Below are 47,902 nucleotides of genomic sequence, written 5' to 3' on the forward strand. Positions count from 1 at the left end.
ATAAATCCCTTTATATACTGATAAATTTCTTCCTGTATTATTTGATTATCTTCTAAAAATTCAATGATAATTTCTATAGGTGGCTGTTTGTATCTATGTCCTATCTTATTTCTAATCAACCTTGCTGCATTAAAATAATTAGCTTGCTTATCATTTAATATATTGTTTGTTCTAAGTTTTTTTATTGCTTCATCTACTGATATTGCAATTTGGTGCAAGTTATATTCTTTTAATAGCATTGATATAAAATCTTCATATATAATGAATAGACTCAAATATTTATATTTTAGACTATTTGAAAACTCATCTTTTAAGTCCGGATTATTAAAATATTTTCTTAATAATTCCATAGACTTTTTAATCTCATTCATATTAATATCTAAATCATATATTAATTTTTTTAATCTTTCTTTATTCATTCTCCAAAACCACCTTATCTAATATATACCAAAATTCCTCATTTTCTCTGTATAACCTATCATAAAATTCTAATGTTTCTTCTAAAAGATTATCATTAATAACCACTTCTTTGCTTTTTAATGCTTCTATTTTTATAGCGTTATTAATATTTTCATCATTTATATCTATAAAATCTATACTTCTTCCTAACATCTCTTCAATCTCTAAAGTAATTTTTAATTCAGTATTAAAATCAATCTTTTTGTGAGAAATTACTGCAATATCTACATCTGACTCTTCATTAAACTCTCCAGAAGCTAAACTACCAAAGATAATCACATTAGTAATATTATTGTTTAAAAATATATCTTTAAATGACCTACTATATATTACTCTTAGTACTTCTTCCCTATTGTTTTCAGCTACAGATACATTACTAAAGTTCATACAATTCCTCCTAAAATTATCTATACTAAATATTATTTTAATTAAAACAATTATAACATACAACTATATATTTTTTATATTTTTAGCATATTTACTAGTTTTAAATCACAATCTTATAATTCTACATTAATTATATTAGATAATAACCGTGAAATATTTAGGAGTAAAATAATTCCTAACACATCTGAATTAAATTTACCTATTAAACTTAATTCTTATGGCAACGACAATATAAAAGCTTTTATTGGAATATGTGCACCAAATTTCTATGCATATTCTATGAGTAATAAAATAGATTTAGGTTTTTTTAACCCTAAAATAGAAAAATCAATAAATTTACAATATAATTACTCAAATAATCAAATTACAGCAAAACTCCATTGTCATATAAAATTAAACTAAATAGACCAACTGATACTATTTTTAAATTTTAAATAGCTACTTCAACATATAAATAAATTATATATTGAGGTAGCTATTTATTTTTTTATTTATTGATATACACCTTTAATAATATGTATTTATTTTATTTAAATATTCTATCAATCTACTTATTATTAGTATATTTGTATTATTGCTCATATCTAGTCTATTGGGATCTATTTTTATGTTTATAATTTCACCTATACCTTTATCTTCTAGTATGTTTTTATGTTTTTTATATATTATTTCAGTTAATTCAATTATGTATTCTCGTTCATTTTCTTTACTATGTAAATTTTCTTTATTAAATTTAAAAAGAGTGTTTAAATAATTATCTGCAGCCATATCTACCTGATATAAATAATTATATTTTTTCAATTTAGTACTATATTTTTTTAAGTGAAATCCACCTGATATTACATCAATGTCTTTTTCTAAGGTTTTTAAATTCACACTTAATTCTTGTAAATTTGTTTTAAAGTTATTATATTTTTGTTCAAATACTCCTTTAGAGTTTATTAAAGACTCTATATTTAACAACAAATCTTTGGATATATTCATCAAAGAACTTTCTACTACATCGCCTAAATTTATTGGTAAAATCAGTTCATTTACAATTATTGCAATGATACCCCCTATCAATATAGAAACAAATCTACCAACTATTCCAACTATATCACTACTAATATAAAGTATTAATGCACCAGCTGCACAACTTACTACACTAATTTTCCCATTCAAATTAAACTTATCATATGTAACAATTATTACAAAAAATACAATAGGCAATCCATATAAACTTCCTTTAAATATTGGATGCATTATAGCAGTTAATAAAAATGCATATACATTTGCTAAAAACCTTTTTTTAAAGTATCCTCTTGAACTAGATGCTGATGGATAAGATGCCAAAAGCAGAAAAATTGTAAGTGCCATAGTAGATGCTTCTGCATACCACACTATATTACTAAGATATACAGCTATTAATCCTGCAATACAAATTTTAATGGCCTTTATTACTTCTCCATTCAAACTTTTTCTTAACTTCATATATAAAAATTCACCCACCTTTTTTAATAAAAAAATAATTTTTAGCATTAACCATACTTTCCTCTTTTAATATATTCTCTACATTTAATATAACTAATATTTATTTTTCTCTCGAAAGTTAATATTGTCTATTAAATAATTTTAAATCCATAAACAGACTAAGATTTCAATTTGTTTCACTACATTATACCATTAAGTTATTTTTCAATATTAATATTCTTAATTTTCTAACATTCTATAACCTTTTAAATTTTAACACTTACTAATCTACTAAAAAAAATTATGTAAGAATTTTTATAACCCTAAAATATAGAAATGAGCTTATATAAGTTATGTTTTGTATTCTAGAGTATACTTACATTGATTTTAAAACTTATTTATTTGTCAAATAAAAAAGTCTAAGATTAATATTTTACAAAACAAAAACTACCTTAATATAAAACTTTAATACTTATATTAAGATAGTTTTCTTAGTTATTTATTTTATTTTGGCCATATCATTTATATTTCTTTTAAACGTATAATAAGTTGATAAAAAATAACTTGCATATATTATAATTATTATAAAAAATGCTACTCCTATATTAAAAATAAAAGCTTCATCTCCTATATATACATTCATTTGATTTAAAAATATATTCATATAATAATATATAAATACTATAAATTCTACAGTAGATACTATTATAGGAAGTAAAAAGTAAAATAATATTTGTTTAAATATTATTTTATTTACTTCTTTTTCTTCTATTCCAAGCTTCTTTAAAATATTAAATCTACTTTTATGCTCTATTGAGTCTATCAATTGCTGCAATGCAAGTACTGTAAAGCTTATCATAAGTAATACTGTTCCAAGATATACTCCTAAAATTTTCATGGCCAATGTTACATTTAATATTTCACTTACCTCTGCAACCTTTATTCTTGTCATCGATACATTAGGTAACACCTCTCCATTATTATACTCCTGTAATATATCTTTATATTCATTTTTACTCCAATTTGGAATATATTTATTTTCTAAATTCAATGCCTCTTCATAACTAATCTTTTTATTAGTGTTTACAAAGAAATCTACACTAGCTAAAGTTAATTTTTCACAATAACTATCTGGTAATATAAACAGCATATCATTATAAGAGCTATATATCCCTTCTCCTATTGAATCCTTATAATAACCATGACTACTTATTTTTAAATTATTTCCATGTGCATTAATTACATTGTTCTCTTGTATATATTTTTCTATATCTAAATCATTAATCATTTTACCACATTGTATAGTAAATTCATTGTCTTTAAGCGTAATTTTTTCATATCCCAACATAGTTCTTAACTTATTAAAATCACTTAAATTAATAGCTAATATAGACATTTTTGTTTTATCTTTTATATAAAAATCTTCTTCTTTCAAAAAATATTTTTCAACTTCACAACACTCTTTAACACCATAGTTCTGTTTTTCTAAATATAACTCTAAAGATTTATAATTGGGAATCTTAATATCATTAATATCTCTTAATTTAGCATAATTACTGTTTATAATTATATCAAAGGGAATTCTATATTCTAAATACCCTAAACTCCATTGAGATAATAATAATGTTAATGTAAAACTTAGTGCTGCACCTAAAAATGTTATAGATGTTGTTGCCATTAACATAGGTGCTGTTTTAATTTCTGATACTAAAGATCCTATTAAAAATAAATTTGTTCCTTCATATCTAAAATTTATCCATCGATTTTTAACTATTATAATAATATATGCTATTGAATAAAACAAAGCATATGTCGCTAATATAAATGTAATTAATCCTACCAACATATATATTTTTTCATATCCATTTATATTATTGGGATTCTGTATAACTTTTAAAATTTTATATACTGAATAACCACAAATAACATAAAATACACAAGCTAGTATAAATAACAATATATAAACTGTTTTTCCTCTTTTAAATTGAAATTCAATTCTTTTTTCAGCATTTATCATATCAATAAGTTTAACTTTACTTAAACTTCGTATATTAAAAATACCAATTATACAAAACATCGCTAAAAAGAATATAACTGTAATTAATACAGTGTCTGTATATAATCTAAGAGAAAATGTAAGTTGTTGTTTAGCTGTTATTAATATTAATGCAGTAACTACCTGAGAAAATAACATACCAATAAAAATTCCTATGCCAACTGATATAAGTCCTATAAATAATGTTTCTATAAAAAACATTACTGCAACATTTCTCTGTTCTGCTCCTAATAATATATATGTTGCAAACTCTTTTTGCCTTCTTTTTATCATATATTTATTTACATATCCTATAAGCAATATAAGTAGTGCTGTAATTATATATGTAACATATTTTAATATTACTGTCAGCATTTCAAAATTATAAGAATCCTCAGTTATAAATTCATAGTCACTACTGGATAATGACATAAACGCATAGAATAAACTTACGCATAATGTTATTGTTATAAAATATATTAAGTAATCTTTTATTGAGCGTTTCCCATTATTTATTGCAAGCTTAGCGTACATCTCTTATATCTCCTCCAAGTAATGCCACAACATCAAGTATTTGATTGAAAAATTGTTTTCTATTACTTTCCCCTTTTATTAATTCAGTAAAAATTTTTCCATCTTTAATAAATAAAATTCTATCACAATAACTTGCAGTAAAAGAATCATGAGTTACCATCAAAATCGTTGACCCTAAATTTTTATTTAAACTTGAAATCATTTCTATTAACAGTTGTGCTGATCTTGAATCTAATGCTCCAGTAGGTTCATCAGCCAAAATTAATTTAGGATCAGTTATTAATGCCCTAGCACATGCACAGCGTTGTTTTTGTCCACCGGATGCTTCATAAGGATATTTTAAAAGTATATCTTCTATTCCTAATTTTGTAGCAATATCTCTCACTTTTTCATCTATGTTATCTTTTTTACATTTATTAATCGTTAAAGCTAATGCTATATTTTCATGAATATTCAATGTATCTAATAAATTAAACTCTTGAAATATAAATCCTAAATTTTCTCTTCTAAATTTAGCTATATTTTTTTGATTTATTTTAGTAATGTCATCACCATTTATATAAATATGGCCTGAACTAACCTCGTCAATTGTTGATATAGTATTTAACAATGTAGTTTTTCCTGATCCTGAAGGCCCCATAACTCCAATAAATTCTCCCTTTGAAATATCAAAACTTATATCATCAATAGCTTTAACAACATTACCACTTTTCCCATAATATTTTTCTATATGTTTCACTTCTAGTATTTTTTCCATTATTTTCACCTCTATATTATTTTAACTAAAATTCTACTATCATAAATAAATTTAACATTACTTATATATGACAATTTTGTAACATAAAAACTCCTATACTATTAGTATAGGAGTAATTCATTACAGCTAAAATTTCCTCGTGGAAATACTATAATTACTCTTGTATATTCACTTGCTTTTGATTCTATTGATATATCTAAACCTAATTTATAGGCTAGCTTTTTACACAAGTATAATCCAATGCCTGTAGAGTTATTACCTTTTCTTCCTTTTTCTCCTGTGAACCCTTTTTCAAAAACACGATTTATCTCATTTTGAGGAATGCCTATACCATTATCCTCTATAATTAATTTAAGTCCATGCCTTATATCTTTTGTATATACTTTTATTATTGGCAAATTTTTATTTCTATATTTAATGGCGTTTACTATTACTTGATTTATTATAAATTCCAACCATTTACTATCACAATAAACATTCTTATTCACACCACTTAGTTCAACTTCTATGTTATTTAATATAAACATTTGCTTATTTCTTATAATAACTTGATTTATGCATTTTTGTAATGATATTTCCCTTATTAGATAATCTTTATCTACCTCTTCACTTCTTGCATAAAATAAAGTTTGTTCTACAAATCTATCTATATTATCTAATTCATGCAATACTAGTGAAGAATTTTTAGTTCTATTATTTTCTTCAATAAGCTTTATTGCAGAAATATGTGTTTTAACTTCATGAATCCATTTTTCAATATATTCTTTATACTCCTTTTGAACACACTTGCTCAAATTTATTTCTTCTAGCATAGATTTACTAGATTCTCTCATTAAATTATAATAAAATTTTCCTACTATATCACAAGGTTCCTCTATAATCTCACCAATTAAATATTTTTTATCTAAACTATTAATTACTTTTAATATAGTATTAAAATATAACTTTTTTCTTTTATAATCATATAAAAATAAAAAAATACATATAAGTACCCACATAGTAATTATTACTTTTATAACTTCAAAAGTATTTCCTACGCTAAATAAAAATATTATTAAAACCATAAGCATTACAATATTTAAAAACAGTATACCTATTCGTTCTTTTAAATAATCATTTAAGTTCATACCATATATCCTTGTCCCCTCTTAGTTTTTATAAAATCTTTCACTCCTATATCTTGAAGCTTGTTTCTTATTCTTGTCATATTAACAGTTAATGTGTTGTCACTTATAAATAAAGCACTCTCCCACAAATATTCCATAATTTCTACCCTAGATACTATCTTTCCTTTACTGTTTAATAAACAATGTATTATTTTAAACTCATTTTTAGTAAGTTCAATGCTATTCTCTTCATTTTCTATAGTACTAGTTAATATATTAAGCTTTAAACCTTTGTACTCTATAACTTCTATATTTCTTTCATTAGGATATGCTCTTTTTAAAATTGAATTTATTCTTGCTAATAAAATTTGAGTATTATATGGTTTTGTTATAAAATCATCCCCTCCTAAAGTAATACTCATAAGTTCATCAACATCAGTGTTTCTACTTGTTACAAATATAATTGGTACTTTTGAAAAATTACGTATTTCAGTACATATTTTAAAACCATCATTATAAGGTAAACCGATATCCAATAAAATTAAATGTGGATCTTTCTCTTTAACTGCTTTAGGAATTTCATCAAAATCTCTTTCTTTAATTGCTTTATACCCATTAATATTTAAAATATTTGCTATTTCATTTTGTATTTGTTCATTATCTTCAACTATCATTATATTAAACATATTCTATACCCTTACACCTTAATTAAAATATTAATAATAATTATACATTAAATATATGAATTTATAAAATTTTACAAAGCAAAAACTACCTTAATATAAAGCTTTAATACTTAATATTAAGATAGTTTTCTTAGTTATTTATTTTATTATGCTTTTTTAACAAACTCAGATTTTAGTTCCATAGCTCCAAAACCATCTATTTTACAATCAATGTTATGATCCCCATCGACTAAACGTATGTTTTTTACTTTTGTACCTATTTTTATAGATGATGAGGCTCCTTTTACTTTAAGGTCTTTAATTACAGTTACAGTATCACCATCATTTAAGATATTTCCATTTGCATCTTTTACAACTTTTATATCTTCATTATTTTCTTTTTCTGATTCTAAATTCCACTCATAAGCACATTCTGGACAAACAAAAAGACTTCCATCCTCATAAGTGTATTCTGAATTACATTTTGGACAATTTGGTAAATTAGACATAATTTAGTTCCTCCGTTCGTTATTTCAAATCTTAATATATAAAATTTTCTTTAGTTTTTTCAAAAGTTTAATTTATTATAGTGTTCCAAGTTACCTTTTTTGACTATTCATTTTAAAACTTGAATAATCTAAAACTTATGCAAGCTCCTAATTAATTAAATTCAAATTATAGCTTGTTTCCCTATAAATTTGTATTAATTTGAAATTTAGAAAAAACATATATCATTTTATCATATGTTTATATATATTAGCATAATATTATCATATTTACAAACAACTTTAGAAAAAGTTGCAAGATATGATTTAATCAAATACCACTATAATAATCTTTAATTTTGTGGTGTTATAATTGAGTCCTTTTGTGGCATTTTTTCCCCATCTATATCCTTAAAATAAAGTGGTAATCCCTCTGCAAAAATCAGACAAATATTCTTAGTCGGATCTTGACGTTGATGCTGTATGTGCAAATGTGGTTCAGATGTTGAGCCTGTGTTTCCAACTCTTCCAATAAATTGTCCTTCCTCCACCTTGTCACCTACTTTTACATGCACACTATCCTTTTTTAAATGATTCAATAACAAAAAAGTACCTGTTTTATCTACTTTTATATAAACATGATTACCTTCCATAGATAAAAATTCTTCTGTATTGGGCAGTATATCTTCCTCTTTATCATATGCTGCTATAATCGTTCCAGAAACTGGTGAAATAACTTCTTTATCATATATTCCGTAATCACTAATATTTTTGCTACCTATGCTTTCCGGTTCCATAACTAAATCATACGCCCATCTTTCAGACCCCCATATAGAGTGAGGCAAATTTACCTCTACAGTATCTCCACCCCATCCAACAATAGTTTTTTCCTTTAATGGCCATTTCACTGTAATTGATGGATTTACTTTATCAATATTAGCCGGATATTCAACTTTCAAAACATTTATTAACATCAGTATTGGAAATGCAATAAAAATTGATAAAATAATAGAAATTATAGATGCACCATATTTTCTTTTTCTTATTAAACATTTAATAAAAATTAGTAAATTTAAAAATAGTAATATGATACCAATAGGTGCAAAAACTAATTTAGCTAGTGCCCAAGCTATAACACCTACAATTCCATGAACTAAAAAAACACTTCCCCATAAAACAATTAAAATAATAAACATTATATAGTTTAGTATGTTAATAAAATTTATTTTTTTCATTTTTCTCTCCTTTTTTTATTTTCTCTTATAACCAATGTAAGAGAAAATAACATTTCCCTAACAACTTGTATTAAGCAGTCCCTTTGTTAATAAATTTACTAGGTCACTTCTATCTTATATAATATATACCTAGCCTATTTTATTTTCATTATTAAGAACTAGTTAGGTTCAGCATTACTAGTAGTGTCTATAAATATCAATCCATCATACCTCTCACTTAAAACTTGCGATTTTAAGCTAGCCTTTTCATTTACAAAGTTTGCACCAATATCATGATACATTTGTGATGCTAATAATATGTCTAATAGATATTTATCTTTACTACAAGATTGAAAATCTATAAAGAATACAGGTGAAATTTTTGAAAAAATATATGCTCCTGAACCTTTCTCAGATGATGGAAGTGTACATTTTTCAACTGTACGGTTTCCAGTTTCCTTATTGCATACTACAGCATTAAAATCTCCTTTATTAAATTCAAATCCAATAATATATATTTTATCTTTATACATGTCATATAAATTAGAGCCCATTCTTTTTATATTTCCTGTCTCATATTCTTTATCTAAATTACTAAAATTATCTATTTGCTTTGCTACATGTGTATTATGGGCCCATATCATAATTTTGCTATTTTCCTTTTCATGATTTAAAATCCATTTTATATTTTCTGCCATATATTTATCTCTTTTATTTTCTTTTTCAAAATCACTACTTTTTTCACCAAAAATATCATAAAACTCACATATGATTTTCAAATTTTGATTGTTTATTTCATATTTTTCTTTTGAAGATTTTTTAATATATTCATCCTTTTTTTTATCACAATTATTTATTATTTCTTTGATATCATTAATAGGCAGTTTTTTCTCTACAACATAATCTAGTTTTTTATCATTAAATTCCTCAAGTTTAGAGTGAAATTTGACTTCATAATCTGGATCTACATTTTTTAAATAATCTATAACATTTGTAGCTGCCAAACTACTTGATTGCATATCGAAACCATAAAATTTAATTTTATTTTCATGAGCTTTATTATATTCTCTCATCCACTCTACCATTTCTAACACTTCTTTAGTGTTCCATGTCCAAAAATTCATTGCCGCTACAGCTTCTTTTGCATCTCCCTTTTCATACAAAATATAATCATTTATTTTTACACAATCAGGCATAGATGCTTCTATACCAAAAATATTATAATCCATCTCTTCAACGAGAAACTGAAACATTCTATGCTTCATTTGGAAAAATTCTTTTGTTCCATGAGTTGCTTCTCCCATAGCAACAATTTTTTTATCTTTTAATATATTTTTTAAAGGCATTAAATCTTCAAAACCATTATTATATTTTACAGTCTTTAATTCTATTTTCTTACTTTTCAAGGCTTGTATAGCTTTGTGTTCTTTATATTTTTCATACTTAATATTTAATACCGTTCCTAGTGTTGTAATCATAAATGCACAAATTAATATACCTATAATTTTTTTCAATGATGTATCCCCCTTTAACAAAGGTAATCTTTTCTTATCCATAAAAATATACTTATAATTAAACTTATGGTTAAAAACATTCCTAATCTAATATAAAAACTTATAGATACACTATCCCCTAAAACATAGAAACCATATGTCGTTGTGTAATTAATAAATTCAAAAATTTTAGTGTGAAATCCTAATGCTATTGTTGAAGCAATAATAGCGAAAATTGAAATTACAAAATTGCTTATTATAGTACCAATAACTACTGATAAGCCTAAAACACATAAACATATAACAAATTGTATAATATAAAATTTTATAGTATATAAAAAAGCCTGCATCATTGAAAATTCATGTTGAATATTATAAAACTTAACTTTTGATACTTTAGGCATAAATAAATATCCAAAAATTGTACTTATTGCAAACACTATAAATACAAATATAAAAGTTACTAAAGCTAATGCTATTATCTTACTTATTATAAATTCATGTTTTTTATATGGTCTTGTTGCATATATTCTAAAAGCTCCCATATATATTTCATGACTAATTGAGTTTATATACATAATAGGCAATATTATATACATTAATTCTAATCTTACTCCATAAAATATAAATGGCGCAAAATTAAGTCTGTTTAATTCTACATTATAATTTACTGCATCATATGAACCAGCTGGATATGCATATCTCCATATACAAGATACAATTGTAATAACTATGCAAAATACAAGTAATAATATAGTTTGCCTATTTTTCCATGTTCTCTGAAACTCTGAAGCTATTAATCTATTCATTTTAATTCCTCCTTAAATATAATAATCTCTGTCATTAAATAATCTCAGTCCAATTAAATAAAATACTATTCCGTGAAAAGCAATGGAAGTTATCATAATTCCAATTCCTTTTTGAGATTCTGAAAGCAAATGATCTATACCTAAATATTGAATTCTTGTTAGACAAGAAAAATTTAAAATCTCATATATACTTGATCCTTTACTTGTAAAAATTAAAGATAACTCTGGTAACATTACTGATATAAACATAAATATTAAATTCAATGTTATCGCTTCTATAGCAGTTTTAGATATTGCTGATATACATATAATAACTGATATAAAAGCAGCTAAAACTATACATGTAACAATATAATATTTAATATTGTAAGAAATACTTTCACTTATCGTAAAAGTTCTTAAACAATATGGAAACTTAACATTTTCATGTGGCAAAGCTAAATATCCTAAAAAAGTACTTAAAAGAAAATTTACAGTTAAAAATAAAAACATAGTACTTACTATAACTAGATATTTTGCTTTGAAAATTTCATCAAAACAAATATTTCTTGTCATTACCATCCTTAACTGTCCAGTTCTATATTCATTTGTTACAGCCATGACAATAAAGATAATTACCATAATATCAAAAATACTTACTATTTGATTTTTAAGTAAGCTACTTGGAAAGTTTAATGCTGAAATATATTTAATATTGTCTGGTGTAATACCAATATTATTTTTAATAGAAGATTTAATAAAATATATTAAATTTAATACTGTCGTTATAAATAAAATCCATGTAACCTTTCTTCTCCACAACTTTTGCCATTCACTAATAAATAAATTTTTCATAATTATATCCACCACCTAATATTTGCTTACCAATTTTATAAATGCATCTTCTAATCTTCCATTATCACTAACACTCTCTAGTTCTTTTTTACTACCTTCCCATATAAGGTTTCCTTCATTTATTACAATAAATCTATTACAAACTTGTTGTAATTCGTCTAAAAGATGACTGGATATTAAAAAACTTATTTTCTTTTCTCTTTGAAGTTTAAATATAAGGTTTCTTAAATCTCTCATACCTATAGGATCTAATCCATTAGCCGGTTCATCTAAAATAATTATTTCTGGATTATTTAAAAGTGCTTGCGCAATTCCTAACCTTTGTTTCATTCCTAAAGAATAAGTTTTAACTTTATCATCACCTCTGCTTTGAAGGTCTACTATTTTTAAAACTTCTTCCACTTTTTCTTTTTGTTCAGCCTTTGACATATCTGGGTTCAGCATAGCTAAATTTTGTAGATTTTTTCTTCCTGACATAAATGGGAAAAATACAGGTTCTTCTACTATTGCACCAAGATTCAATAATGCACTTTTTCTTTGTTTAACAACATCTATGCCATTTATTTTTACTTCTCCTTTTGTTGGAGAAATTAAATTTGTAATAATTCTAATTAAAGTAGTTTTTCCCGCACCATTAGGCCCTAAAAAACCACAAATGTCACCTTTATAAATATCAAAGGAAATATCACTTAATATAGTTCTATTTTTTATTTTTTTACTTACACCTTTTATTTCTATTTTTTTCTCTAACATAAACTCTCCCCCTAATTTTGTTATTTTTGTAAACAATAAGAATTATAAAGGGAATTTTTAAAGGTTTTATAAAGTTTTTAATTTTTCCATGAAAATAAGCCCAGTATTTTACTGAGCTTATTACACTATTTAAAGCTTAAATTAACATCTCCATTATTTAACTTAACCTTTAAAATATTACTAGAGCCTTCATTTCTTTCGGCCTGTTTTTCATATTGTTTATCATTTATTTTAATTTTTCCAAAGTCACTTTTAATATCATAATCATAGTCTTCCTTATTTAAAGAGGTGTTAATTAACACATTTCCATACTTTGAATTTATTTCTGATGTACCTTTAAACTCACCATTAATTTCTGCATTTCCATTAGTTAAATTCATTTTTAAATCATTTGTTTGTAAGGCATTCGCATACACTTTTCCATAATTATTAACTATATTAGCATTTCCGCTATTCATGCTATCAATCTTTAGTTCACCATTTTTAATATCAATGTTTAACACTTCACTTTTACTATTAGAAAGGTCATTGTTACCATAACTATTTTTTAAAGTATAATTCTTAGTAGATACATTATTTCCAATATACTTACCATTATTTAAAGTTACATCTAACCCATTACAATTAACATTTTCAAGTTTAACTCCACCGTATTTATTAGAAACATTAATATTTTGAGCTTTAATATTACTGGCATTTAACTTACCATTATTCATGTTCATATTAATAGTACTACTGGCTTCTAAACCATCTACTGTTATATTTCCAAAATAAGAGTTTATATTTGCTACATCACTTTCAGTTGGACAAATATTTATATTTCCAAATCTAGATGTTATTTTTAATTCTTTAGATTTCATTTCCTTTGGAGCATATATTTTAATGTAACTTTTATCTTGATTATTTTCTTCAAACCCTAAATTTATATTAAAGTTATTTTTACTTTGCGCACTTTGTTTTATAATTAGTTTTTTATCTTTTACACTATAAGAAATTTTTCCACTACTTTGTGGAACATCAAATTCTAATTCATATTTATCTGACTTTAAAAATTCTATATTAGAGTTACATTCAACTTCAATACTATTAAACTCCTCTAGCGAAATAGTTTCTTTATATCTTTCCTTTGAAGTATTTATGACTAAACCATCTTTTATATTTAAACTTATGTCTTTTGAACCACCTAATAAATATCCACTATAAGTCATTATGCTTCCTGCACATATCATACCAATAGCTATAATTGCTATTCTTTTTCTAACTTTTTTATTCATAATTTCCTTTAACCCCCCTTCTCTTTTTAGCTTTATTTAATATCTTATTTGTTGTATTAGCTATAAATCTGAAGCCTTTGTTTGCTAAATATGTTATAGGTAGAAAAATTAAAGCATCAATTCCAACTACTACAATTCCTCCACCGATAAATATAAGTGCTGTTGGTATATCTTTAAAAATCACAACAATTCCTGAAATAACTGCAACTATTCCTGCTCCGCCCATAGCTATCATAGTTAATAAAAATGCAATAATAATAGCTATTATTGCAATTCCAATAGCTCCTACAGTTAAAAAGATTGCTATTGTTAATGGTAGTGCTATTGGTGCTGCAAAAACTGCCAATATAGCAAACCAAACTGCTGAAATCCCTTTTTTAGTAGAGTTAGGCTTTAAAGACATATCTTTAAGTGAATAATCCGCTAATATTTGTGATGCTATATCACATGGAGAACCTAAAGATTCCATAACTTCCTGTTCATCCTCTATACCAGCTTCATCAAAATATTCATTATAGTAATTTAAAGCATCTTCAATTTCATCTTTAGGTAATCTTTTTAGTTTAGACTTCAATTCACTAATAAATTCTACTCTATTCATCAATTATCCCTCCCTTTAAAACTTTATCAACTTTACTTTTATAATCATTCCACTCATTAAAATACTCTTTAAATTTTATTTTGCCTTCTTCTGTTACTTTATAATAACGTCTATTTCTACCTTGAAAAGGTTGATCATAGGTTTTTAAGCATCCTTCCTTTTGTAGCCTCCTAAGCACTGGATATAATGTAGATTCAGAAATATTCATAATTTCTCTAACTTGCTGAGTTAGCACATATCCATACGTATCTTCTTTCATTAGGATGGCTAATACGCATGCATCTAATAAAGCAGCTCCTAACTGAAAAGCCATTTTTTGTCCTCCTTATTTTATTAATATAGGGATAACTTTAAATACTAAAAATATCTTTTTATTTATAATAAAATTCTATAAGTTACTTTAACTTTATTATTTTTCCCTATAATATTATATCTTTATATATATTATACGCCGTATAATATTAGAATGTCAATAATATACTTTTTATAAAAATAAAAGGTAGCTTAGTAAGCTACCTTTTATTTTTATATTTTAACGGTATTATCTTTATCTAAAGTATTATTTTCACTTAATATATTTCCTATTGGTTTGCTTGAATCTAATGGTTTTAATGCTATACCTGTATAACCATAAAATGCTGAAACTAGTGGATTAATAAACCCTAAAAAGTGAAATGGTGCATAAGCAAAAGCACTTACCCCTAAGGTTGTAAAGTAAATTGCACCACAGGTTGACCATGGTACTAACCCAGAAGTTAAAGTTCCTGCATCTTCTAAAACTCTCGATAAATTTGTAGGATGTAAGTTTAATTTTTCATATACAGGCTTGTACATTTGCCCCGGAATAACTATTGACATATATTGATCTGCTGCCATAAAATTCATAGCTATACAACTTACTATATTGGATAAAATAATACTTCCTCTGCTATGACAGTGTTTAAGTATTACAGATATTATAGTATCTAAACAACCTATTCTCTTAACTAGTCCGCCAAAAGCTAATGCACACATAACAAGAGAAATTGTTTCCATCATTGAAAGTAATCCTCCTCTATTTAAAAGAGAATCTACCATTGCATTTCCAGTACTTAGTTGAACTCCATAAAATAATGCATGTAAAACTTCTGATATACTATTTCCTTGTGAAAATGCAAATATTGTTCCTATCGTAGCACCGCCTATCATTCCTGGTATGGCAGGAACTTTAAATATTATCATTAATATTACTGATAAAGGTGCAATGAAAATTAATGGACTTATATGAAATGTTGCCAATATAGTCTTGGATATAGCATCAATTTGAGTTGTGTCTACAATAGCTCCTTTATATTTAAGACCAATAAGACCAAACAAACTTACTGCTATTGTAAAACTTGGTATTGTTGTGTAAAGCATATGCCTTATATGCTCAAAAACATTTGTTCCAACTACTCCAGCAGCTAAATTGGTACTATCTGATAATGGTGATAGTTTATCTCCAAAGGACGCTCCACTTACAACTGCTCCTGCTACTATAGGTGCTGGTATACCAAGTCCAGCTCCAATTCCCATTGCTGCTGTTCCCATAGTTCCTGCTGTAGTCCATGCACTACCAGTTGACACTGATACTATGGCACATATCACTGGTAGTAAAAATAAAAACATTGTTGGTGTAAACATTTTCAATCCATAGTATATCATACCTGGAACTACTCCACCTGCAATCCAAGTTCCAACCAAACACCCAACTATCATAATGATAAAATTAGCTTGCATAGCCATAGAATTAGTTTCTATCATGGCCTTCTCCATATCATCCCAACTGATTCCTAAAAATTTACCTATAAAAGCTGTTATTACACAGCATATAATTAAAGGAATTTGTGGTGCAGAGTCAAATACAATTACACCTAATAACATAAATACTATTAACGAAATAAATGGTATTAAAGATACCATAAGCGATGGTTTTTTACATATTTTGTCACATTCCATGAAAGTCTCCCCCTTTTTATAAGTTAAAATTATATTTGAATTTGTATTGATTATAATTTTATTTAAAAATTTTTCAAAATAATATTTATGCGATTTTATTTTCTTTTAGTATAAATATACCACAATAACTATAAAATTTATAGAATATTTTAAATTTTCTATAATTAATATCATCTTATTAGTTTTATAAATCTTTAATCTTAGCGGTTATCTAAAAATAGATTTTCTAAATCTTCTAATGTTATATTTATGTTTTTCAATATACTGTTGCATAACTATACACTATAATTTTAACTGTATTATTATTGAATTTATATTATATTTTTTTATTTCAATTTTAAGTTCTCTACTATATGGTTTTGAGATGAATTTTAAATTTATGCATTTATCAAATAAGAAAATCTAAGATTAATATTTTACTACTACTTAACAGCTTACTTTAGTTAAGAATGTATAGTTGAAATTTAAAATTTATTATCTTTATCTTTTAATATTATAAATCTAGGGTTATAATATTAGGTACTCTATTGTTATAAGTTTTTCATAATTTGTTTAAACTTATAAATAGTGTCATAGAAAAATTTTGTTTTTACAGCCTTTGAAGGGAGGATTTTTTATGAACGATGAATTAAAAAAAGAACTAGAATTCGGTATAGAAAAAGAAAAATTATCAGAGGTAATTGAGTTAATTAATAATGAAATATTGATATACTTAGATAAAAGAAAAGAAATTGTTGACTACATAGTTGAGTATAGAAAGAACATCTTAGATGACTATAAAGATGACGAAGATAAATTAATTGATTACTTTGACCATGAAAGGTATGTAAAAGAAGAAGCCTTTAAATCTATTGATACAAAACTTAAGGAACTTAATATACTTAAAACTTCTCCTTACTTTGGAAATGTTGAATTTAGAGAAGAGGATTTTGGAATAGATAAAATATATGTAGGTAGATTTGGTGTTACTCCATATAATACCTTTGAACCGGTTGTCGTTGACTGGAGAGCCCCTGTATCATCATTATTTTATCATGGTTCTTTAGGAGAAAGTCAGTATAATGCTCCTATGGGAAAAGTTGATGTAAATATATTAGGTAGACGTCAATTCATAATAAAAAAAGGCATTCTTGAAGGAATGTTTGATTCTGCAGTAAATGTAAATGATGATATACTTCAAATGGTATTAAGTAAGAATTCATCCCAAAAATTAAAAGATATTATAATGACAATACAAAGTGAACAAGATGAAATTATAAGAGAAGATAAATATAAAGCACTTGTTGTTGATGGTGTTGCTGGTAGTGGTAAAACTACTATTGCTCTTCATAGAGTGGCATACCTTTTATATAACAACAGAGAATCTTTAGAAAATAAAGTTCTTATACTTGGTCCCAATCACATATTTATGGATTATATATCTGATGTACTTCCTAGCCTTGGAGAAAGCGGAGTAAAACAATCTACATTTATAGATTTTGCTCTTGAAGTTTTAGATCTAGAAGAAGCTTTTTCATTAAAAGACGTTATGGAAAAAGTATTAAGCGGTGATAAAACATTTATAGAAGACATTGCTTATAAATCTTCCATAGATTTCAAAAACTCACTAGATACATATATAGAGTCTCTGAATGCTAACTTATTTAAATATGAAGATATATCCCTTAGAGGTAATTTAGTTATAAGTAAAGAAGATATTCAAAATATGTTTGAAGAAGATTTTAAATATATGCCTTTATTCAAACGTAGCAAAAGAATTAAAAGAATAATTTTTTCTAAACTTAAAGATGCTAGAGATACAGAATTTAGAGCTATTGAAAATAATTTTAAGGCTATCAAATCAAAACTCTCTAAAGATGAATTAATTTTAGAAATAAATGATTTAGATTTCAAAAGAAAAATTGCAATACAAGAACTTATAAAAGATTTAATAGAACTAAAAAAATCTTTATCTTATTTAAATTCGCCAGATATTATTGATCTTTATACTGAGTTCAATACTAGCTTAGATTTAACAGAATTAGATTTAGCTGCAATTCTATATCTTAAAGTTAAATTAGAAGGATTTAAGTTAAAAGATGACATAAAACACGTTGTAATAGATGAGGCACAGGATTATTCTCCAGTCCAATTTGCTACGATAAGAGAAATTACCAAGTGCAATTCATTTACAATTGTTGGTGATAGCAATCAACGTCTATTACCTTTAAATGGTGAACCAGCTATGTTAACTTTAACTAACTACTTAAATGACCTAAAAGTCTCTAATTATAAATTAGATAAAAGCTATCGTTCCACTAAAGAAATAATGGACTATGCTAATAATTTTCTAAATGAAGATAAAATAGTTCCATTAGTTCGTTCTGGTGAACAAGTTGAAAAAACTATTGCTAATTCCAAATCTGAATTAGAATCACAAATAATAGCTATTGCTCAAAAAATGAGAGATGAAAATTTAGAAAATATAGCTATAGTAACCTATGATGAAAATGAAGCATTAGAGTTAAGCTCTATGTTGCAAAATAAATTGAACTTTAAATTAATTAATAAGGACTATATAAAATACACTCATGGAATTACAATAATACCTTCATATTTTGCAAAAGGATTAGAATTTGATGGTGTTGTAATAATTGAAAGTAATAAATATAAAAATAATTACTACGATAATATAAAAAAATTAAGATATGTGATGGCCACTAGAGCCCTTCACAAATTAGCTATAATATCTACAAAATAATAAGGACACCTTAGGTGTCCTTTATTTTATCTCTTTCCATCCTTTTATTTCTTTAATTCCAAGACCTGGCTCATCATTTAATATTATTTTATTTTTTTCAAAAGTCGCTCCACCTACTATAGGGTCTTCTTCAAATATAAGCATAGTGTCTAAATCTGAGGTTATCATATTGTCTTTAGCCATTGCCATACTAGCAGCAGCAGTTATACCTATTTTACTTTCTATCATGCATCCCATCATACATTTTATATCCATAGTCTCTGCCATATTATATATTTTTATTGCATTATGGATTCCTCCACTTTTCATAAGTTTTAAATTTATATAATCGCAAGTTCTATTTTTTATTACTCTAAAAGCCTCTGCGCTAGAATATCCAAATACAGATTCATCAGCTAAAATCATAGTATCCACACTATCTTTAACTTGTTTTAAACCTTCTATATCCCAATACTTAACTGGTTGCTCTACAAAATCTATATCAAGTCCTATTTCTTCACATTTTCTTATTATCTTTATTGCTTCTTTTGCACTCCATGCCCCACTACCATCTATTCTTATTCTTGCAGATTTTCTTATGGACTTTTTAATAGCCTGAAGAATTTCAATATCCCTTTCAAAACTTCCATAACCTAACTTAATTTTCAAATCTGCATAGCCGTTAAGCATAGCTTCTAATGAATTTTTAGCCATATTTTCAATAGAATCATTCATTATAGTGGTATCTGTTATAGTAAAGTTTGTATTTCCTCCTAAAAATTTATATAAAGGCTCATTATATTTCTTGCCTGCTAAATCATAAAGTGCTATATCTATAGCAGCCTTGGCGCTTGGATTTCTTCTAATAACTTTTTCCATAGTGGCTATTATAGACTCTAGCGAGCTAATTTCCATACCCTTTATATAATCTTCTATATATCTTATAGCCCCAATTATAGAATTTTCTGTCTCTCCAGTAACCATTGGTGCTGGAGCTGCACTACCATAACCAATTTCATCAGTATCAGTTATAATTTTTATAACAACTTCTTCAGAAGTTGTTATTTCTCTTGTTGGAAGCTTATACTTTCTTTTTAACGGTATATCTATTTTACCTATTTTTATTTCTTTTATTTTCATAATAAAAACCTCACAATGAAATTTAATTTTTACTTTATAATACTATTTAAAATAAAAGCATATTATTCCAATTAAATGCTCATTATAAAGTTATTTTTACTTAATAAAATTAAATAAAAATAACTGAGTATACATATTAAGTATATCAGTGTATTTATTTAACATTTTAAATTTTCAGACTTAAAAGTCTGTATTAGGTTATCTTTTGTAAAAAGAAAATTAGAATCAGTGAACTTACAATAAATACATTCATGATTAAGATTGCAGAACAAATACTAATTGATTTATTACTTATTATTTTAAATTCTTTATTTTTCAAAGCACCTTCAGTATTATTTGATAGCTTTTTTAGACTACTTAAAGAACTTATAAAGCTTATAAATATAAGACTAAAAGCTAATATTATTGAAGGGCTTTCTATAAACACTAATAAAATTATAGCCGTAATTAAAGATACCATCGATAAAAAAATCATAATACACTCCTAAATAATTATTAAATTTCTTTTAACTTATTAACAGTATATTTATATTATAACATCGTCTTCCTATTTTATCCATATATTTTATAATATTTTTAAAAAATATTGAATTTTACAAAGATTTTATTTGCTTCCAAATTTTTAATTTATTTTTAAAATTAAAAAATAAACACCTAAGAAAAATTCTTAGGTGTTTCTATTATTTTATTAATTATTTTGCTAATTCATATAATGCATATGCATATATTTTTGAAATTCTTATTAATTCTTCTATATCTATATATTCATTCGGTTGATGAACTGTGCTTGGCTGTCCTATAAATGTTGGTCCAAATGCTACTGTGTTAGGCATTTCTTTAGCATAAGTACCTCCTCCTATTGAAACAAATTTAGCTTCTTCATCCATTTGTTCACTATAAGCCTTTGCTAACTTTTGAATTAATGGGTGATCTGTTTCGAAATATAATGGCTCTTGATGTGAGAAGTTTTCCATCATTATTCCTGTAGTTCCTAAAGTTGTACATAATGGAGTCATCATATCATCTAAAGTTTTTGTAACTGGATATCTTAAGTTTAATGTAGTTGATCCACTTTTTCTATTTAAATTAATTTTTCCTAAATTAAATGATAATGTTCCTGATGGCTCATCTTCAAGATAAACTCCGAAGCTCTTTCCATCTACTTCCATACCAACTTTTTCATCAAAGAATTTAACATAATCAGATACTTCATCATCTCTTAAATCTAAAGTTGCTAAACATGTAATTAATTGCATTATAGCATTTTTTCCTTGTTCTGGTGTACTTCCGTGTCCAGAAACTCCTATAGATTTAATAATTGCTTTATTACCTTCTATGTTAACTGTTATTTCATATTTTTTGTCTTTTGCAAATTCTTCTACTGTATTTTTAACTTCTTCAGCATTGGCACAAGTTAAAATTGCTTCGCAATAATCTGGAACCATATTTGCGGCATTTCCACCAACTATGCTTTCAATTATAACTTTACCATCTTTATCACATGGTACAAAATTTTTAACTAAGTCAAATATTGTTATACCCTTTTCCCCATTTATTATTGGAAAATCAGCATCTGGTGTAAATGCTAATACTGGTGCTTTTTCTTTTTTTAAGTAATATGGAATGTCTTCCCCGCCAGTTTCCTCATTTGTTCCAAATATAACTCTTATTCTTTTTGACATTGGAAGATTTGAATCTTTTATTGCTTTTAATGCATATAAACAAGCAACAACTGGTCCTTTATCATCAGAGGTTCCTCTTCCATACATTTTTCCGTCATGTATCTCAGCAGCATATGGTGGATATATCCATCCATCTCCTTCTGGAACTAAGTCTAAGTGTCCAAGGGATGCAACGTATTCTTCACCTTCTCCGATTTCTGCATATCCTGCATATCCATCAACATTAACTGTTTTAAAGCCTAACTTTTCTGACATCTTTAAAGCACATTGTAAGGCCTTATCTACATCTTCTCCAAAAGGCATGCCTGGTTTAGCTTCACCTTCCAAACTTCTTATTTTAACAAGTTCTGCTGTTGAGGCAATAATTTCATTACGCATAGCGTCAATTCTTTGATTAATATCCATATATACAACTTCCTTTCTTGGAAAATAATTTTTAACATTTTGTTAACTTATAATTTAATTATTGCACTTTTCATGAACAAACTCAATAATTAAATAAAAAATATTTTTATTTAATTGAAAAATTATTATTTTTTAAATTTATATTTATTTAAAATAAATAATCCTTTAAAACACTTATATGTATTTTAAAGGATTATTTTATTATTTAAGTTTTCCCCATCTACTAAAAGGGTTTATTACAAACCTTGCCTTTCCTTGTATATATTTATAATTTATGTAAGGATTATCCCAACTTCTTGCATCTAATGACGTAGCCCTATTATCCCCCGCAAAAAGATAACAATGTTCAGGAACATCAAAAACTCCAGTCTTATCACTATTATTAACCACATAAGGCTCTTCTAACTTCTTATTATTTATATAAACAGTTCCATCATTTTTAAATTCAACATGATCATTTGGAAGCCCTACTACCCTTTTAACTAAATCTTCATCTCGTTCTTTTGATTTAAAAACTATTATTTCTCCTCTTTCAATTGATTTCTCACCATAAATTCTCGTACAAAATATAACATCATCTAATTGTATTGTTGGTAACATTGAACCTGTAGGAACTTTTATATTAAAAAAAATTAATTTGTTAGTTACCTCTGCTATTATTAATGCTATTAAAATTATCCCCAGCCATTCTTTTATAACCTTCTTCATACTTTCTCCCCTAACTATATTTAATAATTTTATTTTACATTATTTAAAGTTATCTGTTAAGAAACTCCATAATTAAAAGCTATATTAAAACTTAAATTTTAATATAGCTTTTAATTATTTATCTAATTTTCCCCATCTACTAAAAGGCATTATTACAAATTTAGCTCTTCCTTTTATATCTTTATAATTTATGTAAGGATTATCCCAACTTCTTGCATCTAATGATGTAGCCCTATTATCCCCTGCAAAAAGATAACAATGTTCAGGAACATCAAAAATTCCAGTCTTATCACTATTATTAACTACATAAGGCTCTTCTAACTTCTTATTGTTTATATAAACAGTTCCATCATTTTTAAATTCAACATGATCATTTGGAAGTCCTATTACTCTTTTAACCAAGTCATCTTCTAATTCTTTTGATTCAAAAACTATTATTTCTCCTCTTTTAATAGACTTTTCACCATAAATTTTTGTACAAAATATGGTATCATCTAACTGTATTGTTGGTAACATTGATCCAGTTGTTACTTTTATATTAAAAAAAATAAATTTATTAGTTACCCCTGCTATTATTAATGCTACTATAATTATCCATAACCAATCTTTTATAAACTTCTTCATTTTTTCTCCTCCCCCTGCATTTATATGTATATTTTACATTATTTAAAGTTATCTGTTAAGAAAATTTATCATTAAATAATAAAAATAAATAATAAGAAAGCTATACTAAAATTTTAATATAGCTTTCAGTGTTAATTCAATTTTCCCCATCTACTAAATGGGCTTATTATAAACCTTGCTTTTCCTTTTATATCTTTATAATTTATATACGGATTATCCCAATATCTTGCATCCAATGAATTATTTCTATTGTCTCCACAAAATACATAACAGTCTTCTGGAACATCAAAAATAGCTTGTTTATTGCTATTGTATACTACATAATCCTCTTCAATTAGTTTACCATTAATATACATAGTTCCATCAGCTTTTATTTCAATGTGATCACCTGGAAGACCTATAAGTCTTTTTATTAAATCTTCTTCCAATTCTTCTGATTTAAATACTATAATATCTCCTCTTTGAAGTGATTCTTGACTATGAATTCTAGTAACAAATATCTTATCCCTAGGCTTTATAGTTGGATACATAGATTCTGTTGGGACATTAACATTAAAGAATATAAATCTGTTTACCAAAAATGCTAAAAAAACAGCACATAAAATTGGTATTCCCCACTCTTTAAAAAACTTTTCAAGTAATTCCAAGTATTTCACTCCTATCTATATAATATGTATATATACTTTTAAAATCACTTTTTAATTATATCATAAAGAAATAACAAATTCTTTTTTATTTAATTAATTTTCATATTAAAATAAAAAACACTATGAAACTCATAATGTTTTTATTTTAAAACTATTTTCCAATATCTTTTCTATAATATATTCCATCAAAATGTACTTTATTTATGCTATCATAAGCTTTATTTCTTGCTTCCTCTAATGTTTTTCCTATTGTGGTTACCCCTAGTACTCTTCCACCACTAGTTAATAATTTTCCGTTTTTTTCTTCTGCTCCTGCAAAAAAAGTTTTAGCTTTAACTTTGTTTACTCCCGTTATCTCAAAACCATTTTCATATTTTATTGGATATCCCTTTGATGAAGCTATAACACAACAAGCATGCTGATTTTTAAATAAAACTTTAGTATTTTTTAAGTTTTTATCTATGGCACTATTAATTAATTCTACTAAGTCACTTTCCATAAGCGGAAGTACTACTTGTGTTTCAGGATCTCCCATTCTAACATTATATTCAAGTAAATATATACCTTTTTTAGTTATCATAATTCCGAAAAATATTATACCAATATAATCTAACTTTTCTTTTTTTATACCGTTTAATGTTGGTATCATTATATGTTGTGTAAAATCTTTCAAAACTTCCTCATTACAATATGGATTTGGAGCAATTGTGCCCATTCCCCCTGTATTAGGTCCTTTATTGCCATCATTTATGGCTTTATGATCTTTTGCAGATATAAATGGTATTATCACTTCACCATCTGTTATAGAAAGTATAGATGCTTCAACACCTTCTAAAAATTCCTCTATAACTAAACCATCTCCAGCATTGCCTAAAATTTTATCTTCCATAAAATCTTTTACTGCTTTTATTGCCTCTTCTCTTTTTTCTGCTATAACAACGCCTTTACCTGCTGCTAGACCATCTGCTTTTATAACCACTGGTAAGACACAATTTTCAACATAGTTTAATGCTTCTTTTAAATTATAAAACTTACTATACTCTGCAGTTTTTACGCCATATTTTTTCATGAAATCTTTTGAAAATGCTTTACTACCTTCTAATTGAGCTGCTTCTTTACTAGGTCCAAAAATCCTAAGTCCTTTTTCTTTAAATTTATCTACGATTCCTTCACAAAGCTCTTTTTCTGGTCCTACAACCGTTAGTTCAATATTATTAGTTTGTGCAAAATTTACTAAGTCATCTATATTGTCTATATCTATATTCTCGCATTTATTCTCAAAATAAGTTCCACCATTTCCTTTAGAACAATATATTTTTTCAACTATGGGATTTTGTGCCATCTTATATGCTAATGCATGCTCTCTACCACCATTACCTACTAACAATATCTTCATTGTTCACTCTCCTAAACTTTAGTTAGTAACTATTTAATCTACTCTCAATTTTTAATGTTTAAAATGTCTTACTCCACTAAATACCATACTTATTCCATACTCATTACAGGCATCTATTGATTCTTGATCTCTTAACGACCCACCAGGTTGAATTATTGTTTTTATATTTGATTTTGCTATTTCATCTACACAGTCCCTAAATGGGAAAAATGCATCAGAAGCCAATACTGTAGCCCCTTCGCCTCTTTCAAGTGCTTGTTTTGTTGCCCATATTCTATTAACTTGTCCACCTGCTATACCTATAGCTTTTTTATCTTTAGATACAACTATGGCATTAGATTTTACATATTTACAAACTTTCATTGCAAACATTAGCTCTTCCATTTCTTCATTACTTGGCTTTTCCTTTGTAACTACTTTTAAATCATCATAAATTTTCTTATCTAATTCTTGCACCAATAAACCACCATCTATAGATATAATTTCTTTTTTATCATTTGGCTTTGATGTACATTTTATAACCCTTAAATTTTTCTTTTCTTTTAAGATTGTGATAGCTTCCTCTGTAAAACCCGGAGCTATTACAATTTCTAAAAATGTCTTTATCATCTCTGTTGCTGTTTCTTTATCAATAATCCTGTTTATTGCTACTATTCCTCCAAATATTGATACTGGATCACAACTATGTGCTTTTTTATAAGCATCTACTACAGTATTTCCAATAGCCACTCCACATGGTGTATTATGTTTTAATCCACAACAAGCTATTTCTTCAAATTCATTTACAACTTTCCATGCAATATCCATATCTTTTATATTATTGTAAGATAGTTCTTTTCCATTTAATTTAATTATATTATTAAGCATTCCCAGTCCATTAGTATTTTTATAAACCATTGCACTTTGATGACTATTTTCACCATATCTTAAATTATTTTCTTTTACATATGAAGCAGTAAAATAGTTTTCTTCATCATCTTCTTCAAGTAAAAATTTGCATATTGCTGCATCATAGGCAGTAGTTAAATTAAATACTTTTGCTGCAAAACTTTTTCTTGTTTTATAATCTACATCACCATTTTCATTAATTTGCTTTATAACAGTTTCATAGTCTTTAATATCACTAATAACAAGAACATCTTTAAAATTCTTTGCAGCACTTCTTAGCATACTTGGACCACCTATATCAATAAATTCTATTTTTTCTTCAAAAGCTAAATCTTCTTTAGCTTTTTCAAAGAACGGATATAAGTTTACACAAACTAAATCTATGGTTTCTATTTTTCTTTCTTTTAATGTATCCATATGATTTTTATTATCTCTAATTGCCAGTATGCCACCATGTATATTAGGATGAAGAGTTTTAACTCTCCCATCTAACATCTCATCAGCTTTTGTTATTTCACATACCTCTTTTACATCTATATGATTTTCTTTTAAATATTTATAAGTTCCACCACTTGATATTATTTCAACATTATTCTTTTGAAGAAATTTTACAAATTCTAATATATTTGTTTTATCAAATACACTTATTAATGCTCTTTTTATCATCAATATCACCCTTTAACTTTTATAGTTTTAACTTACTATAACTTTTCGTTTATCTATTTTAATTCTTCCTTCACTTATAAGTTTTATAGCTTCTGGAAGAGCCTTATGTTCAGTTTTCAAAACTTCTTGTTGTAATTCCTTTGCACTGTAAGTACTTTTAACGTCAATTACTTTTTGAATTATTATAGATCCTGTATCTGTGCCATGATCTACAAAATGAACTGTGCATCCACTTACCTTTACACCATATTCAATTACTGCTTCATGAACTTTTAATCCATACATGCCTTTCCCACAAAAACTTGGTATCAATGATGGATGTATATTTATAATTCTATTTCTAAATTCATCTATTATATTTTCTTTTAATATAGAAGTAAAACCTGCTAACACTATTAAATCTACTTTTCCTTTAAGAAATTTTAATATATTGTAACTTAAGTCTTCTTTTAGTTCATTTTTGTCAAATACCCTAGTTTTTATATTGTTTTCTTTTGCTCGTTTTAATCCAAATGCATCTTTTTTATCACTAATTACATATTCAATGGTACAATTTTTCAAGTATCCATCTTTAATATTGTCAATTATACTTTGTAGATTAGTTCCACTTCCAGATATTAAGACTGCTATTTTAAACAAATGCCTTCCCCTCCTGATACAACTTTTCCTATTTTATATGCTTTTTCCCCTAACTTATCTAAAGTTTCTATAATCTTTGTTGCATCATTATCCTCTACAGCTAATACCATTCCTACACCCATGTTATATGTGTTAAACATATGATTTTCATCTACACCTTTTTCCATTAGATATTTAAATATTTTTGGAATTTCAAAAGAATCCTTCTGTATTTCAGCAGCTAAATTACCTTTAAACATCCTTGGAATATTTTCATAAAATCCACCACCAGTTATATGTGCCATACCATGTATTTCAAATTTTTTCATAATCTCCATAACTGATTTTACATATATTTTGGTTGGAGTTAAAAGAATCTCCCCTAAAGTTTTATCACCTAATTTTTCATCATAGTTTTCTACTAACTTTCTTACAAGAGAATAACCATTACTATGAACTCCTGAAGATGCAATTCCTATTAGTGCATCCCCGTCTTTTATTTTACTTCCATCTATAATATCTTTTTTATCTACAATTCCAACTGCAAATCCTGCTAAATCATAATCTCCATCTTTATACATCCCTGGCATTTCAGCAGTTTCTCCACCTATAAGTGCTGCACTTGATTGTATGCATCCATTTGAAACTCCTTTGACTATATCAGCAGCAATATTGGAATCTAATTTTCCACAAGCTATATAATCTAAGAAAAATATTGGTTTTGCGCCATGACACAAAATATCGTTAACGCACATAGCCACACAGTCTATACCAATAGTATCAAACTTATTTAGGCTTATTGCAATTTCAAGTTTGGTTCCTACTCCATCTGTGCCTGAAACTAATACTGGATTTTCATAACCACATCCTATTTCAAACATACCAGCAAAACTACCTAACCCATTTAAAACTCCACTTGTCATAGTTTTTTTAGTATACTCTTTCATAAGCTGAACAGCCTTGTAACCTTCTTCTATATTAACCCCTGCATCTTTATAAGTTATCATTATCCCCATTCCTCTCTTTCACCAAATGTATGTAATTTTTTAGTGGATAGTTATTTCTGCCTTTAAATTCAACTATCCACTATACAAAATTATAATTTTTATTCTTCAAATTTTATTGGTGCTGATATTGGATATTCACCTTGGAAACATCCCATACAAAAATCCATATTTTTATCTAGACATTCTAAAAGTTTTTCCTTTGATAAGTATCCCAAAGTATCTGCACCTATTATATTGCAAATTTCCTCAACTCCCATGTTTGCACCTATAAGACCTCGTCTATACGGAGTATCTATACCTAAATAACATGGGAATTTAACTACTGGTGATGAAACTCTAAAATGTATTTCTTTAGCTCCTGCCTCTCTTAAAAGTTCAACTAACCTTTTACTTGTAGTCCCTCTTACTATAGAATCATCTATTAAAACAACCCTTTTTCCACTAACATTTTCTTTCAAAACATTAAGTTTTACATTTACAGCATTTTCTCTTTCTTCTTGAGTTGGGGATATGAATGTTCTTCCTACATATTTATTTTTTATAAGTCCTAATTCATAAGGAATTCCTGAAGCCTCTGAATATCCCATAGCTGCAGATATTCCTGAATCTGGAACAGCTACAACTATATCTGCTTCTACTGGGTTCTCCCTATATAATTCCTGACCAGCTTTAAACCTTGATTTATGGACACTTATTCCATCTATTTTAGAATCTGGTCTTGCAAAATATATATATTCAAATGAACATACTGCTTTTTTGCTTTTTTCTCCAAATTTTATACTTTTTAACCCCTCTTTATTTATTACTACAATTTCTCCAGCTTCTACATCTCTAATAAACTCAGCACCAGTTGCATCTAAGGCACAGCTCTCTGATGCCAAAACATAAGAATCTTTTATTTTTCCAATACATAATGGCCTTATTCCATAATGATCCCTAACCCCTATAAGTTCATTCTCTGTAAGAATAGTTATTGCAAAGGAACCCTTTATTGCTTGCATTGTATCAACAACTGCATTTAAAATCCCTTTTTTTGCACTTCTTGCTATAAGATATAATATAACCTCTGAATCTATTAAAGTTTGAAATATGCATCCTGAATCTTCTAAAAGTTCTCTTATTATATCTGCATTAGTTAGATTACCGTTATGTGCAATAGCTATATTCCCTAATTTAAACTCTCCAAGTATTGGTTGTGCATTTTTAATACAGCTTCCACCTGCAGTAGAATATCTTACATGACCTATTGCACTATAACCAGTAAGTTTTGAAAGAATCTCCTTATTAAATACTTCTGAAACTAATCCCATATCCTTATGAGAATGCATTTTTTCACCATCAAAACTTACTATTCCTGCACTTTCTTGACCTCTATGTTGGAGTGCATAAAGTCCATAATATGCTCTTTTTCCTACTTCTAATGTTTCTTCTCCTGTATTGAAAATCCCATACACACCACATTCATCTTTAAATTTATCTGGAGAAAAATTATTATAAATATATCCTTTTTTTAAATCTTCCATGTTTAACCACCCTTTGCCCTTTTATTAAAGATGCTTTCACTGCTACCAAAATATATACTATTTTTCCACCTGTGACATTCTATTTAACACTTCTGTATATCCCTCTACTAAATCACCAAGATTTCTTCTAAATCTATCTTTATCTAATTTCATACCTGTTGTCATATCCCAAAGTCTACATGTATCTGGAGATATTTCATCAGCTAAAAGAATTTTCCCATTAAATCTTCCAAATTCTAATTTGAAATCTACAAGTTTTATATTTTGTTTTTTATAAAATTCTTTTAAAATTTCATTTATCTTTCTTGCATTATCATATATTTCATTTAATTCATCAAAAGTTGTAATTCCCATAGCTACAGCATGATAATCATTCATAAGTGGATCTCCTAAATCATCATTTTTATAGCTTATTTCTAAAACAGTAGTTTTTAATTCACTACCTTCTTCTAAACCATATCTTTTTGCCATACTACCAGCTGCAACATTTCTTACTATTACTTCTACTGGAACTATTTCAACCTTTTTACAAAGTTGTTCTCTTTCATTTAATTTTTTTATAAAATGAGTATTTATACCTCTATTATTTAACATTTCAAACAACTTTGATGTTATGCTATTATTTAGAATTCCCTTTGAATTAATAGTTTCTTTTTTCTCACCATTAAATGCAGTAGCATCATCCTTGTAATATACAATTACTTCATCTTCTTTACCTGATGTAAATATTTTTTTCGCTTTTCCTTCATACATTAATTTTTTAGTTTCCATTATAATTCAACCCCGCCCTCATTTTCTTTTATAAAGTTTTTCTTCATATTTTTTCTATAATCAATTAACTTTTCTTTAATTTCAGGATATTTATTAGATAATATTTGTACTGCTAACATAGCTGCATTATAGCTATTATTTATACCAACTGTAGCTACTGGAATTCCCTTTGGCATTTGTACTATAGAATATAGTGCATCTAATCCATTTAGTTCTGCTTTTATAGGAACTCCTATAACTGGAATAACAGTTTTAGATGCTATAACTCCTGGCAAATGTGCAGCAAGACCAGCTCCTGCAATTACGCATTCACAACCATCTTCTTCTAACTGTTTTAAAACTTCTTCTAATTTTTCAGGCACTCTATGTGCAGAAAGAATATGTGCCTCAAAATTGATTTCAAATTCTCTTAAACATTTTGCAGCATTTCTCATAATTTCAGTATCTGATTTACTTCCAAATATAATTGCAACTTTCACAAATATACCTCCTAAAATCTATTATTTAAAATAGTGAACTCCGCTCTCAAAAATTTTCTGTTCATGATTTCCTATAACATTTTTTATAACATTTGTTCCTATTCTTTCACTATGACCCATTTTCCCAAATACTCTTCCATCTGGACTTGTTATGCCTTCAATTGCATATAATGAACCATTTGGGTTGAATTTTATATCATAAGTTGGATTTCCATTTAAATCAACATATTGTGTAGCAACTTGATCATTTTCAAATAAAGCTTTTATACCTTCCTCACTACCATAAAATCTTCCTTCACCATGTGATACTGGAATTGTATAAACATCTCCTACCTTTGTTTTACAAAGCCATGGTGAAGAATTTGAAACTATTTTAGTATTTACCATACAAGATATATGTCTTCCTATTGAATTATTAGTTAGTGTTTCACTGTTTTCATTTAAATCCGTTATTTCGCCATAAGTTACAAGACCAAGTTTAATAAGTGCTTGAAATCCATTGCAAATTCCTAACATCAATCCATCACGATTTTTCAATAACTCCATGACCTCATTTTTAATTTTGCTATTTCTAAATACTGTAGCTATAAACTTACCAGAACCATCAGGTTCATCCCCTGCACTAAATCCACCTGGTAACATAACTATTTGTGATGTTTTTATTTTTTTAGCTAAAATTTCTATAGATTCCTCTATATTTTTTGAAGTTAAATTTTTAAATACAACCTGTTCAACTTCTGCTCCCGCTTTTATAAATGCTCTTTCACAATCATACTCACAATTAGTTCCTGGGAATACAGGAATTACAACCTTTGGCTTTGCAACCTTTATTAAAGGTGACTTAATTTCTAACTTGTTTTTAACTTTATAATTTTCTATTTTTTTATTGTATATACTTTTATTTGTATAATCAGTTGGGAAAATTTCTTCTAATGGCATATTATAAATGCTTTCTATTTCATCTAAATTAACTATTTCATTGTTCCACTGTATGTTGTATTCCTTTGTTGTTTCCCCTAAAATAGTATAATCAATATTTTCTAGTTCTTTTTCCAAATTAACATTATCACTAATTTCTAATATAATAGTTCCATAATTTAATTTAGTAATTTCATTTAAATTTAGTCCTTTACTAAATTTAAATCCTATTTTATTTCCTAAAGCCATTTTAATTACTGCCTCTAATATCCCCCCAAACTTTGATGTATAGGATGCTAAAACCAGTTCTTTTTCTATAAGTGAATGTATTTTTTCAAAATTAAGTTTTAATTTATCTGTATCTACAATTTCCTGTTCATTCTTTTTAGCATTTATAGAAATTACCTTGCTATTAAACTTTTTAAATTCTTGAGTTACAACTTTATTAACATCCACTGTTGATACTGCAAAAGATATTAATGTTGGAGGCACATTTAAATCTTTAAAAGTTCCTGACATACTATCTTTTCCACCTATAGCTGGTATCTGAAAACTATGTTGTGCGTATAATGCTCCCAATAATGCTGAAAATGGCTTACCCCATTTTTCTTTATCACATCCTAGCTTTTCAAAATATTCTTGAAGTGATAATCTAACTTTTTTATAATCTCCACCTATAGCAACAATTTTTGCTAAACTTTCTATAACTGCATAAAATGCTCCATGGAATGGACTCCAAGATGATATATATGGATTAAATCCATGTGACATTATTGTACCTGTTGAAGTTTCTCCATTTAAAATTGGAAGTTTACATACCATTGCCTCATTGGGCGTTTGTTGATATCTGCCTCCGAAAGGCATAATTACTGTATTTCCTCCAATTGAAGAATCAAAATTTTCTATTAACCCCTTTTGTGAACATATATTTAAATTTCCAACCAAACCCTTTATTGTTTCTTCAAAAGTATTTTTTATAAAAATATTTTTTTCAAAATAATTTTCCGATTCCTTTGGTGCTATTGCTTTAACTTTATTAAAACTTTTTGCTCCATTAGTATCTAAGAAATCTCTTGAAATATTTAAAATTTCTTGACCATTAAAACTCATTACTATACGTTTTTCTTCTGTAACCTCAGCAACTGCTACAGCTTCTAAATTCTCATTTTGTGCATATTCTATAAATTTCTCCACATCTTTTTCACTAACTACTACTGCCATTCTTTCTTGTGATTCTGATATTGCAATTTCAGTTCCATTTAATCCTTCATATTTTTTAGGAACTAAATTTAAATTTATTTTTAATCCTGGAGCAAGTTCACCTATTGCAACAGAAACTCCTCCAGCTCCAAAATCATTACATCTTTTAATCATTGTTGTAACTTTTTTATTTCTAAATAATCTTTGAATTTTTCTTTCCGTTGGAGCATTTCCTTTTTGAACTTCAGCATTACAACTTTCAAGAGATTTTTCATTATGTTCTTTAGATGAACCTGCGGCACCACCAACACCATCTCTTCCTGTTCTTCCGCCTAATAGAATGATTTTATCTGTAGGCTGTGGGTTTGCTCTTATTACATTCTCATAAGGTGCTGCTGCTATAACTGCACCAACTTCCATCCTTTTCGCTTCATAACCATCATGATACAATTCTTCTACATATCCTGTTGCTAACCCTATTTGATTTCCATAGCTGCTATATCCCTTCGCTGCTTCTTTTGTAATTTTTCTTTGTGGTAATTTTCCTTTTAATGTGTTTTTTAAATCTTCCTTAGGATTTTTACATCCAGTAATTCTCATAGCCTGATATACATAACTTCTTCCTGAAAGCGGATCTCTTATAGCTCCACCTAGGCAAGTAGATGCTCCTCCAAAAGGTTCAATTTCTGTTGGATGATTGTGTGTTTCATTTTTAAACATCACTAAATATTTCTCATTTTTTCCATCAACATCTGCATCTATAATTATGCTACAAGCATTTATTTCTTCTGAAACATCTAAATCATCTAATTTTCCTATAGCTTTTAACTTTTTCATTCCAATCACGGCTATGTCCATAAGTGTCACAGCTTTATCTTTGTCCTTATATAACTCATTTCTATAATTATTATATATTTCTAAAGCTTCTTTTATAGGTTTTGAAAATTTACCCTCTTCAATTTCAATATCCGTTAATACTGTTTGAAATGTAGTATGTCTACAGTGATCTGACCAATACGTTTCTATAACTTTTATTTCCGTTATAGTAGGGTTTCTTCTTTCTTCATTTTTAAAATAATTTTGAACAAGCTTTAAATCCTCTAAAGTCATTGCTAAAGATTTTTCTTTTATAAAGCTTTCTAATTGCCCTTCTTCTAAATTTATAAATCCCTCTATAATTTCAACTGGTTTAATCTCAATATTTTCTTCATTAAATTTGGCCATTTCATCCACTGGTACTTCTCTAGAATCCACAGTATTTATGTAGTATTTTTTCACTTTTTCTACATCATTCTCATTAAGTAATCCTTCTAAAATAATTATTTTACTAGTTTTAACTTTTAAATCTTCTTTTTGAGTTAATATTTGAATACACTGCATAGCTGAGTCTGCCCTTTGATCATATTGACCTGGAAGATATTCAACCCTAAATGAATTTTTATTTTCTATATTAATTTTTTCATATAAATTGTCTACATTTACTTCGCTTAAAATAAAATCTTTAACTAATTCACATTCATGACTATTTATTCCCTTTATATCATATCTATTTATGACTTTTACATTTTTTAAATTATTCAGCTTAAGATTTACAGTAAAATCTCTTAACATTCCCTGTGATTCCAAATTAAAATTCGGTTTTTTCTCAACATAAATAGTAAAAATTTGATTTTGCATAACTTTTCCCCCTAAGCCATTCTTTTATACGAACATTATATTTATTTTTTTAATAATCATTCGATATTGTTATTATATCATAGTTTTTATTTTTTTAAAGTACTTTTTTTAAATTATTTTTATTTTCGTTCGACATTATACGTATGTTATTCTTATTTAAGCCTTTTATTATACGTTTGTTTGAATTTTATAAATATTCGTTGTGTATTTATAAAATTAAACAGGTTAAAATAAAATTTAATATGAAGTTCCAAAAATAAGATAAGTTCAAATTCCAGATTAAAATCCTATAAATAGAACGAACTATCACTTCAACCAGATTATGATAATGAGTGGATAAATGGAGTTAAACTTTTATATGAAGGTAAATATATTATTTTTCAACATACACCTAAACTTTCAGAAATAAATTATAAATAAAAAAGACATCTTTAAATAGATTTTTATACTATTTAAAAATGCCTTAATATAATTTTCCTTAACTCTATTGTAATTTATTTAATTATATATATAAATAAAAAAACTGCTAGTATCATTATGATTAAAAAAATAACTACTGATATAAATATTTTATCTATTTTTCTAGAAGGTGTATGCCCAAACTCTTTTCCACTTTGACCATTAAATATACAATAGTAAGTTGTCATATTATAAGAATACTTGCATACCCAAACTGGTACTAATACTTTATAATATTCTTCATTAATTATTTCATATGATTTTACTTTGTAAAATTTTTTCTTCATTTCTTTTGTATTCTCTTTCAAAAGTTTTTTATTAATAACATCTTCTAATTTTTTCATCACTGCACCTTTATAATGATTTATACAGTCATCATATACTTGAATAAATTTTTCTTTTGCTACTTGTTTGGTTTCATACCCACTTATAGACATTTTAGAAAAATCATAGGGTGAGATTTGATCCATATCATATCTAGGTATTACTTGAGATGCAAAAAGAGAATAATCTTTCACATAAAACATTTCATTATCATCAATTATAGTGCTCATTCCCCTTCGAATTTTATATCTTTTTTGTACTCTTATAGTGTAATCTAATTCAATTTTTAAATCACATACATAACAGGGCATATAGTATGGTCTTACACTCATCAATCTTATTTCTTTTGTAAAATTTTTAGGGATGTGCCTTCTACTTTCTATCCACTTATAAAAATATTGCTTTATGATCTCTTCATTCTCTAGTTTAAAATCAACAATGTATATTTCTTCTTTTTTCATTCTTTTCATCCTTATATCTTAATCTATGTCTCGTTTCTATAAACTAGTCTTACTATCTATTATTCGTAATTTTCAGCAAAATCTTTATAAAAAAGTGAATGTCTTAAATTTCATAATTTAAGACATTCACTATATATTACTATCTTTTTTCTTTTTCAAAGGCTTCTTTTATATCATCCCCTATAAGCTCTAAAATTCTATCTATCAATTCTAGTATCTCTTTATCATCATCTTCCTTTACTCCACTTTCCATTATTAATGTAGGAGAACAAGAACAACATTTTCTTGTAAGTAATATAACTTTAGTATATACATCATGATTAGTTAAATCATCAAATGTAATATTTTGTTTATCCATTGAAACTAATATACCCATAAGTCCATTGTGAACTTTTACGTCTACCCCATTATACCTTATTGCTTTTAGTTCTGCGCTTACAACTTTCATGTTTGTAACCTCTTTTCATTTTTATATTTATTACTATATTCATATATATTATTACATAAAAATTTTAATTAATAAAACTTATTAATTAAATATAAAATTTAAAAGAGGTTGCTTTTTAAACAACCTCTTTTTTCATCAAATTTTATTTTAATTGTGAATCTATTATTTTTTCTATTTTTTCACTTTCTTCATCTACTATAAAAATGACATAGTTTCCTACAACCTTTATTTTCGCATTTTTTACTAGTTCATGTTGATCTGGTAGATATTGAGACCACTGTTTATCTAAATCCTCTTGTCTTTTTTTTACACCATTTTTTATAGTTTCAACCTTTGATTCATCTTTTGCTTTAATTATTGTAATTTCTGCTGCTGAAACATTCATCATTGCCTTTTTTATTATATATTCTTCCACATCTTCATCTTTTATATAATATTGAGCATTTAAAATATCTCCACTTTGAAAGTTTTCCATAGGTCTAAACTCTACTTCTTTTTCAACAGCTGCCATTATATCAGCTACTGGTATATTTTTAACTTCTTCTTTTGATTTACTGCATCCAATTAATGATAAACACATTATAACAGCTATCATAAAGGTAATTATTTTTTTCATATTAATATTCCTCCTCATATTTTCATCTACTATTACTACGTATTATTCTATAAAAAAGTTCAAAAAATACTAACTTATTTTTATAAAATTTTAATCATAAAAATTAAAACTCTTATAAACAAAAATGTTTATAAGAGTTTTAATTCCAAACCAATTATTAATAAGTGATTTGTTGAATATATGAGATATTTAAGATTATATACCTAATATACTTTATTGTCAAAACATATTTTAATCATCATATATATCTGAAAATTCTAAGTTTATTTTTTCTTGTGGATTATTTATAGTATTTTTATCAACTACACATTTCCTATTACATTCTTTGATAGGAAGTCTTATTATAAATTCACTACCTTGTCCAATTTCACTTTTTACTTCTAATTCTCCACCATGCATTTCAATTAGTGATTTTGTTAAAGAAAGTCCTATACCACTTCCTTCTTGATTCCTAGTTAATAAATTCTCTACTTGCCTAAACCTTTCAAATATTATTTGCTGTTTATCCTTTGGTATTCCTATTCCCGTATCTTTAACCGTTATTTTTATCCATTTATCCTCATCATATATGTTTACAAAAATATCTCCACCTTGAGGAGTAAACTTTATAGCATTTGATAAAAGATTTAACATAACTCTTTCTATCTTATCTTGATCAAAGCAACCTACCTTATCCTCTATCTCAGTGTCAAATATCAAATTTATATTTTTTCGTTCAATATAATTAGCTGCTGACATTGTTATATCCTCAACCACTTCAACTATGTTAATATTTTCATATTGAAGAGCGAAATACCCTGCATCAATCTTAGTTATATCTATTAAGTTATTTATAAGTTTTAATAATCTTCTACTATTTTGTTTTAATGCATCCATCCTCTTATAAATAGCGTCATTTTTGTATACTATCTCTCCATTTTTTAAATGCATATCATTTAATTGAAGTGTACTTAATATTATATTTAATGGGGTTCTTAATTCATGAGAAATATTTGCAAAAAACTCAGTCCGTAAATTTTCGTATTCCAATGCTTGCTTATATAATTTATTCTTATATTCAATTCTAAGTAATAATATTATTATTAATAATGTCAAGATAGCAATAATTAATATTATTGTAGCCTTAAGCTCCATTGGTATTTTTTTTAATACCGATGGATGATTTAATACTATAGAATTACTTGGCAAATTCTTCATATTTATAGAAAAATTATTCAAAGCCTCATAATAAAATACATATTTAAAACTAGAATTACTTATATCATACATTGTATTAACATCTTCACCATTAAGTATTCTATAACATAAATCTCCAGTCAATTCGCCAATTTTAATTCCTTCAATTATAGGCCCACCTACAACTACTGAATTTAACCACGACTCACTCCAAGTATAAAGTTCTCTTTTAGTATGATAATAAACAATAGTAGATATTGTATCCCTATCAATTATTTGTCCATTTTCATCCTTATAGACGCCATACATAAAATTTACACTATTTTTCTCATTTCCTTCAGTTTTTTCCAATGCTTCATTAATGTATTCACATTGAATTATATTAAATTTACAATTATCATATTTAGATTGTAATTTTTTTATTTCTTCCGCAAATATTTTTGAACTCACTGTATTATCTAACATAAAATTCATTGTCTTAACATTATTATGTGTCTTAATCACAAAAGAAATAGCATTTGATATTAAAAACTGCTCACGAACTCCTACTGAATGCTCTTCAAGATTTTCTCCTAATTTTAAGTCTTGTTTATTAATACTAGTGTATACGACAGGTGTATCTAAAAAGATGTCATTATAAATTTGATTTAATACCATAAGAGCTTCATCATTGCATACTACAATTAAATCATAATTTTGATTTTTAAATTTTGAAGTGAAGTTTTTCTTTATTTCATTTAAATCCAATGTACTCCTTTTACTATCTAAATATTCAAAATTATATTCTACATTTTTAAACTCTTTACTTAAACCTTCTTTAATACCCGAAAAAATTTGTGCTTCCCAAGTCTCATCAAAATGATATGAATTAATTATAAGTATTTTTTTTTGAGTATCTTTATCTACATTTTTGTTTACATTTGCATAAACACTATAAGAAATTGTAGTAAATAATGATATTAATATTATCATTAGTATGTATTTTGCACTACATTTACCCTTCATAAATCCTCCGAACCCTAATCTTATTTACTACAATATTATACATTAAATAAAAATGTATTACAAATTTTAACATAAAACTTTTTTAATCTTTTAAATTTTAAAATTTTAAAGATTCTTAATCTATAACTGCTTTTATTCATTTATCTAAACCATTACATATTTTATTTTGCAACAAATTTTTAACTATTTAAGTTTTATTTTAATTTAAAATTCAATTCTAAAGGTTATTTTTATATTTTTTAAATCAAATCATATTTTTCATATTTATTTCTTCATTGTTTAACATTATTTTACTACTTATTAACACTCTTTTTTATTTTACATAATATAATATTACTAATTTAAAAATATTCTTGTTAAAAAAGGGGGCGTTTTAATGGAGAATAATTTAAACACAATGGAAGCACTTAAAACTTTGTATCACAATCCAACCTATATTGCAATAAATGAATACGGTCACACCTTAGAACTTAAAGGTGATGAAAAATTTATTATTCAAGGAAAAATCAAATCATCCAAGCAAAAAAATATTAGTTTAAAAGATACTTGGAGAATTATAAAACCTATTTCATATGATGATGCTAATGAATTATTTAAAAGATTACGAACTGTAGAATGTAGATTTAAAGATGGAAGTAAACGATTATATAATAAGCTTCCTGCAGATGGACAATTTATCATTGAAAGTGATTTGCCATATTGCGATAATTGTCTTTGGTATTATTATGGCACTATGATACTACTGAATAAAGAATAATACTTTCTCTAAAACTTTTAATATATATTTTAAAGTATAGAGTATTTTTGCTCTATACTTTTTACATATATGTATCATTTTTACATATAGTTGCATATTTTATTATTGGATAGATAATTAGGAGGATTTAAAATGAAATATAGACAAAATGAAATGACTTCCTTATCCGGTAGTGAAACGGAAAAAAATCTTTTAAAAACTTTTTCTGGTGAATCTAGAGCTAGTAATAAATATATGCTTTATGCAGAAAAAGCTAGAGAAGAAGGTTATAATTACGTAGCAGAAGTATTTGAAGAAACTGCTGGAAATGAAAGAGCACATAGTAGATTTGTTTATAAAAATGCTTTAAAACAAATAAAAAATACTGCTCAAAATTTAAAAGATGCAATAGAAGGAGAAACTGAAGAATTTTCTTACATTTATAAAGAGTTTGAAGAAACTGCTAGACGTGAAGGATTTATTGAAATAGCAAACTTTTATAAAGAACTACAAGAAGTAGAAGAATTCCATCAAGAGCGATTCAAAGATTTATATGACAGAATAGTATCTGGAACAATGTTTAATAGTCCTGATAAAGTTCAAAATTGGCAATGTATGAATTGTGGATACATTCATGAAGGTAATAATGCTCCTGAAATATGTCCACTATGCAAATATCCTAAATCGTTCTTTAAAATTGAATGTATGGATTATAAACTTTAATAGCAGTATGTTTCTGTATAAGTTTTATTAAATTGATAAAAGAGAATGTCTTAAATACTATTTTAAGACATTCTCTTTTCTTATTTATTTAATACTAATTTTTCTAATGCTAATGCCAGTTGATCTGGACAAGATGTTTCTCCTCTGCAAGGTATACCCTTCAACCTTTTTATGGCCTCTTCTACGTTCATACCTACTAATAATCTTGCTATACCTTGTGTGTTTCCACGACAACCTTGTATAAATTCAACTTCTTTTATAATATTTTCTTCAACTTCAAAATTTATTTGAGTTGCACAACATCCTTTAGTTTTATATGTATATTTCATTGTAATCCCTCCATATATTTTATATTATCACCTTTGAATATACCTAAAAAATCTATTTTTATCAATAATTTATTATTTTTTGCTATTAAAGACTGTAATCTATTTATATTTTTTATATTGAACTTTCCTTTCAATATAAAATGCCTTTTAAAATATTTTATTATCTTAAAAGGCACTTTTATTAAATATTATCTTTTATAGATTTTTCACTTTTATTATTACCCCAACACTCCATTATAATAAAACTCATCCAAATTATAACTAAATTTAATGTATTGGTCATAATAACAGTATTTTCTTTTGATGAGATTATACAATTTAGTAAAGATATAACACTTAATAATAACAATTTATATAAATTATTATTATATTCTTCATTTATACAAGAAAAACTTCTTATTATTTTATCTATATTCTTATTTATTTTTAATTTCTTTTTCGAATAATTATATGGCTTTTTAGCTTCTTTAATGTTTTCAAAATGATCCTTTGAAAAATTATATACAACTAAATCCTCATCATTATCTGTTGTGGCCAGGGTTTTTACTGTTTCCTGATAACTTATCAATTTATTTTCCATTACATACTTGCCATTTTCCAAATTTTTTCTATAAGTGTTATCTAAATATGGCTCGCTAAATTTTACGTTATTATAAAAAAAAGTAACATTAGTAAAACCTTTCAAATCTACTCCCTCCCATTTTCAGACTATGATTTTTAATTTCAAATATCTTTTATTTAAAAGACCTTAATAAGAATACAACGTTCCAACAAAAAATTCAATAGTTTTTACATATTTTTAAAACTAATTTTTGCTTGGAATAATTCTACATCTGTTTCCTTATCTTTTCCTTGTATATAATAACTATTTTTTTCTTCTTTTACATCATATTTATAAAACAATATTTTCTGACCTTCTTTAGCTTCTTTTATAAAATTCACTTGAATACTGCTTATTCTTTTTTCCTTAAAGTCTTCAGTTTTAAAACAATCCTCTACCCACTCCACATATTTTGCATTATTTACATGTTTATTTAAATCTATATCATTATATCTTACTTTTCTTTTTCCAATAAGTTCTCCTTCATCTTTGTTAAATCTAATTTTGTTTATTCTTTTGTATTGCTTAAATCTGTCTTTTATAACTTCATATGGAATATCTTCTTCTTTAGGTTTATATGGTAGTGGTGATTTTTTATCTATTAATAAATATGCTGCATCAATATCACCCATATGTTCATTGTTTTCACCATAAATCCTAAAAGATCTTAAAAAAAACATTCTATCTAGTCCACCAGGCCAAGTCTCTATAGTTATTTCTTCATTCCATTTAGGATATTTTATCATATCTAATTTTATTCGAGATACTACCCAATACATACCTTTTTTCCCCAAAGCCTCATATCCATCTCCTAAAACTTCAGAATGTAAGCTTGATGTTTCTTGCATGTAATTAACTATTGAATGTGTTTTTATCTTTTGTGTAAAATCTGTCTCATAAAATTTTATTTTATAACTTTTTTTAAATATATTACTCATATTTACTCCTCACTTTAGTTTTTAACTTTTTACTTTTTATATAGTTTAAAGTTTTAATTTTAGCTTATATAGGGTTCCAAATTAAATTTATCAAATAAGAAAATTTTAACTTTTTCCATCTACAATGTCAGTTTACAAATAATTCTATGATTAATCTTTTATAATTAAATAGTTCTATATTATTTATTATATATTTAATATCTTTCATTTCAAATAAAAACCTTTATGCTAATTTAAAGAAAAGGTGTATTAAAATGATTTAATCACCTTAATACACCTCTTATAGATATTAATCGCTTATTGGTCCATATTTATCTTTATCAATTTTTAACAATACTTGAGTAAGCTCTTCTGCATGCTCTTTTTCATCTAATATTATTTTATGCAAAATATTTTTTCCTTCTCTATCTGGTATCTCATCAAGTAAATCTTCATATAATACAACTGCTTCAAATTCTCCCTTAATATCTTCCCTTATGGTATTAAGTATTGTTCTTTTATCTTTTTTATTATCACCATTTTGAATTTTAAAAGGTTTTTCATTAAACTCATCTTTTTTTAATACACGTTTATACATTTCATACTCTTCTCTATCAACTTTTCTTAACAGATAAAGTATCATTCCATAATGCTCTTTTTCTTCTTCTAAGATATGCTCAATAATATGATTAAGTTCTTTTATGTCACTATAAGCAAGCGTGTTAGTATAATCTTCAATTGCTACCAGCTCTGCTATTAATACCTCTCTAAGTATATTTTCATAACATTTAGCTTTCCCCTGTGGTTGCCTTTTAGTTGTATAACTCATATTTACTCCTAATTTAAATTACTATTCACTTTTAATATATCCAAAATAAGTTCATTTTGTTACTTAATAACATATTGTTTTGCTAAAATTTATTTTAAAACTCTTTATAATATTCCTAAATGCTCTAAAAGAATTTTAGTACCTATAAGAATTAATATAATTCCGCCTAGAAATTCAGCTTTCCCGCCTAAAACATCCCCTAGTTTTTGTCCAATAAAAACTCCTATAAAACATGCTATAAATGTAATTATAGCTATAGAACTTGCAGCTAGCACTATGCTAACATTTAAAAATGCAAAACTTACACCTACTGCTAATGCATCTATGCTAGTAGCTATTGCTAATATTGTCATAACTTTTACACTTAAATCACTAGTTATATCACTTTCTTCTCCTTTTATAGCTTCATAAATCATCTTACCACCAATTATAGCTAGCAAAATGAATGCTATCCAATGATCAAATTTTACTATATAATTAGTAAACTTAATTCCTAACAACCATCCTATAAGAGGCATAGCACCTTGAAATATTCCAAAATATAATCCTGCCTTTAATCCATTTTTAATCCTTTCATTTTTAGATTTCATTCCAATACTTAAAGAAACAGCAAATGCGTCCATTGCAAGAGCTAATGCTGTTAAAAAAATAGATATAATACTCATAAAAAATCCTCCATATTTTATTTATATAATATTTTTGATAACTAAATACCAAATTATTCTTATTTAACATTTTCTTTTAAATTCATTTTTACTTTTTGCATTTACTACTCTTTTTAAACTAAAAATTTATTTAATTTATTAATAAAAAGAGACCCATGTATAATACAAAATTAAATTTTGCATTATACATAAGTCTCACTATTTAATCCAAAGCCAGGTTAAAAACCAGTATGTTGACCTTGACACAACCAAAGTTGTCAGCTACTCCCTTATGATAAATACCTTTAAATTTTAAAATATTTAACAACTTTAATTATTATATTATAAATAATGTACTTTGTAAATATTGATAATATATAAAGGAACTGGTTCTAAATTTCCTCTAACCAATTCCTTTATATTTAGTTATAAACTTTCTAAAACCCTATATTAAAGTTCATAACAATCTACTATTTCTCCATAATATAATACATGATAATCATTATCAACATAAACTTTTTCATCTATTTCTTTATCTAAGAAAGATTTATCCATTTCATGTTTATAAAGGATTTTACATTCATATTGTAATTTACATCCTGATATTAATGGAGTCTCTACAGTTCTACCTTTTTCTAATTTCAAACCACATTCTTTTACTTTATCAAAATCTCTTCCTGATTTTGTTCCACATAAAATTAATTCATTTTTCATTGAATCATCTACTGGAATGCTTACAGTAAATTCTGTTGCCTTTTCTATTAAATTATAAGTATATCTGCTTTTTCTCACCATAACCATAAATACAGGTTTTTTCCACATGTATCCCATTTGTCCCCAACCTATTGTCATAGTGTTTACATTTTCACCATCTTTAACTGTTAAAAAAGCACCCTTCGCTTGAAGGTTTTCTAATGCTGACTCTAAATTTTTAGTATATTTCATCATATATCACCTCACATTTTAATCTTATTTAATTTTAATGTTTTATAAATGAATTTGCAAATTTTGCATTATATTTTCAATAAATCTTTGCTAATTTTCACTTAGAAATATTCAACATTTCATTTTTTATATTTTCCCCTATTTCTCTAGACATATTATTAAATTCTTCGCTTACAGCTGCAATTTCTGTCAATGAATTATTTTGATCAATATTTATTCTAGAACTTTCTATTGACACTTTCTCTATTTTTTCCATAGAATTTAGCATAATCTCAGATGCATTTTCTATACCCTTAACTAGTTCTAAAAGTTTGCTCACTCCATTTGCTCCAGCTAAAAGATCCTTATCTGTTTTTTCTATAAACCCTACAGTACTTTGAACAATATCTATTATTGCATCTATAGTTTCCTTTATTTCCTTAGTTGATTCCTGTGATACTTCTGCTAATTTTCTTATTTCTTCTGCAACAACAGCAAAGCCCCTACCAGATTCACCTGCTCTTGCTGCCTCTATTGACGCATTTAGTGCTAGTAAATTTGTTTGAGATGCTATTCCCTGTATAGTAGTTAATATATCCACTATAAGCTCTGATTTACTTTTCAAATCATTAATTTTATCTACGGATTTTTTCATAGAAATATTTATTGATTCAATATTTTCTTTAACCTCATGCCCAAATTTTGTGCAAGTTTCTGTTTGATCATATACCTTTTGAGCTGTTTTTAACCCATTTTTAGATTCCTCTAGTATTTCATTAGATTGAGTTTTTATTTTACTTGAAACTTCTGATATATTTTTCATAGACATCTCTATATGAGATGAAAAACCATCTATTTTACTAGAATTACTTTCAATTATATCTATTATTCCATCTAAATTTATTGATTCTCTTATCTCCTTTAAAATTCCTACTTCATTACCATTACTATCATATAAATTGGAAGTATTAATTAAATTACTTAAATCAACGCCATTTTTATCTTTTAAAACTCCATTTAAATCTTCTTTAGCTCTGTTCTTATCCAAACCTGTTAATTCTTCCATACCTTTAGTCCAGTATATTAAATTATTATCTAAATCTTTTATCCAAAACATATTTGATGTAACTTTACATAAAGATTCTAAAATATTATTTTCTTTTTTAAGATTTTCTATTCTTTTGTTATTTTCCTCTATCTGTTGTAATAACTTTTTACTTTTTCCTAGCATTTAATCCCCTCCAAAACTAATACCACTTAATTTAATAATATTATATTTAAATAATTATTATATAGACTTTCGCAATTAAATCTTAAGTAAAAAACTTAATCTATATAAATTATAATTTTAAAATTATATGCTTTATTTTAAATGCTAAACTTTTTGATAGATATAGGCAAACAAGCTCCAATTTAAATTTATTGAATAACCTTAAAATATTTTTATACAAGATGCAGTGTTGAATTCTAAATGATTCGGAGCATGTCTCACTATTTTAGGTATCCAAGTTTTGGAATAGATAACTTTAAGAGTCAACTTGGAACCATATAAATTAAAAAGTATTTTAAAATAATATAGAAACAAGAATATTAGTATGCTATATTATTCTAAGGTTATAAAATTATAACTATAAAAAATATATTACTAATTTACATTAAACAAATTTTTATATTAATATATGGAAACAAGCTCAAATTTAAACTTATTCAATAACTTTAAAATATTTTTATATAAAATTTAGTGTTGAGTTCCAAGTGATTCAGAGCATGTCTCACTATTTGGGGTATCCAAGTTTTGGAATGGATA

At 26.1% G+C, this 47,902-nt stretch carries 45 protein-coding genes (1 of these 45 only partly in view); 3 read left to right on the top strand and 42 right to left on the bottom strand.

The window, feature by feature from the left end; translation table 11 throughout:
* The 17 genes from AZI32_RS01665 to nhaC all read right to left on the bottom strand — a co-directional run.
* A protein-coding gene (locus AZI32_RS01665) for a hypothetical protein (protein ID WP_061994186.1) crosses the window boundary here: on the bottom strand, window positions 1-419 show its 5' portion. Its footprint begins 10 nt before the window's first position; the window shows 419 of its 429 coding nt (coding positions 1-419); the start codon lies at window positions 417-419; the stop codon falls past the left edge of the window.
* Window positions 412-846, bottom strand: a complete 435-nt coding sequence (locus AZI32_RS01670; protein WP_061994187.1) for a nucleotidyltransferase domain-containing protein — start codon at window positions 844-846, stop codon at window positions 412-414. Before AZI32_RS01670 ends, AZI32_RS01665 begins: the two co-directional genes overlap by 8 nt.
* Window positions 847-1,353: 507 nt before the next feature.
* Window positions 1,354-2,319: an aromatic acid exporter family protein gene (locus tag AZI32_RS01675; RefSeq protein WP_162266730.1), complete on the bottom strand. Its 966-nt coding sequence runs from the start codon at window positions 2,317-2,319 to the stop codon at window positions 1,354-1,356.
* Between the two features lie 478 nt (window positions 2,320-2,797).
* Window positions 2,798-4,867, bottom strand: coding sequence for an ABC transporter permease (locus AZI32_RS01680; protein ID WP_061994189.1), 2,070 nt, complete (start codon window positions 4,865-4,867; stop codon window positions 2,798-2,800).
* The gene (locus AZI32_RS01685; protein WP_061994190.1) at window positions 4,857-5,624 is read right to left on the bottom strand and encodes an ABC transporter ATP-binding protein; all 768 of its coding nucleotides are present in this window, start codon (window positions 5,622-5,624) and stop codon (window positions 4,857-4,859) included. The genes AZI32_RS01680 and AZI32_RS01685 overlap by 11 nt, the downstream gene beginning before the upstream one ends.
* 101 nt (window positions 5,625-5,725) lie before the next feature.
* Window positions 5,726-6,751, bottom strand: coding sequence for a sensor histidine kinase (locus tag AZI32_RS01690; protein ID WP_061994191.1), 1,026 nt, complete (start codon window positions 6,749-6,751; stop codon window positions 5,726-5,728).
* A complete protein-coding gene (locus AZI32_RS01695; protein ID WP_061994192.1) occupies window positions 6,748-7,416 on the bottom strand; it encodes a response regulator transcription factor in 669 nt (222 codons plus the stop codon). The genes AZI32_RS01690 and AZI32_RS01695 overlap by 4 nt, the downstream gene beginning before the upstream one ends.
* A gap of 146 nt (window positions 7,417-7,562) precedes the next feature.
* The gene (locus AZI32_RS01700; RefSeq protein WP_061994193.1) at window positions 7,563-7,904 is read right to left on the bottom strand and encodes a zinc ribbon domain-containing protein YjdM; all 342 of its coding nucleotides are present in this window, start codon (window positions 7,902-7,904) and stop codon (window positions 7,563-7,565) included.
* A gap of 329 nt (window positions 7,905-8,233) precedes the next feature.
* Window positions 8,234-9,115, bottom strand: a complete 882-nt coding sequence (locus AZI32_RS01705) for a M23 family metallopeptidase (protein WP_082761097.1) — start codon at window positions 9,113-9,115, stop codon at window positions 8,234-8,236.
* A 158-nt stretch (window positions 9,116-9,273) separates the two neighbouring features.
* The gene (locus tag AZI32_RS01710; protein WP_061994194.1) at window positions 9,274-10,608 is read right to left on the bottom strand and encodes an erythromycin esterase family protein; all 1,335 of its coding nucleotides are present in this window, start codon (window positions 10,606-10,608) and stop codon (window positions 9,274-9,276) included.
* Window positions 10,609-10,622: 14 nt separating this feature from the next.
* On the bottom strand, window positions 10,623-11,396 hold the full coding sequence (locus AZI32_RS01715; protein ID WP_061994195.1) for an ABC transporter permease: 774 nt from the start codon (window positions 11,394-11,396) through the stop codon (window positions 10,623-10,625).
* 12 nt (window positions 11,397-11,408) lie between these two features.
* Entirely contained in the window at window positions 11,409-12,230 is an 822-nt protein-coding gene (locus AZI32_RS01720; RefSeq protein ID WP_061994196.1) for an ABC transporter permease, read from the bottom strand.
* A 15-nt stretch (window positions 12,231-12,245) separates the two neighbouring features.
* Window positions 12,246-12,983 carry an ATP-binding cassette domain-containing protein gene (locus tag AZI32_RS01725; RefSeq protein WP_061994197.1) on the bottom strand — a complete coding sequence of 246 codons (738 nt, stop codon included), beginning with the start codon at window positions 12,981-12,983 and terminating at the stop codon, window positions 12,246-12,248.
* A 125-nt stretch (window positions 12,984-13,108) separates the two neighbouring features.
* Window positions 13,109-14,257, bottom strand: a complete 1,149-nt coding sequence (locus AZI32_RS01730) for a DUF4097 family beta strand repeat-containing protein (RefSeq protein ID WP_061994198.1) — start codon at window positions 14,255-14,257, stop codon at window positions 13,109-13,111.
* The gene (locus tag AZI32_RS01735) at window positions 14,250-14,858 is read right to left on the bottom strand and encodes a DUF1700 domain-containing protein (RefSeq protein ID WP_061994199.1); all 609 of its coding nucleotides are present in this window, start codon (window positions 14,856-14,858) and stop codon (window positions 14,250-14,252) included. Before AZI32_RS01735 ends, AZI32_RS01730 begins: the two co-directional genes overlap by 8 nt.
* A complete protein-coding gene (locus AZI32_RS01740; protein WP_010294439.1) occupies window positions 14,851-15,171 on the bottom strand; it encodes a PadR family transcriptional regulator in 321 nt (106 codons plus the stop codon). Before AZI32_RS01740 ends, AZI32_RS01735 begins: the two co-directional genes overlap by 8 nt.
* Window positions 15,172-15,383: 212 nt before the next feature.
* The gene (gene nhaC, locus AZI32_RS01745) at window positions 15,384-16,835 is read right to left on the bottom strand and encodes a Na+/H+ antiporter NhaC (RefSeq protein ID WP_061994200.1); all 1,452 of its coding nucleotides are present in this window, start codon (window positions 16,833-16,835) and stop codon (window positions 15,384-15,386) included.
* Window positions 16,836-17,451: 616 nt separating this feature from the next.
* On the opposite strand from nhaC, the gene AZI32_RS01750 reads away from it, so the two are divergent.
* Window positions 17,452-19,575 carry a UvrD-helicase domain-containing protein gene (locus AZI32_RS01750; protein ID WP_061994201.1) on the top strand — a complete coding sequence of 708 codons (2,124 nt, stop codon included), beginning with the start codon at window positions 17,452-17,454 and terminating at the stop codon, window positions 19,573-19,575.
* Window positions 19,576-19,596: 21 nt separating this feature from the next.
* Here the strand turns inward: AZI32_RS01750 and AZI32_RS01755 are convergent, their stop codons facing one another.
* From AZI32_RS01755 to AZI32_RS18215, 18 genes are all read right to left on the bottom strand, one after another.
* Complete coding sequence (locus AZI32_RS01755) at window positions 19,597-20,694, bottom strand: dipeptide epimerase (RefSeq protein ID WP_061994202.1); 1,098 nt, start codon at window positions 20,692-20,694, stop codon at window positions 19,597-19,599.
* A 193-nt stretch (window positions 20,695-20,887) separates the two neighbouring features.
* Window positions 20,888-21,169: a hypothetical protein gene (locus AZI32_RS01760; RefSeq protein WP_061994203.1), complete on the bottom strand. Its 282-nt coding sequence runs from the start codon at window positions 21,167-21,169 to the stop codon at window positions 20,888-20,890.
* 217 nt (window positions 21,170-21,386) lie between these two features.
* Window positions 21,387-22,781, bottom strand: coding sequence for a dipeptidase PepV (gene pepV / locus AZI32_RS01765; protein ID WP_061994204.1), 1,395 nt, complete (start codon window positions 22,779-22,781; stop codon window positions 21,387-21,389).
* Between the two features lie 201 nt (window positions 22,782-22,982).
* Complete coding sequence (gene lepB, locus AZI32_RS01770) at window positions 22,983-23,489, bottom strand: signal peptidase I (RefSeq protein WP_061994205.1); 507 nt, start codon at window positions 23,487-23,489, stop codon at window positions 22,983-22,985.
* 114 nt (window positions 23,490-23,603) lie between these two features.
* Window positions 23,604-24,113 carry a signal peptidase I gene (gene lepB / locus AZI32_RS01775; RefSeq protein WP_061994206.1) on the bottom strand — a complete coding sequence of 170 codons (510 nt, stop codon included), beginning with the start codon at window positions 24,111-24,113 and terminating at the stop codon, window positions 23,604-23,606.
* A 131-nt stretch (window positions 24,114-24,244) separates the two neighbouring features.
* Complete coding sequence (gene lepB / locus AZI32_RS01780; protein ID WP_061994207.1) at window positions 24,245-24,760, bottom strand: signal peptidase I; 516 nt, start codon at window positions 24,758-24,760, stop codon at window positions 24,245-24,247.
* Window positions 24,761-24,911: 151 nt separating this feature from the next.
* Complete coding sequence (gene purD, locus AZI32_RS01785) at window positions 24,912-26,156, bottom strand: phosphoribosylamine--glycine ligase (protein ID WP_061994208.1); 1,245 nt, start codon at window positions 26,154-26,156, stop codon at window positions 24,912-24,914.
* Window positions 26,157-26,207: 51 nt separating this feature from the next.
* Complete coding sequence (gene purH / locus AZI32_RS01790) at window positions 26,208-27,710, bottom strand: bifunctional phosphoribosylaminoimidazolecarboxamide formyltransferase/IMP cyclohydrolase (protein ID WP_061994209.1); 1,503 nt, start codon at window positions 27,708-27,710, stop codon at window positions 26,208-26,210.
* 27 nt (window positions 27,711-27,737) lie between these two features.
* Window positions 27,738-28,349: a phosphoribosylglycinamide formyltransferase gene (purN, locus tag AZI32_RS01795; protein WP_061994210.1), complete on the bottom strand. Its 612-nt coding sequence runs from the start codon at window positions 28,347-28,349 to the stop codon at window positions 27,738-27,740.
* Window positions 28,337-29,335 (bottom strand): phosphoribosylformylglycinamidine cyclo-ligase, encoded by a 999-nt coding sequence (gene purM / locus AZI32_RS01800; protein WP_061994226.1) that lies wholly within the window; start codon window positions 29,333-29,335, stop codon window positions 28,337-28,339. The genes purN and purM overlap by 13 nt, the downstream gene beginning before the upstream one ends.
* Before the next feature lie 98 nt (window positions 29,336-29,433).
* Window positions 29,434-30,858, bottom strand: a complete 1,425-nt coding sequence (purF, locus tag AZI32_RS01805) for an amidophosphoribosyltransferase (RefSeq protein ID WP_061994211.1) — start codon at window positions 30,856-30,858, stop codon at window positions 29,434-29,436.
* A 57-nt stretch (window positions 30,859-30,915) separates the two neighbouring features.
* Complete coding sequence (gene purC / locus AZI32_RS01810; RefSeq protein ID WP_061994212.1) at window positions 30,916-31,629, bottom strand: phosphoribosylaminoimidazolesuccinocarboxamide synthase; 714 nt, start codon at window positions 31,627-31,629, stop codon at window positions 30,916-30,918.
* A complete protein-coding gene (gene purE, locus AZI32_RS01815; protein WP_010294463.1) occupies window positions 31,629-32,108 on the bottom strand; it encodes a 5-(carboxyamino)imidazole ribonucleotide mutase in 480 nt (159 codons plus the stop codon). Before purE ends, purC begins: the two co-directional genes overlap by 1 nt.
* A 21-nt stretch (window positions 32,109-32,129) precedes the next feature.
* Entirely contained in the window at window positions 32,130-35,903 is a 3,774-nt protein-coding gene (locus AZI32_RS01820; protein ID WP_061994213.1) for a phosphoribosylformylglycinamidine synthase, read from the bottom strand.
* A 494-nt stretch (window positions 35,904-36,397) separates the two neighbouring features.
* Window positions 36,398-37,147 carry a hypothetical protein gene (locus tag AZI32_RS01825; protein ID WP_061994214.1) on the bottom strand — a complete coding sequence of 250 codons (750 nt, stop codon included), beginning with the start codon at window positions 37,145-37,147 and terminating at the stop codon, window positions 36,398-36,400.
* Between the two features lie 139 nt (window positions 37,148-37,286).
* Window positions 37,287-37,595, bottom strand: coding sequence for a hypothetical protein (locus AZI32_RS01830; RefSeq protein WP_061994215.1), 309 nt, complete (start codon window positions 37,593-37,595; stop codon window positions 37,287-37,289).
* Window positions 37,596-37,737: 142 nt separating this feature from the next.
* Window positions 37,738-38,211: a DUF4358 domain-containing protein gene (locus tag AZI32_RS01835; RefSeq protein ID WP_061994216.1), complete on the bottom strand. Its 474-nt coding sequence runs from the start codon at window positions 38,209-38,211 to the stop codon at window positions 37,738-37,740.
* Between the two features lie 231 nt (window positions 38,212-38,442).
* On the bottom strand, window positions 38,443-40,392 hold the full coding sequence (locus AZI32_RS18215) for a sensor histidine kinase (RefSeq protein WP_157450821.1): 1,950 nt from the start codon (window positions 40,390-40,392) through the stop codon (window positions 38,443-38,445).
* A gap of 376 nt (window positions 40,393-40,768) precedes the next feature.
* Here AZI32_RS18215 and AZI32_RS01845 point away from each other — a divergent pair, with 376 nt between their 5' ends.
* Window positions 40,769-41,149 (top strand): hypothetical protein, encoded by a 381-nt coding sequence (locus AZI32_RS01845; protein ID WP_061994217.1) that lies wholly within the window; start codon window positions 40,769-40,771, stop codon window positions 41,147-41,149.
* A gap of 153 nt (window positions 41,150-41,302) precedes the next feature.
* Window positions 41,303-41,851, top strand: coding sequence for a rubrerythrin family protein (locus tag AZI32_RS01850; RefSeq protein WP_061994228.1), 549 nt, complete (start codon window positions 41,303-41,305; stop codon window positions 41,849-41,851).
* An 80-nt stretch (window positions 41,852-41,931) separates the two neighbouring features.
* On the opposite strand, the gene AZI32_RS01855 is transcribed toward AZI32_RS01850, so the two are convergent.
* From AZI32_RS01855 to AZI32_RS01885, 7 genes are all read right to left on the bottom strand, one after another.
* Complete coding sequence (locus AZI32_RS01855) at window positions 41,932-42,180, bottom strand: TIGR03905 family TSCPD domain-containing protein (RefSeq protein ID WP_061994218.1); 249 nt, start codon at window positions 42,178-42,180, stop codon at window positions 41,932-41,934.
* A gap of 181 nt (window positions 42,181-42,361) precedes the next feature.
* Window positions 42,362-42,865 carry a hypothetical protein gene (locus AZI32_RS01860; protein ID WP_061994219.1) on the bottom strand — a complete coding sequence of 168 codons (504 nt, stop codon included), beginning with the start codon at window positions 42,863-42,865 and terminating at the stop codon, window positions 42,362-42,364.
* Between the two features lie 104 nt (window positions 42,866-42,969).
* On the bottom strand, window positions 42,970-43,719 hold the full coding sequence (locus AZI32_RS01865) for an acyl-ACP thioesterase domain-containing protein (protein WP_061994220.1): 750 nt from the start codon (window positions 43,717-43,719) through the stop codon (window positions 42,970-42,972).
* A gap of 289 nt (window positions 43,720-44,008) precedes the next feature.
* The gene (locus AZI32_RS01870) at window positions 44,009-44,527 is read right to left on the bottom strand and encodes a ferritin family protein (protein ID WP_061994221.1); all 519 of its coding nucleotides are present in this window, start codon (window positions 44,525-44,527) and stop codon (window positions 44,009-44,011) included.
* 104 nt (window positions 44,528-44,631) lie between these two features.
* Entirely contained in the window at window positions 44,632-45,192 is a 561-nt protein-coding gene (locus tag AZI32_RS01875) for a manganese efflux pump MntP family protein (protein ID WP_061994222.1), read from the bottom strand.
* 429 nt (window positions 45,193-45,621) lie between these two features.
* Entirely contained in the window at window positions 45,622-46,116 is a 495-nt protein-coding gene (locus AZI32_RS01880) for a flavin reductase family protein (RefSeq protein WP_061994223.1), read from the bottom strand.
* A gap of 97 nt (window positions 46,117-46,213) precedes the next feature.
* Window positions 46,214-47,326, bottom strand: coding sequence for a methyl-accepting chemotaxis protein (locus AZI32_RS01885; protein WP_061994224.1), 1,113 nt, complete (start codon window positions 47,324-47,326; stop codon window positions 46,214-46,216).
* Window positions 47,327-47,902: the final 576 nt, after the last annotated feature.

Source organism: Clostridium sp. ATCC 25772 (genome assembly GCF_001573875.1).
Lineage (GTDB): Bacteria > Bacillota > Clostridia > Clostridiales > Clostridiaceae > Clostridium_J > Clostridium_J senegalense.

What these genes read in the sequence shown, in the direction of transcription:
- AZI32_RS01670 (WP_061994187.1), bottom strand. Translation starts at nt 846, where the DNA reads ATGAACTTTAGTAATGTATCTGTAGCTGAAAACAATAGGGAAGAAGTA.
- AZI32_RS01675 (WP_162266730.1), bottom strand. Translation starts at nt 2,319, where the DNA reads ATGAAGTTAAGAAAAAGTTTGAATGGAGAAGTAATAAAGGCCATTAAA.
- AZI32_RS01680 (WP_061994189.1), bottom strand. Translation starts at nt 4,867, where the DNA reads ATGTACGCTAAGCTTGCAATAAATAATGGGAAACGCTCAATAAAAGAT.
- AZI32_RS01685 (WP_061994190.1), bottom strand. Translation starts at nt 5,624, where the DNA reads ATGGAAAAAATACTAGAAGTGAAACATATAGAAAAATATTATGGGAAA.
- AZI32_RS01690 (WP_061994191.1), bottom strand. Translation starts at nt 6,751, where the DNA reads ATGAACTTAAATGATTATTTAAAAGAACGAATAGGTATACTGTTTTTA.
- AZI32_RS01695 (WP_061994192.1), bottom strand. Translation starts at nt 7,416, where the DNA reads ATGTTTAATATAATGATAGTTGAAGATAATGAACAAATACAAAATGAA.
- AZI32_RS01700 (WP_061994193.1), bottom strand. Translation starts at nt 7,904, where the DNA reads ATGTCTAATTTACCAAATTGTCCAAAATGTAATTCAGAATACACTTAT.
- AZI32_RS01705 (WP_082761097.1), bottom strand. Translation starts at nt 9,115, where the DNA reads ATGAAAAAAATAAATTTTATTAACATACTAAACTATATAATGTTTATT.
- AZI32_RS01715 (WP_061994195.1), bottom strand. Translation starts at nt 11,396, where the DNA reads ATGAATAGATTAATAGCTTCAGAGTTTCAGAGAACATGGAAAAATAGG.
- AZI32_RS01720 (WP_061994196.1), bottom strand. Translation starts at nt 12,230, where the DNA reads ATGAAAAATTTATTTATTAGTGAATGGCAAAAGTTGTGGAGAAGAAAG.
- AZI32_RS01725 (WP_061994197.1), bottom strand. Translation starts at nt 12,983, where the DNA reads ATGTTAGAGAAAAAAATAGAAATAAAAGGTGTAAGTAAAAAAATAAAA.
- AZI32_RS01730 (WP_061994198.1), bottom strand. Translation starts at nt 14,257, where the DNA reads ATGAATAAAAAAGTTAGAAAAAGAATAGCAATTATAGCTATTGGTATG.
- AZI32_RS01735 (WP_061994199.1), bottom strand. Translation starts at nt 14,858, where the DNA reads ATGAATAGAGTAGAATTTATTAGTGAATTGAAGTCTAAACTAAAAAGA.
- AZI32_RS01740 (WP_010294439.1), bottom strand. Translation starts at nt 15,171, where the DNA reads ATGGCTTTTCAGTTAGGAGCTGCTTTATTAGATGCATGCGTATTAGCC.
- nhaC (WP_061994200.1), bottom strand. Translation starts at nt 16,835, where the DNA reads ATGGAATGTGACAAAATATGTAAAAAACCATCGCTTATGGTATCTTTA.
- AZI32_RS01750 (WP_061994201.1), top strand. Translation starts at nt 17,452, where the DNA reads ATGAACGATGAATTAAAAAAAGAACTAGAATTCGGTATAGAAAAAGAA.
- AZI32_RS01755 (WP_061994202.1), bottom strand. Translation starts at nt 20,694, where the DNA reads ATGAAAATAAAAGAAATAAAAATAGGTAAAATAGATATACCGTTAAAA.
- AZI32_RS01760 (WP_061994203.1), bottom strand. Translation starts at nt 21,169, where the DNA reads ATGATTTTTTTATCGATGGTATCTTTAATTACGGCTATAATTTTATTA.
- pepV (WP_061994204.1), bottom strand. Translation starts at nt 22,781, where the DNA reads ATGGATATTAATCAAAGAATTGACGCTATGCGTAATGAAATTATTGCC.
- lepB (WP_061994205.1), bottom strand. Translation starts at nt 23,489, where the DNA reads ATGAAGAAGGTTATAAAAGAATGGCTGGGGATAATTTTAATAGCATTA.
- lepB (WP_061994206.1), bottom strand. Translation starts at nt 24,113, where the DNA reads ATGAAGAAGTTTATAAAAGATTGGTTATGGATAATTATAGTAGCATTA.
- purD (WP_061994208.1), bottom strand. Translation starts at nt 26,156, where the DNA reads ATGAAGATATTGTTAGTAGGTAATGGTGGTAGAGAGCATGCATTAGCA.
- purH (WP_061994209.1), bottom strand. Translation starts at nt 27,710, where the DNA reads ATGATAAAAAGAGCATTAATAAGTGTATTTGATAAAACAAATATATTA.
- purM (WP_061994226.1), bottom strand. Translation starts at nt 29,335, where the DNA reads ATGATAACTTATAAAGATGCAGGGGTTAATATAGAAGAAGGTTACAAG.
- purF (WP_061994211.1), bottom strand. Translation starts at nt 30,858, where the DNA reads ATGGAAGATTTAAAAAAAGGATATATTTATAATAATTTTTCTCCAGAT.
- purC (WP_061994212.1), bottom strand. Translation starts at nt 31,629, where the DNA reads ATGGAAACTAAAAAATTAATGTATGAAGGAAAAGCGAAAAAAATATTT.
- AZI32_RS01820 (WP_061994213.1), bottom strand. Translation starts at nt 35,903, where the DNA reads ATGCAAAATCAAATTTTTACTATTTATGTTGAGAAAAAACCGAATTTT.
- AZI32_RS01825 (WP_061994214.1), bottom strand. Translation starts at nt 37,147, where the DNA reads ATGAAAAAAGAAGAAATATACATTGTTGATTTTAAACTAGAGAATGAA.
- AZI32_RS01830 (WP_061994215.1), bottom strand. Translation starts at nt 37,595, where the DNA reads ATGAAAGTTGTAAGCGCAGAACTAAAAGCAATAAGGTATAATGGGGTA.
- AZI32_RS01835 (WP_061994216.1), bottom strand. Translation starts at nt 38,211, where the DNA reads ATGAAAAAAATAATTACCTTTATGATAGCTGTTATAATGTGTTTATCA.
- AZI32_RS18215 (WP_157450821.1), bottom strand. Translation starts at nt 40,392, where the DNA reads ATGAAGGGTAAATGTAGTGCAAAATACATACTAATGATAATATTAATA.
- AZI32_RS01845 (WP_061994217.1), top strand. Translation starts at nt 40,769, where the DNA reads ATGGAGAATAATTTAAACACAATGGAAGCACTTAAAACTTTGTATCAC.
- AZI32_RS01850 (WP_061994228.1), top strand. Translation starts at nt 41,303, where the DNA reads ATGACTTCCTTATCCGGTAGTGAAACGGAAAAAAATCTTTTAAAAACT.
- AZI32_RS01855 (WP_061994218.1), bottom strand. Translation starts at nt 42,180, where the DNA reads ATGAAATATACATATAAAACTAAAGGATGTTGTGCAACTCAAATAAAT.
- AZI32_RS01865 (WP_061994220.1), bottom strand. Translation starts at nt 43,719, where the DNA reads ATGAGTAATATATTTAAAAAAAGTTATAAAATAAAATTTTATGAGACA.
- AZI32_RS01870 (WP_061994221.1), bottom strand. Translation starts at nt 44,527, where the DNA reads ATGAGTTATACAACTAAAAGGCAACCACAGGGGAAAGCTAAATGTTAT.
- AZI32_RS01875 (WP_061994222.1), bottom strand. Translation starts at nt 45,192, where the DNA reads ATGAGTATTATATCTATTTTTTTAACAGCATTAGCTCTTGCAATGGAC.
- AZI32_RS01880 (WP_061994223.1), bottom strand. Translation starts at nt 46,116, where the DNA reads ATGAAATATACTAAAAATTTAGAGTCAGCATTAGAAAACCTTCAAGCG.
- AZI32_RS01885 (WP_061994224.1), bottom strand. Translation starts at nt 47,326, where the DNA reads ATGCTAGGAAAAAGTAAAAAGTTATTACAACAGATAGAGGAAAATAAC.